Source organism: Microcoleus sp. A2-C3 (genome assembly GCF_036706065.1).
Taxonomy (GTDB): Bacteria; Cyanobacteriota; Cyanobacteriia; order Cyanobacteriales; family Microcoleaceae; genus Microcoleus.
This window is the reverse complement of sequence record NZ_JAUBVX010000018.1, coordinates 1-57671: the sequence shown is the minus strand read 5'-3', so window position 1 is coordinate 57671 and position 57671 is coordinate 1. Positions and strand designations below refer to the sequence as shown.

34 protein-coding genes and 2 pseudogenes (1 of these 36 running past the window's edge) are annotated in these 57671 nt (G+C 45.5%); 29 read left to right on the top strand and 7 right to left on the bottom strand.

Annotated elements, in window-relative coordinates; all coding sequences use genetic code 11:
• Together QUB66_RS12285 and QUB66_RS12280 are read left to right on the top strand one after the other, a co-directional pair.
• A protein-coding gene (locus tag QUB66_RS12285) for a hypothetical protein (RefSeq protein WP_265234578.1) crosses the window boundary here: on the top strand, positions 1–309 show its 3' portion. The gene continues 36 nt to the left of window position 1, outside the view; only the last 309 of its 345 coding nucleotides appear in the window; the start codon falls outside the window, past its left edge; it ends in the stop codon at positions 307–309.
• Complete coding sequence (locus QUB66_RS12280; protein ID WP_265234579.1) at positions 306–506, top strand: hypothetical protein; 201 nt, start codon at positions 306–308, stop codon at positions 504–506. The genes QUB66_RS12285 and QUB66_RS12280 overlap by 4 nt, the downstream gene beginning before the upstream one ends.
• 300 nt (positions 507–806) lie before the next feature.
• Here QUB66_RS12280 and pcrA read toward each other — a convergent pair whose 3' ends face one another.
• A complete protein-coding gene (gene pcrA / locus QUB66_RS12275) occupies positions 807–3152 on the bottom strand; it encodes a DNA helicase PcrA (protein WP_332968577.1) in 2346 nt (781 codons plus the stop codon).
• A 258-nt stretch (positions 3153–3410) separates the two neighbouring features.
• Positions 3411–3794 (bottom strand): YkvA family protein, encoded by a 384-nt coding sequence (locus tag QUB66_RS12270; RefSeq protein WP_265234582.1) that lies wholly within the window; start codon positions 3792–3794, stop codon positions 3411–3413.
• 122 nt (positions 3795–3916) lie between these two features.
• Here QUB66_RS12270 and QUB66_RS12265 point away from each other — a divergent pair, with 122 nt between their 5' ends.
• The gene (locus tag QUB66_RS12265; protein ID WP_265234583.1) at positions 3917–4651 is read left to right on the top strand and encodes an SIMPL domain-containing protein; all 735 of its coding nucleotides are present in this window, start codon (positions 3917–3919) and stop codon (positions 4649–4651) included.
• A gap of 55 nt (positions 4652–4706) precedes the next feature.
• On the opposite strand, the gene QUB66_RS12260 is transcribed toward QUB66_RS12265, so the two are convergent.
• Both QUB66_RS12260 and QUB66_RS12255 read right to left on the bottom strand, forming a co-directional pair.
• Positions 4707–4856, bottom strand: a complete 150-nt coding sequence (locus QUB66_RS12260) for a hypothetical protein (protein ID WP_265234584.1) — start codon at positions 4854–4856, stop codon at positions 4707–4709.
• A gap of 323 nt (positions 4857–5179) precedes the next feature.
• Positions 5180–6265: a hypothetical protein gene (locus tag QUB66_RS12255; protein WP_332968580.1), complete on the bottom strand. Its 1086-nt coding sequence runs from the start codon at positions 6263–6265 to the stop codon at positions 5180–5182.
• A 730-nt stretch (positions 6266–6995) separates the two neighbouring features.
• Here QUB66_RS12255 and QUB66_RS12250 point away from each other — a divergent pair.
• From QUB66_RS12250 to QUB66_RS12190, 13 genes are all read left to right on the top strand, one after another.
• Positions 6996–8177 (top strand): F420-0:Gamma-glutamyl ligase, encoded by a 1182-nt coding sequence (locus tag QUB66_RS12250; protein ID WP_332968581.1) that lies wholly within the window; start codon positions 6996–6998, stop codon positions 8175–8177.
• A 294-nt stretch (positions 8178–8471) separates the two neighbouring features.
• Positions 8472–9788, top strand: coding sequence for a GNAT family N-acetyltransferase (locus QUB66_RS12245; protein WP_332968582.1), 1317 nt, complete (start codon positions 8472–8474; stop codon positions 9786–9788).
• A 235-nt stretch (positions 9789–10023) separates the two neighbouring features.
• Positions 10024–10491, top strand: a complete 468-nt coding sequence (gene ruvX, locus QUB66_RS12240; protein ID WP_332968583.1) for a Holliday junction resolvase RuvX — start codon at positions 10024–10026, stop codon at positions 10489–10491.
• Positions 10492–10793: 302 nt separating this feature from the next.
• Positions 10794–11369: a DUF3727 domain-containing protein gene (locus tag QUB66_RS12235; RefSeq protein WP_265234589.1), complete on the top strand. Its 576-nt coding sequence runs from the start codon at positions 10794–10796 to the stop codon at positions 11367–11369.
• 607 nt (positions 11370–11976) lie between these two features.
• Positions 11977–13101 carry an endolytic transglycosylase MltG gene (gene mltG / locus QUB66_RS12230; RefSeq protein ID WP_265234590.1) on the top strand — a complete coding sequence of 375 codons (1125 nt, stop codon included), beginning with the start codon at positions 11977–11979 and terminating at the stop codon, positions 13099–13101.
• 142 nt (positions 13102–13243) lie between these two features.
• The gene (locus QUB66_RS12225; protein WP_265234592.1) at positions 13244–13765 is read left to right on the top strand and encodes a YqeG family HAD IIIA-type phosphatase; all 522 of its coding nucleotides are present in this window, start codon (positions 13244–13246) and stop codon (positions 13763–13765) included.
• A gap of 493 nt (positions 13766–14258) precedes the next feature.
• Positions 14259–15155, top strand: coding sequence for a helix-turn-helix transcriptional regulator (locus tag QUB66_RS12220; RefSeq protein WP_332968584.1), 897 nt, complete (start codon positions 14259–14261; stop codon positions 15153–15155).
• Positions 15156–15743: 588 nt separating this feature from the next.
• A complete protein-coding gene (locus tag QUB66_RS12215; protein ID WP_332968586.1) occupies positions 15744–23492 on the top strand; it encodes a DUF7948 domain-containing protein in 7749 nt (2582 codons plus the stop codon).
• A 226-nt stretch (positions 23493–23718) separates the two neighbouring features.
• On the top strand, positions 23719–24216 hold the full coding sequence (locus tag QUB66_RS12210) for a hypothetical protein (protein WP_332968587.1): 498 nt from the start codon (positions 23719–23721) through the stop codon (positions 24214–24216).
• Between the two features lie 71 nt (positions 24217–24287).
• The gene (locus QUB66_RS12205) at positions 24288–30887 is read left to right on the top strand and encodes an FG-GAP-like repeat-containing protein (RefSeq protein ID WP_332968589.1); all 6600 of its coding nucleotides are present in this window, start codon (positions 24288–24290) and stop codon (positions 30885–30887) included.
• Between the two features lie 539 nt (positions 30888–31426).
• On the top strand, positions 31427–39712 hold the full coding sequence (locus QUB66_RS12200; protein WP_332968590.1) for a DUF4347 domain-containing protein: 8286 nt from the start codon (positions 31427–31429) through the stop codon (positions 39710–39712).
• Positions 39713–40032: 320 nt separating this feature from the next.
• Complete coding sequence (locus tag QUB66_RS12195; RefSeq protein WP_332968591.1) at positions 40033–41370, top strand: cytochrome 450; 1338 nt, start codon at positions 40033–40035, stop codon at positions 41368–41370.
• Between the two features lie 209 nt (positions 41371–41579).
• On the top strand, positions 41580–42125 hold the full coding sequence (locus tag QUB66_RS12190; RefSeq protein WP_332968593.1) for a hypothetical protein: 546 nt from the start codon (positions 41580–41582) through the stop codon (positions 42123–42125).
• A gap of 21 nt (positions 42126–42146) precedes the next feature.
• On the opposite strand, the gene QUB66_RS12185 is transcribed toward QUB66_RS12190, so the two are convergent.
• Entirely contained in the window at positions 42147–42299 is a 153-nt protein-coding gene (locus QUB66_RS12185) for a hypothetical protein (protein WP_332968595.1), read from the bottom strand.
• A gap of 41 nt (positions 42300–42340) precedes the next feature.
• On the opposite strand from QUB66_RS12185, the gene QUB66_RS12180 reads away from it, so the two are divergent.
• On the top strand, positions 42341–42970 hold the full coding sequence (locus QUB66_RS12180) for a hypothetical protein (protein WP_332968597.1): 630 nt from the start codon (positions 42341–42343) through the stop codon (positions 42968–42970).
• Between the two features lie 200 nt (positions 42971–43170).
• Here the strand turns inward: QUB66_RS12180 and QUB66_RS12175 are convergent, their stop codons facing one another.
• Positions 43171–43746: a cation-translocating P-type ATPase C-terminal domain-containing protein gene (locus QUB66_RS12175; protein ID WP_332968598.1), complete on the bottom strand. Its 576-nt coding sequence runs from the start codon at positions 43744–43746 to the stop codon at positions 43171–43173.
• Between the two features lie 171 nt (positions 43747–43917).
• On the opposite strand from QUB66_RS12175, the pseudogene QUB66_RS12170 reads away from it, so the two are divergent.
• Positions 43918–44715 (top strand): annotated as a pseudogene (locus tag QUB66_RS12170) (IS5 family transposase); the annotation flags it as partial.
• A 329-nt stretch (positions 44716–45044) separates the two neighbouring features.
• On the opposite strand, the pseudogene QUB66_RS12160 reads toward QUB66_RS12170, so the two are convergent.
• Positions 45045–45209, bottom strand: a pseudogene (locus tag QUB66_RS12160) (ISAzo13 family transposase); the annotation flags it as partial.
• Between the two features lie 264 nt (positions 45210–45473).
• Here QUB66_RS12160 and QUB66_RS12155 point away from each other — a divergent pair.
• From QUB66_RS12155 to QUB66_RS12105, 11 genes are all read left to right on the top strand, one after another.
• Positions 45474–46466, top strand: a complete 993-nt coding sequence (locus QUB66_RS12155; protein ID WP_332970664.1) for a radical SAM protein — start codon at positions 45474–45476, stop codon at positions 46464–46466.
• Positions 46467–46483: 17 nt separating this feature from the next.
• Positions 46484–47227 (top strand): formylglycine-generating enzyme family protein, encoded by a 744-nt coding sequence (locus QUB66_RS12150; RefSeq protein WP_332970663.1) that lies wholly within the window; start codon positions 46484–46486, stop codon positions 47225–47227.
• Positions 47228–47261: 34 nt separating this feature from the next.
• Positions 47262–47831 carry a hypothetical protein gene (locus QUB66_RS12145; protein ID WP_332970662.1) on the top strand — a complete coding sequence of 190 codons (570 nt, stop codon included), beginning with the start codon at positions 47262–47264 and terminating at the stop codon, positions 47829–47831.
• Positions 47831–48946 (top strand): amidohydrolase family protein, encoded by a 1116-nt coding sequence (locus tag QUB66_RS12140; protein ID WP_332970661.1) that lies wholly within the window; start codon positions 47831–47833, stop codon positions 48944–48946. The genes QUB66_RS12145 and QUB66_RS12140 overlap by 1 nt, the downstream gene beginning before the upstream one ends.
• A gap of 26 nt (positions 48947–48972) precedes the next feature.
• Positions 48973–50238 carry a hypothetical protein gene (locus QUB66_RS12135; protein ID WP_332970660.1) on the top strand — a complete coding sequence of 422 codons (1266 nt, stop codon included), beginning with the start codon at positions 48973–48975 and terminating at the stop codon, positions 50236–50238.
• Positions 50239–50738: 500 nt separating this feature from the next.
• Positions 50739–51863: a TauD/TfdA family dioxygenase gene (locus QUB66_RS12130; protein ID WP_332970659.1), complete on the top strand. Its 1125-nt coding sequence runs from the start codon at positions 50739–50741 to the stop codon at positions 51861–51863.
• Between the two features lie 122 nt (positions 51864–51985).
• A complete protein-coding gene (locus QUB66_RS12125) occupies positions 51986–52858 on the top strand; it encodes a hypothetical protein (protein WP_332970658.1) in 873 nt (290 codons plus the stop codon).
• Positions 52859–52930: 72 nt separating this feature from the next.
• Positions 52931–53827 carry a 2OG-Fe(II)-dependent halogenase WelO5 family protein gene (locus QUB66_RS12120; RefSeq protein WP_332970657.1) on the top strand — a complete coding sequence of 299 codons (897 nt, stop codon included), beginning with the start codon at positions 52931–52933 and terminating at the stop codon, positions 53825–53827.
• 184 nt (positions 53828–54011) lie between these two features.
• Positions 54012–55064 carry an RNA-guided endonuclease InsQ/TnpB family protein gene (locus QUB66_RS12115; RefSeq protein ID WP_332970656.1) on the top strand — a complete coding sequence of 351 codons (1053 nt, stop codon included), beginning with the start codon at positions 54012–54014 and terminating at the stop codon, positions 55062–55064.
• A 46-nt stretch (positions 55065–55110) separates the two neighbouring features.
• Entirely contained in the window at positions 55111–55326 is a 216-nt protein-coding gene (locus QUB66_RS12110) for a zinc ribbon domain-containing protein (protein WP_332970655.1), read from the top strand.
• Between the two features lie 152 nt (positions 55327–55478).
• Positions 55479–57533 carry a B12-binding domain-containing radical SAM protein gene (locus QUB66_RS12105; RefSeq protein ID WP_332970654.1) on the top strand — a complete coding sequence of 685 codons (2055 nt, stop codon included), beginning with the start codon at positions 55479–55481 and terminating at the stop codon, positions 57531–57533.
• Positions 57534–57671: the final 138 nt, after the last annotated feature.

Genomic DNA, 57671 nt, shown 5'->3' with positions numbered 1-57671 from the left:
TTCACATTGCAGCGACGGCTAGTGGAAATCCTCAACGAAACAACTGCCACAGAATATATTTTAATGCAGCAGTTTGGCGAGACAGAAGCAACACTCCCCGAACTAGAATCCCTGGATAATGTTAAGGAAAGGTTGAGAAACCCTTACAATCGTTTGTACAGGCTTTTGCAGCAGGTGGCAGAATCTCAACCCGCTGCGACTGCGGATACGTTAAACTTTCTGTATAGAACGATAGAACAAACAGAGGCGGCTGTCGATGCCTCAGAAGCAACTATCCGAGAAATCAAAATGGATTGGAATTTGCAATGAATCAACAACCTAGAATCCCCGACGCTGAAACCAGAAAGCGACACGTTGACAAGATGCGTGAAGTCTGCCAACAGCTTGACGCTTTGACTCTAAACCTGGATGAATTAATCGCCATATTTGAAGCTGACAACCGCCGCCAGCGTCGAGAACGTTTGGCGGGTAAATACAGGCGTGTGGAATCTCAGGTAGTCGAATAAGATATAAGATATTGCATCATTCATTCTTAATAAGTCTTTTATGAACAGGCTCTCCGGCCTGTTCCATAAAGAGTGAATTTTCTTGTGGAACAGGCCGGAGAGCCTGTTAAGCGAGAAGATTTCCTACGCGATCGCCTCAAGATGCAGACGGCGGTTGAAACCGCGTCTACACAAACGATGTCCGCCTCCGCGGACTGAAGAAAAAAATGTAATTTTTACCGTAATTTTAACCGCCCATTCTTCAACCCGCGGAGGCGGGTTTTGCCTGTATAGACGAGGTTTCAACCGCCGGATTTTCTATTACACTCGCTGCAACTTAGCAGTTCTCGGATCGATGATTTTGCGGCCCAAACCTTTAAATTTAATTGCCAGATTAGTTTTATCGCCCACTCCCAAAACGTGGGTAATTTCTCCAACTCCAAAAGCATGATGAAAAACCCGTTCCCCAGTTTTCCACTCTGATGGAGAACTCCCAGAATCGGCTGCTGAATTATTAGTCTTTCCCTGCGATGCAGCCGTTTTGGCCGTCTTAGTTTTCTTCGCACTTCCAGCCAGCAAATGTGTCGGTAATTCGCCCAAGAATAGCGAAGGCGTGCAGTGTTCGCGGTATCCTCCCCAGAGGCGGCGTTCGCGAGTGTGGGTAAGAAATAGCAATTCCTGGGCGCGAGTGATGCCGACATAGCACAAACGGCGTTCTTCTTCAACTGCTTTTGGGTCATCCAAACTGCGGAAATTGGGAAATAAACCCTGTTCCATTCCGACTAGAAAGACTACGGGAAATTCTAACCCTTTCGCGGAGTGCAGCGTCATCAGCGACACGCGGGAATCGTCTTCTTTCAAGTCATCTAAATCGGATGCTAAGGATGCTTTTGCTAAAAATGATGTTAGCGTCGGTTCTTCGTTTTGTTCTTCAAATTGGATCACCGCGTTGTACAATTCTCGAACGTTGGCGATGCGATTTTCTGCTTCCTCGGTTCCTTGATTTTTTAAATCGTCAATGTAACCAGAATCTTCGATAATTCCTTGGACAATTTGCGACGCGGGCGTAGTTTCAAGTTTTTGTTGCCAATTACTAATCATTTGGGCAAACTTAATGATAGCTTTTGCCGATCGCCCTGCGAGAGTATTTACAGAAGATTCATCGCTGAGGATTTCCCATAACGGAATCCCCAATTGGGTTCCAGCGTCTTCGATTTTACCAAATGTGGTATCGCCAATGCCGCGGCGGGGAGTGTTGATGATGCGTTTGAGGCTGACGCTATCGTCGGGATTGGCGATCGTCCGCAGGTATGCTAGGATATCTTTGATTTCTTTGCGATCGTAAAACTTCAGGCCGCCGACAATATTGTAGGGAATATCCAAGTACATTAACGCTTCTTCAAAGGAGCGAGATTGAGCGTTGGTGCGGTACAGAATCGCAAAGTTACTCCCGTGTTCGTACTCCGAGTTTTGGCGCTTCAGCGACTGAATTTGACCCGCTACAAATTGCGCTTCATCTATTTCGTTGTCAGCGCGCCATACCACAATCGGAGCTCCGGGTTCGCGAGTCGGCCGCAGAACTTTCTCGATGCGTTCGGTATTGTGTTCGATCAAGTGGTTGGCGGCTTGCAGGATGTTTTCGCGCGATCGATAATTCTCCTCTAATTTTACCATCGTCTGAGTTTTTTCGTCCGACAAACCATCGCCGAAATCCTCTTGAAATTCCAGCAAGATGGTATAATCCGCCATCCGAAAACTGTAAATAGATTGATCGACATCGCCCACCACAAAAATCGAGCGATTTTGCCATTTATCAAACTCTTTCGGGTCAACATTATTTGTGACCAACATCCGAATCAAATCATATTGAGTGCGGTTCGTATCTTGGTATTCATCAACTAAAATATGTCTGAATTTGTGATGCCAATAACTTAATACTTGCTCGTTTTGGGATAAGAGTTTAACCGGAACCAGAATTAAATCGTCAAAATCTAAGCCGTTGTTGGCGGCTAAAGCATCTTGGTAGCGGCTGTAAACATCCGCAATTACGCGCCCTCTGTAATCCGGTTCTGCGGCTAGGAATTCTTGAGGCGACCAACCTTTATTTTTAGCGTTGCTGATGACATAGCGGACTTTGCGCGGGTCAAACTTCTTGTCATCGAGGTTAAGGACTTTGGTAACAATTTGTTTGACGAGAGTTTGAGCATCTGACTCGTCAAAAATTGAAAAATTCTTCTTCCATTGGCGGCCTTTTTCGTCTTGATATTTCTCAATGTCGTAGCGGAGAATGCGGCCACAGAGAGAGTGAAAAGTCCCCATCCAAATCTGTTTGGTGATTTTTTGATAAATTTGCGATCGCAATCTGGTTTGCACATCCGGCGCTAAATCTGCCAAAGGTTTGCCATATTCAGCTTCAGCTTGCTGAGTCGCCAGCAATTTCTCAATTCTTTCTTTCATCTCCCTAGCGGCTTTATTCGTAAATGTCACCGCCAAAATATTTTCGGGATCGACTCGGTTGGTGCGAACTAAGTTTGCTACGCGGTAAGTTAGAGCTCTGGTTTTCCCCGAACCAGCCCCCGCTACTACTAACAGCGGCCCGTTGTAATGGACGACTGCTTGGCGCTGGGATGGGTTGAGGTGGCTGAGGTGATCGGTAGTTTGAGTCATAGCTGAAATGTTAGTTGTTGGATTTTTTTAAGGGATAAATAATACTTAGTATCGGATACGGGGAGTTTTTTTAAGGTTGGGTGCGATCGCTATATAATATAATATCAGATAAGACGGCGGTTGAAACCGCGTCTACACAAACGATGTCCGCCTCCGCGGACTGAAGAAAATTACGTAAAACGTAATTTTCAACGCCTATTCTTCAACCTGCGGAGGCGGGTTTTGTCTGTGTAGCCGCGGTTTCAACCGCCGGGTATTCTAACGTTTCAATATTTGTTTGAGCAAAATAGCTGTTAATATTCCCAAGCCGATCCAAATAGCAATAATTACAGCAGCGGTGGCCCGATTTATCGGTTTTCCTCGCTCTATTTCTGCGGCTGCTTTTTCCCGACACTCGGCTAAAACCTGTGGTGGAATCATCTTGAGTACCAGCCAAATCCCCAAGGGTACAATTATCAAATCGTCCAAGTAGCCGAGAATTGGGATGAAGTCAGGAATTAGGTCGATCGGGCTAAAGGCATACGCAACCGTAACACCCGCTAAAACTCTCGCATACCAAGGTACTCTCTGGTCTATACTGGCTAAATAAACAGCGTAAGTCTCTTTTTTTAGTTGGCGGGCAGCTTGTTTTAAGGATTGCATATAAAAACTAATGACACATGACTAAAAATTTTAGTTGCTAAAAATGTAACAGGCTGAATATTTGGCAATTCCAGTGCGAAGGTAAAGTATAGCATCTGTTGTATATGAGGAGAATCGACTTTATGAATTCAAATTTGCAACGCGGTACTAGAATCAATTTCCGTAGTCTGCTAACAGCGTTATGTTTAACGTTAACTCTCGTGAGTTTTGTGAGATTAGATCCGGCGGTGGCTCAAGAACAGCGGATCAGAACGCTGACTGTGACTGGGCGGGGTATTGAAGCGATTCCGACAACTCAAACGCAAGTGCGTTTGGGGGTTGAGGTACAGGGGAAAACGGCGGCTGCGGTGCAGCAGGAAGCGGCGAGACGATCGTCCGCTGTGGTAGAGTTGCTGCGATCGCGCCAAGTGGAAAAACTCGAAACCGCCGGCATCAACCTCAGCCCGAATTACAGCAACGAAAACAATCAGCAGCGGATAATAGGGTATACTGCTACAAATACCGTCAGTTTTCGCATCAATACTCAATCTGCCGGCACTTTGCTCGACGATGCGGTGACAGCCGGAGCAACCCGAATTCAAGGTGTGAGTTTTGTGGCCGCCGAAAGTGCGATCGAACAAGCTCAAAAACAAGCACTCAAAAAAGCAACTCAAGATGCTCAAGCGCAAGCAGATGCAGTCCTGAGCGCCCTAAACCTCAAGCGGGGAGAGATTCTAGGAATTCAAGTCAACGGTGCGATCGCGCCGGCTCCTGTGTACCAGAAGTTGGAGGCTCGCAGTGCTAGTTTTGCTACAACGCCCGTGGTGGGAGGGGAACAGGAGGTAGATGCTTCTGTGACTTTGCAAATTAGCTATTAAATAGTGAGGGGTTGAACTGGCCACCTCAGCTTGACCCTAACTATTTCTCGATTTATCAAGCAGCTTTTTCTACAAAAAACTTTAGCCGTTTTAACCATTTCTGCCAGTAGTCGAGCAATTGTTCGCGTCCCAACACAAATATTTCCGTATCTTCGGCCCCAAGAGCCACAACAATCAAAGCCTTAACAATTTTAGCGCCAAACAAAGTTTCACTCTAACTAAGTCGGTGGAAAAATTCATAATTATCTAAGGAAATATTAAGTGGCGTGCTCTGAGTTAAAGTGTAACTGCTCACCGCAACTTTATTGCGGTGAGCAGTTACGACAAATGGCTACAAGCTATTATGAACTATGAACGGAATCTCTCCTTCTTCAGGGGGAGAGTTCCTCAATAAATAGACTGTTCGTTAAACCCTAGGCGATCGCCGTCCTCCTACACAAAAAAGAGTGGACTCTTTTCTCAGATCCACTCTCTGTTAAACTCTCTTAGTGCTAGCTTTAACAAGCTGGAGTTAAGTCCTTAGTTTACCTAGTTCTTAATGATTCTCTTGTCATGAATGACCACTTTGTCCTTGAGTTCAGGACTGCCAGATATCTGAATATCGCTATCCTTATTTCCCTCTGCGGCGGATTCGGCTAGATATTGGGCAGATGGCTTAACATCGTGCGCTGCACCTTTAGCAGATTGGGCTGCATTTTGGGCAGATGACTTAACATCCTGCGCTGCACCTTTAGCAGATTCGGTTGCATTTTGGGCCGATGACTTAACATCCTGCGCTGCACCTTTAGCAGATTCGGATGCGCTTTTAGCAGATGACTTGATTGATTCGGCTGCACTCTTGCCAGATGACTGAAGCGATTCGGTTGCACTTTTTATAGATGGCTCCACTGCCTTCGCTGTATCTTTTACAGTCGATCTAAGATCCTTAGTGGCACCCTCAATTTCCTGAGCTACAGCTTTGGCAGAAGGCTTAACTTCATCGGCAGTGTTCTTAATAGAGTTCGCTGCACTTTGTATAGAAGGCTTGACACCTTCGACTGTCTGCTTTACTGAATCTTTTACTTCTCTAATCGTAGGTTTAACTTCCTCGGATGCGCTCTTGACTGCATTTACTACAGAAGGCTTGGCTTCCTTCACTGTCTGATCGACAGATTCGGCTATACTTTTAATCGAAGGCTTAGTTTCCTCAACAGTCTCCTTGACTGCTTCTGCTGTAGCTTTGATAGATGGTTTAACGTCCTCAGCAGTTTCCTTTGCTACTGTCTCTAGCTCTTCTATAGTGTGTTTAATACCGTCTGCTACAGTGTGTGCGGCATCCCCTAAATTATCTACAGCACGGTTAACAGTATCAGCAGTACCTTTACCAATCATAGCGCCAGCAACTGAGCCTGCTACAGCACCAAGAATGCCCCCAGAGCGAGCACCCAGTATACCACCGACTGCTGCTCCAGCTATCCTCGCACCAAGGCCAGAGCCTGATGATTGATCTTCCTGTGATTCTGCATTTTCGTTAGTCTGAGCCTGAAGCTGCTGGTTCTCGCTATTGTCAACATTCTTTTCCTGGAAGTCAGGATTGGCTTCAGGCTGGTTAAAAGGCTGCTTATTATCAGTCATAAATATCCTTGGGTATTACTGCTACATTTACTAGGTTAACTATATATTTCTCAGAAAGTCTACTGCCTAAGAACTAGATTTTGACTGTTACTTAAGAAGTAGATTCTTAAAGGTACTGACCACTACGGCGCTAGCGGATAGCTGTTCATTCGACCTTGAAGAAGCTGGAGGTGCGCGTTAGCGAAGCCCGCCCCTACGGGGGCTACGCCAACGAAGAGGAGCGCACATCTGGAACAGTCTTAGCTTAGCGATCCAAAAATAACTCATGTATACAGAATTGTTTACTGATTAAATGATTAATAAATATTCTAAAAAAATGTGGAGAGCCAGCTTATAACTTAACGTTTTTAATAATTATATATTATCAAAAACTTTACTATTAAATTATTGAATTAAGTGATTTTTTGGTAGACGTTGCTGATTTACGGTAGGAAAGGCTAAATATGCAAGTCATAGAAACCAGTATCCACAAAAATTCGGGATTTTCAACTGATTTTTTATATACCCTGATTAAGCAACGCTAGATTTTGGAGTGATCTAACTCACGAGGAGAGCTCTTTGAACAGCAACTTGACCGCTTTAGCCACCAGACGCGATCGCACTTACGTGTAATTGGGCATAAGTTCGATCGCCCTCAACAAACTCAGCAAATCCAATTACTACCGGATCGTCACTCAAAGTACCCGATATCGACTACAGTAAACACAAAATATTATTGGCGGTGATTTGAGTGATTGAGAGTTTAGCAACAGGAATCGCAGCAGCAGGTTCGCTGCTAGCATTGGGCGGATTGGGCCTAGAGTTGAACTATCGCCGGACTGGGAGTGCAAATAAACTAGAACTTACAGCCGGAGAATGGCACTTAGCCATAAACGAACCCAATCGCTATCTTTTAGTCGGCGAAATGGAGTTCCGCAACCTGACACAGCGGTTCGAGGTGATGTTGCCGGAAGTGCGCGCACAGGTGAAACTGCTATCAGACGGAAGCTTGGATGGCGTGATTTCCCAGACAAAAGTCATTCCTTGCCACAAAGACGCAAAAGCCCGATCGGACGATTACTGGTTCGGCTATATTGTTAAAGCCCAACAAAACACCAAAATTAAAGTTTCCGTAGACATTCAAGGGCAAGATTTAACCAAATTGCAGTCAGCTTGGGTGCAAATACATTTCATCACCTACGGCCCCGGCGGGCGCATCCCCAAAGTCCGCAACGTAGTAGTCCCGCTGCAATTTCCCAACTCGGACACCGTACCCGTCGCCCGCAATGTCGGAGTTGCAGAAGTCTTACCGATTCGCACGCACATACTGGCCGAACTCGACAATCCCGTGGAAATTGTCAAGCGTTACGTTTTGCCGCGCGCCGAGAAAGGCGATATCGTCGCCCTCGCAGAAACTCCCCTAGCCTTGATGCAGGGGCGCTACCGCCATCCCAGCGAAGTTAAACCCGGATGGGTAGCTAAGCGAGTTTGCTTGTTTTTCTTGCCGATGTCGAGTTTGGCCACGGCTTGCGGGATGCAAACTTTGGTGGATGTAGTCGGGCCTTGGCGCGTAGTTGCAGCATTTGCGATCGGCTCTGTAGCTAAAATATTGGGTAAACCGGGAGTCTTCTACCAACTTGCAGGGGAACAAGCCAGACTAATCGACGATGTTACGGGGACTTTGCCTCCCTTCGACCAATTTATCGTGCTTGGCCCGGACAATCCCCAGCAAGTTGTAGAAGAAATTCAACGAGAAACGGGACTTGCGGCGGCGATCGTAGACGCTAACGACTTAAAAGCAGTTAAGATATTAGCAGCGACCTCCGATTTATCGATCGCATTTTTAGAGCAAGCCTTACGCAGTAACCCCGCCGGGAATGCTGACGAACGAACACCAGTGGTTTTAATTCGACCTCTGCCACAAAAATCTTGAGTTGACAATTGAAAATTGAAAATTCAAAAACACGATTTGAAATTTTTAATTTTCGCTCGACTAAGAAAGGGTGAAGAATTCAAATCTCTAAGTTTTGAAATAAAAACTCAAAACTTCCCTAACTCTTCCCCTTTCTTAAACATATTTGATTTTTTGATTTTCATTGTCCGGTTTCGTGCTATCACGGTTCTCAAGTTTCGTGAGGAACTCGCCAACCAATAACCAATAACCAATAACCAATAACCAATAACCAATAACCAATAACCAATTTATACCTCACCTGAGAATTTATATATGACTTCATTTCCCTCTCAAAACCAAAACCAAGTTGTAATTCGCCCGTTTCAGTACCGCGATATCGAGGCGATGGAACAACTGTGCGCGGAAACAGCCGAACAACCAGAAAAACGCAAGGATGCAAGCTGCGACTTGGTACTAGGTAAAAAGTTGCAGCAGATTCGTCGCTGGTACGGACTGCTAAAGCTGTTGAGCTTGTTTCCCAACCCTTGTCAATCCCTGTTTCGGGCCCACGTTGCTGAGGAAGAGGGGACAGTTAAGGGCATAATTCAGATTTCTCCGTTCAACCGCACCCGCAGCACTTGGCGGATCGATCGCGTCGGAGTAGACCCAGAAGCCCGCAGCAAAGGCATTGGTTCGATGCTGATGCGCTACTGCTTCGAGGCAGTCTGGGAGGCACGCACCTGGTTGCTAGAGGTGAATGTGGGCGATAACACTTCCCTGGCTTTGTATCGCCAGAACGGGTTTCAGCCGTTGGCACAAATGACTTATTGGTCGATCGCCCCGGAACGCCTCCAAGAAATGGCCTCCGCGACGCCAGATTTGCCCAACCTGCTGCCTGTAAGCAACGCGGACGCTCAATTCCTATATCAACTCGATACCGCGTCTATGCCACCGTTAGTACGTCAAGTATTCGATCGGCATATTCAAGACTTCAAAACCAGTTTTTTGGGCGCATTGTTTGAAGGTGTCAAACAATGGCTGGGCAAAACAGAGGTAGTCAGCGCCTACGTATTTGAACCGCAGCGCAAAGCCGCGATCGGCTATTTTCAGGTACAGCTATCCCGCAACGGCCAACAGCCACACGTCGCCCAGTTGACTGTACACCCGGCCTACACCTGGCTGTACCCAGAACTGCTATCCCAGATGGCGCGCCTCGTTCAAGATTTCCCAGTTCAAAGCCTGCAACTGGCTTCCGCCGACTATCAGCCGGAACGGGAAGCTTATTTAGAGCAATTTGGAGCCGTGCGTCTGGAACACAGTTTGCTGATGTCGCGATCGGTGTGGCACAAATTGCGCGAGTCCAAATTAGTCTCTCTCGAAGGACTCCAGCTATCAGAAATGCTGCAAAGCTTCCAGCCAACTCGCAAACCAGTACCGGGCCGGATGTCCTGGCTCGGCCCGATGGCTGGAGAAGCCGCAACAGGGCCCGCGTCGTCCGAGATTAAACCCTTTTTGTTAGACTCAGGAAAAAGTCAAGCCGAGCGAGTTAACCCATTGAACAGCCAGAATTCCGAATCAGAAGTAACAGATGCTAGCAGCATTTTGCCTCCTTATTTGCCGGAATTACCTCTAGACGGCGTGCAAGAATAAGACTTAATTCCTGATAGAAAAAAGCAGAAAGTAGAAACTCGAAAAAAAACTACCTTCTGCTTTTTGTTGATATCGAGCCAAAAATACCAATCTTACTTCTGACTTTCTTCCCTTCTTCCCTTCTTCCTTCGCGTTTTTCGCGGCTAAGCGCTTCGCGCAGGCTACGCCAACGCGGTTTGTTAAATCATAATTATTGCCGCGAAAAAGCAGTAAATCTACAAACTAAAATTGATTAATGTCCAACGAAAAATTATGGATTTCTGCCCTCGGATTAGATATCGGCAGCAAACGAGTCGGCATCGCCGGATGTGACGGCACTGGTTTAATCGCTACGGGGATTACTACTCTGGTACGATCGTCCTTCGATCGAGATGTAGCTTACCTCAGAGGGCTCGTGCAAGAGCGGAGAGTGCAAATTTTGGTTGCTGGCTTGCCCTACTCCCTGAACGGAGAAGTGGGCGCTCAAGCCCGAAAAGTCCAGAAATATGCTAGTCGCATCGCCACCGCCTTAGATCTCCCCCTAGAATACGCCGACGAGCGCCTGACTTCTGTTGGCGCAGAGGAACTGATCCGAGATCAAGGGATGTCGCCCTCGCAAAATAAGGGTTTGATCGATCGCAAAGCAGCGGCCTTGATTTTGCAGCAGTGGCTAGACGAGCGCAGGCAAAAGATCGGCGCAATTCCCAATCCTGATAGCTTGTAACACAGGCATGATATCCTAGTTGTGCAAGTTTGCTACGCACACCTGTAAGCGTTGACAGATGGGAGAAAATTCCCCAGAACCTCGGTACTGAAGCAGCACATAATTGTGATTTGTCCTCAGTGTCGCCGGCGGACTCGGCTAAGATTTAAACGCTGCACTCCTCGCCTGTGGAAAATGCCGCGAGTCTCGCGGTTTAAGTTTGTGGAATAGCGATCGCCCGATCGACCAGAAGATCGCCACGAAAACTCCCAGTTGTCAAGCAAACATTACTGAATTATTGACGGAAAATTAAGATACACGCGATGTCCTCATCCCCAAACCGCAAAGAGAATGGCAGTTCCAATGAAGAGTCCGTCACCCTGACGGATGAACTTGGGCGCAAGCTGACTTGCAACATAGAGCATTCGATGAGCCTAGAAGGTCAAGAATACGCTTTGCTGATTCCCATAGACTCTCCCGTAGAAATTTTTACTTGGCACGGAGACGAAACCGACGAAGCAGCAATTCCTGTAGAAGACGAGGCCGAAATTGACAAAATTTTTGATATCGCTACAGTTGTCCTGCAAGAGCAGAACTTGAAGCTACGGCGCACGGCAGTCACACTCACTGTGGTTGGCGAATTGCCGGAATTTCCCGACGAGGATTTGGCGCCTGATGTCGATCCTGATGAGGAGTCGGAGTTTGAGGAACTAATGTGGTTGACCAGCTTCTATCACGAAGAACAGGAATATGCCATTTATACGCCTCTCGACCCGTTCTTTATCTTGGCTAGAATGAATGATGATGGCGAGCCAGAATTACTCTCGGAAGAAGAGTTCCAAAGGCTAGAACCGATGTTACCTATGCTAGAAGATCAATTTTTTGACGAGCTTGATTAAATATTAATTGCAGTCAAAAGGCATGAGGCAAAAAGCAGAATATTTGACTATTTTATAAAAAAGTCAACTGCTCGCCCGATCGAACTTTTGCGAGATTGCACCTTAGCCCTGTCAGCTCAGGCTGTAGAACTGGGCAGCGTGAAGGGGATCTTTTCAAAGGCTAGTATCCGTAACTTTTCGGTCATCAATCGCAGGTCATCAGTCATTAGTCGCTACTTAATCGCCGCTTATCGAGGACAACGGACTTTGACATCCTCCACTGCCTAAAGGCGAGTGGATTCCCAAACCTCACGATTTAAGTTTCTGCTTCATCCACCGTTGCATACCACAGTTAAAAACCATGTACCGTCTTACACAGAGTCCACAGACTTTTATTCCCATTTCAGACTCATCCGATCCCGATCGTCCATCGGTACGGTGTCAGCAAAAGCTTTTTGTACTTGTTGCTTAAAGTTTTTACCTGTACAAGCATTTCTGTACAGAACCCCCTAACTTGAGTTTTCAAGGTGCATTGCCTACTGCTTGATTTTCGCTTTTCGGCAACTTAAGTGTACCACACAAAATATAAAGCCGTCCTTTTAGGACGGGGTTTCTACCCAAATTTTCGATGAGTAAAGAAGAACTGACAAAAGGCAGCGCGCGCGAGAGCCGAAAAGGTACTCGGCAAGTCTCTAAATGGTTGTTTTATCTGGCGTTGCTGCCGGCAATTTGGGGCGTTTGCGCTTGGCAAGGCTGGGCTTGGTGGAGCTGGGCTGCGGCGCCACCTAAAACAGCCACTCAGTCAACTTCCCCAGGACAGGATGCTGCTGTTTCAATCCAAATCCCCCCCGGTACTTCCAGTCAAAAAATCGGCCAGGATTTGGAAGCGGCGGGCTTAATTCGATCGGCAGGAGCATGGAATATGTGGGCCCGCTGGCTGACTATGCAAAACCGCGACGGAGGTTTTAAAGCCGGAACTTACCAACTGTCGCCGACTCAGCCCTTGAGTGCGGTTGCCGAGAAAATTTGGAAGGGTGAAGTCGTACAGCAGAGTTTTACCATCCCTGAAGGGTGGTCACTGCAACAAATGAGCACTTATTTTGAAGCGCAAGGTTTTTTTCCGGCTCAGGATTTTATGGCAGCGGCAAGTCAAGTTCCTTACGCTCAATACCCTTGGCTGCCGAGCGGCTTGCCTCATTTGGAAGGGTTTTTGTACCCGGATACTTATCAGCTAGACGGCGATGCAGTGAGTCCGCAAGCTGTCATTAAACAAATGCTCGATCGTTTTGAGCGGATAGCTTTGCCGGTCTATCAAAAAAATCAGAACAATACTAAGCTTTCTTTGAAAGAGTGGGTGACGCTGGCAAGTATTGTGGAAAAAGAAGCTGTGGTGGCGAGCGAGCGCAATCGCATTTCAGGCGTGTTCAATAACCGTCTGAAACTAAATATGACCTTGGGTTCCGATCCTACAGTTGAATATGCCCTCGGCATTAGGCAAACTAAGGAGAAGCCTTTGACTTTTAAGCAGGTGGAAACGCCTTCTCCTTACAATACTTATATCAATGTAGGGCTGCCCCCAACTCCGATCGCAGCTCCGGGAATTGCCAGTTTGGAAGCGACTCTGACTCCTGAAAATACGGAATATCTGTATTTTATGGCTCGGTACGACGGCACTCACATTTTCAGCCGCACTCAGGCGGAACACGATGCTGCTGTGGCGAAAATTGACCAAAAAGTGCGATCGGGTCAATAGATAGGCAATGACTAATACATAAGTAAAAAGTCAAAAGTTACAAAGCCAAAGCCAAAATCATTGACTTTTGATTTTTTACTTTCTCAATGTTGAACTTTCCATGTCTTATTTCTCAATCTAAAATCTAAAATCTAAAATCATTATGACTTGGGGCAAACTACTACAGCCTGACTTAGTTTTAGGCAATTCGGTCGTAAATTTAACGGCTGATATTCTTGAGAAATATCATATTAAAGGATTAGTATTGGATGTGGACGAAACCCTAGTTCCCATGACAGCAATGAATGCTTCTGAGGAACTCAGCCTGTGGGTGGAAGAAATAAAACCGGTAGTATCGCTGTGGTTGGCGAGCAATAATTTAAGTCAGACTCGGATCGGTAGAATTGCTGAGTCTTTGAATCTACCTTACATCACTGGTGCAGCTAAGCCATCGCGCCGCAAGTTACGCAAAGCTGTGACGGCGATGAATTTGCCTGTGGAACAAGTGGCGATGGTGGGCGATCGACTTTTTACTGATGTTTTGGCCGGCAATCGTTTGGGTATGTTTACTATTTTAGTCGAGCCAATGGTTGATGCAGGCTATGCGATGCGGAAATATCCGGTGCGTTCTTTTGAAGTTTGGGTGTCTCAAGCTTTGGGGGCATCTCTTGATCACAGAAAGTAGTCATTAGTTATTAGTCGTTATTCATTAAACTGTTGCACATTTAAATTATGGGCGTTGCTGAATTAGGGTATGATACGGGCAAAAATATGAGAGGGGAGCCGCAAATGATTTCTGGGATTTTGATGGGAATTGGAACATCTAAAGTGCTTTTGTACTGTTAGGAAACTTTAGCGGGCGTCATTTTATTTGAGATTTGGGGATTTGGGGATTTGAGTTCTAAAAGTTAATAATTTCAGTTCTGGACGGATGGGGCGCTAGAAACCCGGTTATGAGGTCTGCGTGCGCAAGTTTTATAATTGTAGGCGCAACGGCTGGGATGAAAGTGCTGATTATCGACTCGTCTCTCCACCGCTTTAGGGTCAATTTCCATTAAATTTTATTACAAATGCTTGACAAAAAAACCGATAATATGTAGCGTAAGTCATGGTATTTTTTGTATAACTGCGGGAAATTCAGACATATAGAATAATAGCAACTGCCGCAGGTGCCAGCTATGTCCTCAGAGAAAGCATTAATTCTTGATTTTGCCCAGACAGAGGCGATGAAATTGATTTTGCCGCATCCGGCAATTCTATCTAGTCACGGCGCAAATTGGGAGGGGATTCATGTCGAATATCACCATCAGCCGCCACACGAATGTCCCGAACACTGTCTCCAACAGCACAGCATTGGCATGATACTCTCTTCAACTATTGGGGGAGCAGTAATTAACGGGAAACACTACGGTAGCGAACGGTGCGAAGGCGAACAGATTTTCGTCGCTGCTGCTGGCACTGATTACCACCCCTATGCAGTCGAAGACCATGAATTTATGGCGATCGCCCTTGAACCAGACCACTTCGACAATACAGTTCACGAATCCACAAACGGGAATCTCATTGAAATTATACCGCACTGGCAAACCCGCGATCCATTAATTTTCGGCATTGGCTGGGCCCTCAAAACCGAACTTGAATCAGGTGGATTAAACGGTACTCTCTATGTCGATGCACTGAAAAACGCCCTTTCACTTCATTTGTTGCACCACTATTGTGCACAAAAACTCAAGCTACAAGATTTTGCAGGCGGTCTCGATCCTAGCAAATTGCAGATAGTTATTGACTACATCAATGACTATCTCAACCGAGACTTGCACTTAAGCGAACTTGCTAATCTAGTCCACATGAGTCCTTATTATTTCACTCGTTTGTTCAAACAATCTACTGGAATCCCGCCGCATCAGTACGTCACAAAATGCCGGATTGAGAAAGCCAAATTGTTGTTAAAACAGCCAGAATTTTCCATAGCATATATCTCCCAGCAAGTCGGGTTTAAAGACCAAAGTCACTTTAGCAAAACTTTCTGTAAAATCGTCGGTTTGAATCCGAAGAAGTATCGCGATCGACTTTAAATTTAGCAAAAGGAAACAACGCTGTGTTGTGTCCCTACATATAATATTTATTTTCCCATTTGTAGGGACACTCCAAGAGCCCATTGGTGATAACAATCGCCTAAAACCCCTGAGAAATCTCGCTTTTACCTGAGTCTAGATCCCCCTAAATCCCCCTTAAAAAGGGGGACTTTGATCGGACTCTTGTCCCCCCCTTTTTTAAGGGGGGCTAGGGGGGATCTGGCCCTAATCGTCAAACAACACTCTGTGACTGGGTTTGACGTTAAGTTGACACCAATGAGCTCTTGGAGTGTCCTTGACTGCCGTGTCCTTGACAATCGCGTGTTCCGCAGTCAAAGGACACAACAGTGTTGTGTCCCTACATATATGCCTTCAGGACTGGATAATATCTCGATCAATCCACATGATCGTCGATTTGTATGAGAGATTATACCGAGCCCGTAGCCCGTGTTACAATTTTTAATCAAAAATCCGAGAAATCTCGCAAGAAAATTGTATTTTTCGTAAATTATTCGCAAGAATTTACTATACAGCAGAGCTGGTGCTTGTATATACTTAGTCGCATAACATCAACCAGGGGTACCAGCTATGAGCTCTCAAAATCAACAGGCATCTTACGGTCAGATTCCCTTAAGTTTTATTGCAAATGCTGGACAAACTGACCAAAATGTGCAATTTCAGGTAAAAGGTGCCGGTCACAGCATCTTTTTCAGTCCCAACGAAATCTCCTTCACTGCTTTCTCTACACCAACTGAACCGGGAAATCCAGCAACAGCAACTTCTGCGACTGTCCGCAGCAGCTTAGCCAACAGCAACCCCAATCCCACAATTTCCGGCTTGCAACAATTGCCGGGAGTTGCTAACTTTCTCTTAGGCGAAGATTCGAGTCAGTGGCACACCAACGTCCCCACATTTAACGGCGTAGTTTATCAAAACGTATATCAAGGAATTGACCGCGTTTTCAAAGGAACAGAAGGACAACTTAAAAGCGAGTTTTTGGTTGCACCTTTGGCAGATCCGAGCCAAATTCGGATGAACTATAGTGGAGTTAGCGATATCCGGTTGCGAGACGACGGAGCACTGATATTAGAAACGCCGCTGGGCGAATTAATTGATAACGCACCGATAGTTTATCAAGATATCAACGGACAGCGGGTGAATGTTCCCGCCGCTTACAATTTATTAGGAAACGGTCAAGTTAATTTTACTTTGGGAGATTTCGACCGCACTCAACCCTTAGTTATTGACCCGGTTTTAGCTTACTCGACTTACTTAGGCGGCAGCGGAAATGAGAATGCCAACCGCATCACCGTAGATAGCACAGGTGCGGCTTACATTATTGGCACTACTGTTAACAATTTTACTACTACTCCTGGTGCGTACCAAACTACACCAGGGGGTCAATCTGATATCTTGGTTACGAAAATTAACCCCGAAGGAACTGCCTTAGTTTACTCTACATATATTGGCGGGCCTAACAATGATGAAGGTTTTGATATTGCGGTAGACAGTCAAGGAAATGCTTATTTAACCGGACCAGTCAATCAGGGTTATCCAACTACAGCGGGTTCTTATAAACCTACAGCAAATATTACGAGTGCTGCTGTAACTAAACTGAATGCTGCGGGGAATTCGTTAGTTTATTCTACTTTTTTAGGCAGTAGCGCGATTGGTGATACTTTTTTCGGCGGTACCGGGAGTAGCCTCGGCAACGGCATTAAAGTAGATAGTAACGGTAATGCTTATGTTGTCGGGCCTACATTCGGCGGTTTCCCCACTGTCAATGCCTTCCAGCCTACATACGGAGGCGGACTGGATGGGTTTCTTGCTAAAGTTAATCCAACCGGCAGTGCTTTAGTTTACTCTACCTATTTAGGTGGTCAAGGTGACGATGACGCTAAAGCCATTGCACTAGATAATTCTGGTAATGTCTGGGTTACCGGAAATACCAATTCGACTAACTTCCCGCTGAACCAAGCTAATGATACACTTCCCGGCGGTTTTGAAGCTTATGTCAGTAGATTTAACGCGAATGGTGAACTTACTTATTCCACTTATTTAGGTGGCAGCGGTGAAGATAAAGGTAATGATATCGCTGTAGATAGTTCTGGAAATGCCTATATTGTGGGATATACCACATCAACTGATTTTATTGTATCTGCTGATGTTCCTCTAGCTCCTAAGATTCCCAATATTCCAATTCAAGCTGCTAATGCAGGTGGTGCTAAAGATGCTTTTGTTACCAAGATACGTGCTAATAACTCTTTGGCTTATTCAACTTATTTGGGTGGCAGCGGAGAGGAGAATGGCGATCGCATTACTGTAGACAGTGCGGGTAATGCTTATGTGACGGGAAACACTACTTCGACTAATTTTCCGACTTTGAATGCTATTCAAAGTATCAGCGGCGGCGGGCAAGATGCTTTTGTCACGAAAATCAATTCATCTGGTTCGGCCTTAGTTGATTCTACTTATCTTGGCGGCAGCGGGAACGACTTTGGTGGTGGTATTGCGGTAGATACTTCTGGTGGAGTTTATGTGGCGGGAGGTACTGCTTCTACTAATTTGCCAACAGCAAATCCTTTCCAAGCGGCGAATGGGGGAAGTGCCGATGTTTTTATTACTAAACTAATTCCTGGGGGACCGCAGGTAAAGATTATTGAGTCGGGCGGCAGCACTAATGTTGCAGAAAGTGGCACGACGGATACTTATACAGTTGTTCTGACTAATCAGCCTACTGCAAATGTGGCGATCGCGCTCAACACCGGCACAGAAATTAAGCCGATTGCTGGCCTTAATTTCACTCCAACTAACTGGTTTTTACCGCAAACCGTGACAGTCAGCGCAGTTGATGATACTGTCGCAGAAACTTCGCCACACACTGGCGCGATCGCCCACAGTGCTATCAGTACCGATGCTAATTATAACGGCGCGACTGCAAGTTTTACAGTTAACGGTACTGCGGGCAATGCTGTCAATGCTAACATCACCGATAACGACATCGCAGGCGTTACCATTACTCCTGCTACTACGACTGCTACGGAAGGCGGTGTCAATGGCAGTTATACCGTTAAATTAAATACTCAACCGATCGCACCTGTGACGATTAACGTGGCTACAGGCAGTCAAATTCAACCAATTACAGCACTGAATTTTACTGCAACTAATTGGAATGTCGCTCAAACTGTGGCGGTGGCTGCTGTTGACGACAATTTAGTTGAAGGAAATCATACTGGTGCGATCGCCCATACTGCTACCAGTACCGATGTTAAGTATAATGGCGTCACAATTGGCGGTGTCAATGTCGCCATTACCGATAACGATACAGCAGGTTTCAGCGTTGCACCTACGAACATAACAGCTACAGAAGGCGGTGCCACTGGCAGTTACAAAATCCAACTCACAGCCGAACCGACTGCACCAGTTAATATTAGCTTTAATACTGGCAGTCAAATTAGCCCGATCGCCACACCGATTACTTTTGACAGCACTAACTGGAATGTTGCCCAAACTGTGACTGTGACTGCGATCGATGACAATCTAGCACAAGGAACCCACAGCGGCACGATCGCTCACACAGCTACCAGTACCGACGCCAATTATAACGCCAAAGCGATTCCCGATGTGACGGCATCGATTACTGATAACGATAGCCCCGGTGTGTCGATCGTGCAAGCGGCAGGCAGTACAAATATTGCTGAAGGAGGTGCAACCGATACCTATGGCGTAGTTTTGACTACCGCACCTACTGCAAACGTGACGATTAATTTTGACGCGGGTACTCAAATTAGTGCGATCGCACCTCTGACTTTCACGCCCAGTAATTGGAATGTTGCTCAAAATGTGACTGTTAGTGCGATCGACGATAGCATAGCCCAAGGAACTTACAGCGGCACGATTACTCACAAATCTGTCAGTACAGATACTTTTTATAATGGGCTGACAATTTCTCCTGTGACTGCGACGATTGCTGACAACGATACCGCAGGCGTGAGTGTTTCACCTGCGAGTACAACTGCTACAGAAGGCGGTGTCACAGGCAGTTATACACTCAAGCTAAATTCGCAACCGACGGCACCGGTTACTCTCAGCTTTGAGGCGGGGAGTCAAATAAGTGCGATCGCCTCTGTTAGCTTCGACTCTACTAACTGGAATGTGGCGAAGTCAGTCACAGTAACGGCTACAGATGATGCGGTTGTCGAAGGAAATCATGCGGGCAGTATTTCTCATAGCGCTGCGAGTGCTGATAGCAAGTATAGTGCGATCGGCATTCCGGTTGTCAATGTCGCCATTACCGATAACGACACTGCGCCAACCCCAACACCACCAGTCACGCCAACCCCAACACCAACACCACCAGTCACGCCAACCCCAACACCAACACCACCAGTCACGCCAACACCAACACCACCAATCACGCCAACACCAACACCACCAGTCACGCCAACACCAACACCACCAGTCACGCCAACGCCAACACCAATTAGAATAGTGACACCTCCTGGTATTACTGTTAACCCAACAACAGGATTAACGACTGATGAAGGTGGATTAATAGCAACATTTACTGTCCAACCCAATACCAAACCTAGTGCCAATGTCACAATAAATTTAAGCAGTTCTAATGAAGCAGAAGGAAAAATTAATCTGCCATCACTTACCTTCAATTCTGCTAACTGGAACATAGCACAAACTGTAAAGGTAACAGGTGTTGATGACCGTGTAATTGACGGGGACAAAGCTTACACAATTATTACCGCACCTGCTATTAGCAATGACAGCAACTACTCCGGGTTAAATGCAGCCGATGTTGCTGTTACCAATCTTGATAACCAGACCAATACTGCCGCACCGAAAGACGACGCTGGAAACACGGCAAATACAGCCAGTGACATCAATGCAACTACTGTTCTCAGAACTTACAAGGATTCAGTTAGCAGCGCTGACGAAGATTTCTACAAATTCACGATCGGCGCTAAACATGACTTCAGCTTGTTAGTCAACGAATTCACTTCAGATGTGAAAGTTGAATTGCTTGACAGCAGTCTAAATGTCATCTCAACAGCACAAAATTCTGCTGGCAACTCTGCAAAATCAATCAACCGCATTTTGGAAAACGGCACTTACAGGGTTCGAGTTTCTTCAGTTAATGGTGCTGAGACTCCATACAACTTAAACATATCTGCTGTACCTCGCCTTTCAGGTGTCACAACCACAGGGTATCAAGTCCTTTCCTCTACAGCTTCGCCGTCAAATTCAAATACCACAAACTCTTCTAACAGCAGCAACCCCAATTCATTCACGTTCCTGAGTAATAACAACTTCCTTGCTGCCACACCGAATCTTACTAATCTTAACAGCACCAACAATTCTGTTACCACCTTCAACCCTAATGCCACCAGTTCGCTGATTAATAACAACCCGATCGCCCCAGCGAATTTTAATAGTCTTGACGGCCTTGATGATCCCAATCATAATATCCCCGCCAGTGTATCCAGTTCATTGATTAAGCTAGACCAATTCCGCGCTAAACCAAGTTTTTCTGGGATTGACGGCAAGGGTTATTCTATAGCAGTAATAGATACTGGCATAGACTTAAATCACCCATTTTTTGGGCCGGATGCCAACTCAAACGGTATCAGCGATCGCATCGTTTTTAACTACGATTTTGCCGACGGCGACGCGGATGCTAGCGACAGAAAAGGACACGGATCGAACATTGCCAGCATCATTGCTTCCCAAGACTCAACTTACACAGGGGTGGCACCAGGTGCTAACATTATCGGCCTCAAGGTCATTCGGGATACGCCTCGTGAGAAAGACGAAAAAAATAAGTTTGCATTTATAGAACAAGCATTGCAGTGGGTATTGGAAAATGCAGACACTTACAAGATTGCCAGTGTCAATATGTCCTTGGGCGATGCTGGAAATTATTCCAGTTCTACTCCAGACTACGGTATAGGAGATGAACTGGCAGCTTTGGCCGCGAAGAATATAATTGTTGTCTCATCATCAGGCAATCGTTACTACCAGTACCGGAACGATCCAGCAGGTGTAAATTACCCTGCCGCCGATCCGAATTCGCTGTCAGTTGCCGGGGTATATAATGACGACATTGGCAGTTACAAATATGACGATTATTTTGCCAATTATGAGCCAGACGCATTACTCACCGCTAATACCACTGCTGCCGATCGCATTCTCCCCATTTCTCAGCGTGGCAACGCATCAAACACAATTTTTGCTCCGGGGGCGCCCGTCACCGGTGCTGGCAAAGATGGCGATTTAAGCACCTATCACGGCAGCAGTCAAGCTACAGCCTACATTAGCGGCATTGCAGTATTAGCCCAACAGTTAGCACAGCAAAAATTGGGCCGCAAACTGACGCCAACTGAGTTCAAAAATCTTTTGAAATCAACGGGTGTCACCATCAATGACGGCGACAATGAAAACGACACTGTTAAACATACTGGTCTTAATTTCAAGCGCGTTAATGTGCTGGCTTTGGGTGAAGCTATTGCTGGAGGAGGTGTTGTTCAGAACCGTCCGCCACAAGAGAAGATTCATTTAGCGTATTACTATAAGGAGTTCAATCAAGACATTAAAAATGTCTACACCGATCCGGATGGCGACTTAATCTCTTACAAATTAACTCTAGAGGATGGTCGTCCTTTAAGCAGCAGTTTCAACAGTCGTTGGCTGGGATTATCTTTCGACTCTAACCAGAACACAATCAAATTTACTGGCACTCCGCCAGAGTTTAATATTAATGGACGACCGTTGAGTTTTGTAAGACCATTTAAGGTTAAGTTAACCGCCACCGATCCTGCCGGTGCTAGCAGTTCTCAAACCTTCAAGATAACGAAACTTAACGGTCGCTGGGTGATTGATAATTACATTGCAGGTGCTAAGGTATTTTTGGATGCCAATAAAAATGGTGTTCTCGATGCTAATGAACCATCAACTAATACTGACGATAATGGTCAATTTAATCTGGATTTTCCCTTCGAGACTTTCGACAAGAACGAAAATGGAGAAATTGATTCAGATGAAGGCAATTTAGTTGCTTTTGGCGGAATTGATACCGCTACGGGTTTGCCTTTGGAAACGCCTGTTACTGCGCCTGCTGATGCTACTGTTGTGACGCTGTTAACCACTCTGATGGTGGATTTAATTGATAAGGGAATTGAGAGTTCGCGCGCCGAATCTCTGGTCAAATCTGCTCTTGCTATTCCGGCTGATGTTGCGATCGCAGATTTCGACCCCATCTTAGCCACCAACGCCAGCGAACCGGGCGGTGTGGAAACTTTGGCAGCAATGGTAAAAGTCCAAAACGTGATCACTCAAACAGCCGGTTTAATTGACGGCGCATCTAGTGCATCTACTAAGGATCTTGTCAAGGCTGTTGTGGGTGCAATTACGGAAAAAATTCAATCTGGTTCTGCCTTAAATCTCAGCAATGCAGCCACTTTAGAACCAATCATTCAGCAAGCCGCTGGTAAAATCCAGCAGATTGACCCCAGTTTCAACATTCAAAAAGTCACCCAAATTACCTCGCAAGCTGCGACAGTAATGGCAACAGCAAATCAACGCATTGATGCGGCTGTCTCTAACCCAGCAGGAACATCAATTCCCCAAGCAGTTGCCCGCGTCCAAAAAGTATCTTTGGGCGCAACAACTCAAGATTTCAAAGCAGTTGGTGCGGGAAGTAAGACAATTTCCCAGTTAGTTACTGAAAATACTGGTACTGCTTTAGATACCAAAATTCAAGCTGTGACATTGCCGGAAGGTTCGGCGGTTCCTGTTGTCACTGGCGGTGTCGAACCTATCAACAATTCTGCCAATTCAATTATCGGCACGAATGGCAATGATAGTCTTACCGGCGGCAGCGATAACGATTTCATCAGCGCCCGACGCGGCAACGATTTGATTGATGGCGACTTGGGCAATGACACTGTTTATGGTGGCAAAGATAATGATACTTTGCTGGGCAATAACTGTGACGATATCCTGTTTGGAAATCTGGGTAACGATTTGCTCAATGGCGGTGATGGCAATGATTTCCTGAGTGGCGGCTTCGGAGATGATACTTTGATTGGAGGCCTGGGGAGCGATCGCTTCCTACTATCTACCAATTCTGGCATCGATACGATCGCCGATTTTGAAGATGGCACAGATTTGCTAACACTCACCAACGGCATTACTTTTGCACAATTGGCAATTTCTCAAAATGGCGGTGCAACCTTAATTCGATTGGCGGCAACCGGAGAAATTTTAGCTTCTCTAAATGGGGTGTCTTCGAGTCTGATTGGTGTCGCCGATTTTGGCTCAATATAACCCCCCCCTAGGGCGTGTTTTCTTGACCCGGAGATCCTCCCCAGCCCCCCCTTAAAAAGGGGGGAGAAAGAGGCTCAAAGTCCCCCTTATTCAGGGGAATTTAGGGGATCTCCGGGGAAGAAACAGTATTAAGTGAACCGTATTGAGTCAGAATTTAATTTAATTTTCTTCACTTAGTTAGCAGCAAATATATCGTTAGGCATTCAATATTAATGAGGTTTTTGATATGAATGAAGAATCACAAACTATCTTCTTTCCTGTTTCTCGGTTTAAGTTGTTCGTGATGTCCATAGTAACGTTGGGATTTTATCAGCTTTTTTGGTTTTACAAAAACTGGCAGCTATTAAAAGCGGAAGATGAAAGCAACATTAGCCCCTTCTGGAGAACTGTATTCGGGGGTTTATTTTGCTATCCCTTACTCGCACAGATTAAAAAATGGGCTAAATCTCGCAGTGTTTATGCCAACTTTAGTCCACTCTGGCTGACTGTTGCTTGGATTGCGATTATCCTGTTTTGTCGGAATCTCCCAAGGCCATACACATTAGCGGGATTACTCTCTGTAATCGCTCTGCTTCCAGTTCAAAAGAGTGTGAATGAACTCAACACTATAATGATACCTTACCACGATCCTAACAGTCGATTTTCGGTATGGAATATATTGACAATAGCTGTGGGAGGCAGCCTGCTTGTACGTGCTATCATCGTGTCGCTGATGCCAGCTTAGGTGCGATTTGCATCAGTTTCACAACTCCAAACATCAAAAATTACTGTTGTTAACTAATAGGTAAATTAATCATGTCTACTTTCAGTGCCACTACCAACTTTCCTGTCGGCGCAAATCCCCAATCCCTGACTGTCGAAAACTTTAATAACGACAATATCCAAGACTTAGCGGTCGAAAGCGGAACGGCTGTTTCCCTACTAATAGGGAACAGCCAAGGAGGATTTGGCACTCCCGCCAACGTGAATCAATCCTCTAGTTACACCCCAATTATAGCGGGCAATTTTAACACTGATAATTTCCTCGACCTAGCCTTAACTAGCTGGTCTGGTGGAGAATTTCCTAGTGGTTCAGTTTACATCTTACCGGGTACTGGTCAAGGGACTTTTGGCAACGCCACTTCCTTTTCGGTTGGGACAAAGCTGCCCAGTGCGATCGGCGTAGGAAATTTTAACGCAGACAACTTATCAGACATAGTTGTAGCAGACATTAATGGCGGCGTTTCCATCGGATTACAAAACGCTCAAGGCAATGGTTTTGCTACGGAAGAAAATATATCTCAGGTAGGGACAACTCCAACCGCGATCGCAGCGAGAGACTTTAACGGCGATGGCAGCCTCGATCTTGCTATCACCAGCAGCGGTTCTAACAACGTTTCCATCCTACTGAACACAGGAGGCGCTGGTGCAGACAGATTTTCAATCCCAGTAAATTATGCAGTTGGGACTGATCCCACATCCATTGCCGCAGGAGACTTTAACAGTGACAACATCCTCGATCTCGCCATCACCAACAGCGTTTCTAACAACATTTCCATTTTACTTGGAATTGGTCAAGGTGTCTTTGGCAGTGCCACTAACTACGCAGCAGGAGGCGATAGTCCGACATCGATCGCAGTTGCCGACTTAAACGCCGACAGCAAACTCGATATCGTCGTGGCTAACAATCAATCAAACAACGTTTCTATTCTAACTGGAACCGGTCAAGGCACCTTTGGCAACCCCATTAACTACGCAGTCGGGACAAATCCAAAAGCGATCGCCATCAAAGATTTTAACGCCGACAACAAACCCGATATCGCCACCGCCAACAGCGGTTCTAACGATGTCTCGATCCTGCTGAATACAACCGTTGAGGTGAATTTCGGTGCCGCCACTTACACTGGCATTGAAGGAACAACAGACACCCTCGTTAATGTCCCCGTCAACATCAGTGGCGGCAATCCCTTCAGCGATGTAGTTGTACCGATCGCAATTAACCCCAGCAGCATTGCCACCCAAAATTCCGACTACACTTTTTCACCTACCACTCTCACCTTCAGTGCAGGTACCAACACCCTCACTCAGAATATAGCAGTCACTGTCAAAGCTGACAATATCCCTGAGAACGCCGAAACAGCGGTGTTCAACTTTGGCACAATTACTGACGGGATTGCGGGTACAACAAATCAAGCGATACTGACAATTGCTGCCAATGATGCCGTAGATTACGCCATTGCTGCTGGTACTGCTAGCATCGCAGAAGGCAACAGCGGCAAAACTCCTGTTACTTTTACCGTGACTCGCAGCGGCGGTATAGATGCTGCCAGCAGTGTAAATTATGCCATTAGCGGAACTGCTACAAACAGCAGCGACTACAATAATATCGGCGGTACTGCTGGGGCAACTGGCGTTACTGGTACGGTTAATTTCGCTGCGGGCGAGACATCCAAAACGATTACTTTAGATGTGTTGGGCGATGCCATAATTGAACCGGATGAAACTATTACTGTTACTTTGTCAAATCCGGTTGCACCCGGCCCGACTCCGACTATTACTACTGCTGCCGCTACAACTACGATCGGTAATGATGACACTGCCGGAGTTACCGTCAATCCTGTCAGCGGATTAGTGACGACAGAAGCGGGTGGCACTGCTACATTTACAGTGAAACTTAACACTACACCGAGTGCTAACGTTGCTATTGGTTTAAGCAGTGACAATCCCGCTGAAGGTACAGTTTCTAGCAACAGTTTAACCTTCACTCCCGCTAACTGGAATGCACCGCAAACTGTAACTGTTACTGGTGTTGACGACAGCCTTGCTGATGGCAGTAAAACTTACAATATCGTTACTGCTGCTGCTGTCAGTACCGACAGCAATTACAACAATGTCAATCCTTCGGATGTCAGCGTTACTAACAGCGATAATGAAACTCCTGGCATTACGATTAATCCTGCTAATACAACTGCTACAGAAGGCGGTGCGACTGGCAGTTACAGCGTTGAGTTAAATACTCAGCCAACGGCAACGGTAACAGTCAGTTTTGATACGGGAAATCAAATAAGTGCGATCGCGCCCATCACCTTTGACGCTACTAACTGGAATGTGGCGAAGTCAGTCACAGTAACGGCTACAGACGATGCGGTTGTCGAAGGAAATCATGCGGGCAGTGTTTCTCATACAGCTACCAGTACCGATAGCAAGTATAGTGCGATCGCAATTGGGGGTGTCAATGTCGCCATTACCGATAACGACACTGCGCCAACGCCAACGCCTGTTACCCCAACGCCAACGCCTGTTACCCCAACGCCAACGCCAACACCTGTTACCCCAACGCCAACACCTGTTACCCCAACGCCAACACCTGTTACCCCAACGCCAACACCTGTAGGCATTACCGATAACAAAACCCTATGGTGCGGTTTGGAAAAAGGATTAGACAAACTGGAAAACATTGTTAACGAACAACTCAATGTGTTCAAATTGCCAATTTTAGGGCGACTCAGCGGTATTTCTCCTAATTTTATTAGCGATTTCAAAAATAGTCTAGTCAATACGGTTAAAAATGCAACTGATTTCACACCTAGTCAGCTAGAAAATAGCATTCAGGAGGTTGTTGGTTCGGCATTCGATGTTAAAGTCGAGAGTAGTTCAAATCCCAATGACACTAACTTAGTCATTAAAATCGGCAAAAAATATCAGCTCGATAATATTAATTTTGCTGAAGATTTAGGGCTACCAGCACTAGGCTTAAAAGTCAAAAAAACTCCGAAGCCCGGGAGTCAAATTTTCGCGGCACCGACGGCAAATCTATCTCGTTTTACCAATTTATCCAATGAGATAGAAGCATCAAGTATCAATTCCACTATCAGCGATTCAGACACATTAGCAACTATTATAGATAGTGGTAATGTATCTCGTTTTAGTTCAAGCGTTCCTTATCAAACAGCGATTTCACCAGTTGCTTCTAAATTCTTAAATCTACCTGAGCAATTACCCAACTTTGACTATGAGTTATCTATTGGTGTCGGTTACAACAAAGATTTTGGCTGCTACATCGATACTGACAATACCAAATTAAATGCTAACTTTAAGTTAGGACTTCCTAAAAAATTCAAACCTCAAGCCAACCTCGCTTTTTTACAAGCTGAATTCACCGACGATCCGGAAAACCCAACTCAACTAGATGCCAATTTTGAAGTCAAGTTGAATGACTTAGATAATCTGGGCGGCGCTGATGATGGCAATCGTTTAACTTTGTCTGAGTTAGACGGCAGTTATCAGTTAGAAGACTTATTTCAATCTAGCTTAACCAGTAATGCCAATCTCGGTTTGCACGGCAAAACTAGCATCGACGGAGATGCTGCTTTTCCATCTTTTGACTTCGATTTAGCAGTCAATTGGCCGCTGATTGATTATAAGAATGGCAAATTAAATAATTCGCCTTCATCCTCAACTTCTCCGTCAAGTTCATCGAGTATATCAAATTTCAATTCAGCACTTTTATCTAGCCCAAATTTTTCAGCGTTAAATCAATCGCTAGGTTCCGCAAATTCAAACACAGGCACGACTTCAAATTCATCTTCATTCTTGCCATCAAATAATCAGGGAAATATAGGTTCGCCAACCACCGACAATCCCTTTGGCGGATTGCCTAACCCGAAAGTCGAATTTAACAACCTCAAACTCGATTTAGGAACCTTTATCAGTAACTTAGCTAAACCAATACTCACCACTGTTTCTGATATAATCGATCCTTTTAGACCTGTTATCGATTTCCTGAATACAGACACTAAGTTACTGTCAGAAATTGGCGTTGGTGAACCCTTCGATAACAATAGAGATGGCCAAGTTTCGATCTTGGAACTGGCAACTAAATTATCCGGCGGTAATGTTGCTACTGACTTCTTAAATGCAGTTATCAAAATCGACGAGATATCGCAATTGGCAAATAGCCTGTCAAACTCTTCAGGAAATATTGCGATCGATTTAGGTTCCTACAGTTTAGGCAATATTAATGTTGCCAAGCCAAACTCTAGCCTCAAAAACAAAACACCGATACTGACCAACTCGGTTTCCGATCTTTCTCAACAAATCAATGGTAAAACAGCCGGTAATAAAAAAGAATTTGTCAATCAATTCAAGAGTGTTCCCGGCATAGACTTGCCAATTTTAACCAAGCCAGAAACAGCCATTCAACTCCTTTTAGGAAAACCAGATGTTGTCCTTTTCATCTACGATATGCCTAAACTGGGAGTAAATTTCGATTATCGGAAAACATTTCCTATATTTGGGCCGATAGCAGGGTTGATAGAAGGCAACTTTAATGCGTCAGCACACCTCGCCTTTGGGTATGATACTTACGGACTAAAAGAATGGAAAGACGATGAATTTTCTCCGTCATCAGCCTACAAAGTTTTAGATGGTTTTTACGTAAGCGATCGCGCAAATCCCGACGGTACTGGTGCGGATGTTGAGGAACTAAAAATCAACGCAAATATCGCAGCAGGTCTGGGTATCGATGTCTTCATTGCTTCTGGTTTTGTCAAAGGCGGAATTGAAGGAAGAATAGGGATTGATTTGGTAGATGGTGGAGAAAGTAACGGGACAAGTGATGGTAAACTTAGAGGTTCTGAAATTGTTCCACGCCTCAGCGAACCTTGGAAGTTATTTGACGTATCTGGTCAAGTTAATGCTTACTTGGGTGCGATAGTAAAAGTCGGTTTTAAGATTGAAACATTCTTAGGAGATATCGATTTAGAAAAAACAGTATACGATAAAAATTTTGCCACATTTGAGTTAGCAAAATTTGGCACTGGAGAAAGTTCAAGAAAGAGCGGTAGCGGTGTTAACAGTTACCTGACTGGAGCCAAAGTTTTCTTTGATGCTAACTTTAACGGCATCCAAGATGAAAAAGAACCTTTCACAATTTCTAACGTCGATGGCAGTTTTAACTTAGATGTCTCTCTCCCCGAATTTGACAAAAACAACAGCGGCGAACTCGAACCGGATGAAGGCAGACTTGTCGTTACTGACGGCATAAATACGGCGACTTATTTACCGCAGCAAACGCCACTAACTGCAATACCAGATGCTACGGTGGTTACTCCTTTAACCACTTTGATGGAGAAGTTGGTTGCACAAGGTATCAATTCTAATGAAGCAGAGACTAAAGTTAAAGCAGCATTTGGAGTATCGCCAGCAATTGACTTGACTAGCTACGATCCGCTACAAGCAATTACCCAAAATGACTCTAACGGTTTGGCTGTTTATGCAGTGCATATTCAGGTACAAAATGCAATTGTTTTGACAACGAATTTGATTAGCGGTGGTTCCAATATTGCTAAAACTGAAATTGCCGATCGCCTAATTTCTACCATTGCTAACCAAATTCAATCCGGCGCTGTCGATTTAACCAATCCCGCGCAATTACAAACCGTCATTCAGTCAGCCGCCACTCAACTGCAAGCACAGACAGCATCTAATCTTGCACCGGAAGTTGCTAAAATTATCGCAGAAGGGAATCAGCGGGTACGGGCGATCGCCTCCAGCAACCTCCCATTAGCAGACGCAGCAACTAAAATTGCCAAGGTACAACAAGTAGAACAAGGTGAAGTTGCCAAAGACTTGCAGCAAGTCGCGATCGGCAGCAAGACAATTCAAGAGGCGATCGCCGAAAATACAGGCACATCTTTAGACGCACAAATTCAATCAGCAACCGTCAATAACCCAACAATTCGCCAGAGTGTAAACAGTGACTCCACTCCTGCCCAACCTTTCCCCGACAGCGGCATAGAATTAGTCAACAATTCCCCCAATCAAAAAATCGGTACTGATGGCGACGATACTCTAGGCGGCGACAGCAGCGACGATGTTTTCAGCGGCAAAAAAGGGAATGATTTGATTTTCGGGTTTAACGGCAATGACTGGATTAATGGCAATCAAGGCAATGACTTAATCAATGGCGGTTTTGGCGACGATACCCTTTATGGTGGCAAGGGAATTGATACTATCACCGGTAGCGACGGTGGTGATATCATCTTTGGCAATCTAGGTGATGATATCCTAGACGGTAGCACTGGCAATGATACCTTGCGCGGCGGCAAAGGCAACGATCTGCTCAATGGCGGTGATGGCGACGACTTCCTCAGCGGTGAAATGGGAGATGATAGCTTGATTGGAGGCATCGGGAGCGATCGCTTCCTACTATCTGCCAATTCTGGCATTGATACGATCGCCGATTTTGAAGATGGCAAAGATTTACTAACACTCGCCAGCGGCATTACTTTTTCGCAATTGGCGATCGCTCAAAATGGCGGTGCAACATTAATTCGCTTGGCGGCAACCGGAGAAATTTTAGCTTCTCTAAATGGGGTGTCGTCCAGTCTGATTAGTGCAGTCGATTTCAACTGATATCTTGCACTGATCGCAATAGTCCTTTGACCCCTCTCCCCTCCCTTTGATCAGAGAGGGAAGCCCAATTCTTACTCCCCTTCCGAATAACAAATTTATTCCTTTCCCTCTCCTTGTTCATTGCCTTAATAGACAAGCACAGCTATTCCTGACAAATGATTAAGCGGGGTAAGTAGACAAGCGCGAAAAAACAATAAAATATTTTAGGGGCGGATTTAGCCTGGATCGCGAGATACAAGAGAGTTTATTAGTGCAAAACCCCCCCCGACCCACGTTTTGTTTATTTGTACCCACTTACTTATAGAAGCCGGATTTGGTATAAATTACACTGCTTAATTTCGGTATATTACAAAAAATTAAGTAATTTCACGACAAAAATTATAATTAATGTAAATTTTTGATGAGGATTTCAGTAAAAAGGCTATGTTCGATTCACATGAATTTCTTTGCATGCGCCAGATATTAATCAAACCCCTTGCATAGCTGCCAGCGGTCTAGACATCAGCTATGACAATTGTTAGCCGATCGGTAGGTGTATTATGTCCAACTCAATCACCCAACCTTCTAGCAGATCGATCGCATTTATCGACACAGCCGTACCAGACTATCAAACTTTAGCAGACGGCGTTATCCCTGGAACCGAAGTAATTCTATTGGATTCTAACTGCAACGGCTTAGAACAAATTGCAGAAGCGTTGCAGGGAGGTAAATTTTCAGAAATTCACATCATCTCTCACGGCACACCTGGCAGCCTGGAACTAGGTAAAATTCAGTTGAGTTGGGAAAAGTTGAGCGATCGCGCCGACAATTTCCTCAAAGCAGTCAAGGAATGGGCGCGCTGGCTAACACCAAATGCTGAAATTCTTCTCTACGGCTGCAATGTTGCTGAGGGAAATTTAGGTAAAGCATTTGTACAGCGCTTGAGTCAGCTAACAGGAGCTAGTGTTGCAGCTTCTTCCAGGCTTACAGGCATTGCAGCATTGGGTGGCGACTGGGAATTGGAAGTGACAGTAGGGAAAATTAAAGCACCTTTAGCATTTTGGCCGCAAGTTCTGACAGGTTACAACTACGTTCTCTCCAGCTTCAGTGCGGCCACCAACTTCAGCGCCGGCTTTGCTGCGACGGCAACTCCCATTTCGATCGCACCGGGCGACTTAAACGGCGACGGCTTCCCCGACTTAGCCGTGGCAAACCTTAACTCCAGAGATATTTCTATATTGTTAGGGACTGGTACGGGCAGCTTTGGTACTGCTGCCAACTTATTTAACCTTGGCAACGAGGTTCCCAATTCCATTGCAATCCGCGACTTTAATGCAGACGGCAACCTCGATTTAGCTGTGGCGAATCCTACCACTGGCACCAACGGCAATTTCGTTTCGATCCGGTTGGGGACAGGTACAGGTAGTTTTGGTAATCCTACCAACTTCGGTTCAGGGATAAATCCGAGGGCGATCGCAGCGGGCGACTTTAATGGAGATGGCAAGCCCGATTTAGTCACAGCCGGTAGCAACATTTCAATTCTTTTGGGAGACGGTACCGGTAGCTTTAGCACTCCCGTTAGTATTAATGCAGGGGCATCTCTTTCGATCGCCACAGCCGACTTTAACGGCGACAACAAACTCGATTTAGTCGCGTCGAACAATACCGCTACTAACAACATTTCTGTTATGTTGGGGGACGGTACTGGCAACTTTAGCGCCCCCGTTAACTTTAGCGCGGGGACAGGGAATCATTCTGTCGTTACAGGCGACTTTAATGGTGACGGCAAACTCGATCTCGCCGCATCGAACACTGCCACTAACAACGTCTCAGTCTTGTTGGGGGATGGTACGGGTAATTTTGGTACAGCCATCAACTTTAGTGTCGGATCGTCTCCCGAATCTGTGGTAACGGGCGACTTTAACGCCGACGGCAAACTCGATCTAGCTGCATCCAACGGCGGCGATAACAACGTCTCAGTCTTGTTGGGGGATGGTACGGGTAATTTTGGTACGGCCACTAATTTTAGTGTCGGGACAATTCCCCGTTTCATGGCTGCGGCAGATTTTAATGCAGACGGCAAGTTGGATCTAGCTACGCCGAACTTTTCCTCTAAAGATGTCTCGATTCTGTTGAATTCACCCAATACAGTCAATTTTGGTGCGGCTACTTTCAGCGGTACAGAAGGAACAACAGACACAGTAATTAATATTCCCGTTATCATCAGTGGTGGCACTCCCTTAAACGATGTAGTTATACCAATTGTTATCGATCCGAGTAGCACAGGCACCCAAAATTCAGACTACACGATTTCCCCTAACTCGATTACTTTCGCCGCAGGTGCAACAGGTTCGGCACTTACCAAGAATGTTGCATTTACTATTAAGCCTGACAATATTCCAGAGAACGCCGAAACCGCAATTCTCAATTTGGGTACAATTACTGGAGGCGTTGCTGGTACAACAAAACAAACAACACTGACAATTGCAGCTAACGGTCAAATTTCTTACGCCATTGCTGCTGGTATTCCCAGTATCCTCGAAGGCAACACAGGCACAACTCCTCTAACTTTTACTGTGACTCGCAGCGGCGGCACTGGTGCGGCGAGTAGCGTCAATTATGCGATCGCCGGAACTGCTGTCAACGGTACTGACTATAACAAGATCGGCGGTACTTCCGGGGCAACAGGTCTGACTGGTACGGTTAATTTCGCTGCGGGCGAGACATCCAAAACTTTGACGCTGGATGTTTTAGGCGATAGTGCGATCGAACCTGACGAAACTATTACTGTCACGTTATCGAATCCAGTTGCACCCGGTCAAACTCCGACAATTACAACTGCTAGCGCGACAACGACTATTACTAATGACGATACTGCCGGAATTGCAGTCAATCCCGTTAGCGGATCAGTGACGACAGAAGCGGGTGGCACTGCGACATTTACCGTCAAACTTAATACTCAACCTAGTGCTAGCGTGAGCATTGGTTTGAGTAGTGACAATCCGGCGGAGGGAAAAGTTTCTAGCAATAGTTTAACCTTCACATCTGCTAACTGGAATCAACCGCAAACGGTAACGGTGACGGGTGTTGACGACACCATTGCTGATGGCAGTAAAACTTATAATATCGTTACCGCTGCGGCTGTTAGTACCGACAGCAATTACAACAATGTCAATCCTTCGGATGTCAGCGTTACTAACAGCGACAACGAAACTCCTGGGATTACCGTTAACCCGACAGCGGGATTAACTACGACTGAAGCAGGCGGTACGGCTAATTTCAGCGTTGTCCTGAACACGCAGCCGATCGCACCAGTGGCGATCGCACTCACCAGTGACAATCCCGCAGAGGGAACTGTTTCGACAAATAGCCTAACTTTCACTCCCAATACCTGGAATACTCCGCAGCAGGTAACGGTAACAGGTGTTGACGACAGTGTAGCCGATGGCGATCGCGCTTACACTATTGTCACCGCTGCCGCTGCGAGCACTGATAGCAATTACAGCAACCTCAATCCCACCGATGTCACTGTTAGCAATAGCGATAACGATACAGCAGGTGTCAGCATTTCTCCTGCGATCACAACTGCTACAGAAGGAGTTGCGACTGGCACTTATACACTTAAACTAAATTCGCAGCCAACTGCACCGGTCACAGTTAGCTTTAATACGGGCAGTCAAATAAATGCGATCGCACCGATTAATTTCGACACGACTAACTGGAATGTCACGCAACCAGTCACTGTCACCGCTGTTGACGATGCGGTTGTTGAAGGAAATCATACGGGCAGTATTTCTCATACGGCTGCGAGTGCTGATGCTAAGTATAACGGAATTGGGATTGTGGACACGACGGTGGCGATTACCGATAACGATATAGCGCCGACACCAACACCAACTCCAACGCCGATACCGACGGGAACGCCATCACCGACACCAACTCCGACACCGACGGGAACGCCGACTCCGACTCCGACACCAACTCCGACTCCGACACCAACGGGAACGCCGACTCCGACACCAACTCCGACGGGAACACCGACTCCGACGGGAGCACCGCTACCGCCAGACTCAAATTCGCCGACACCGACACCAGTCACGCTAACACCAACGTCATCTGCACCGCGAAGGATTGGCAATGACACCATTGCTGGTGGCATCGATGCAAAGAATTGGTGCGGTGTAGAAGCTGGATTGGATAAACTTGAGAAAATTTTTGACAATCAATTACAGGCAGTTAACCTACCCATTATCGGCCCACTCAAGAACATTTCCCCAGATTTTATTAGCAACTTCAAGACTAAGCTAGTCGATGCAGTTAAAAATGGGGCAAATCAAACGACAGATCAGTTAGAAACAACTATCCGCAATGTACTTGGGTCAGAGTTCAAGGTTAAGGTAAATCAAAATTCCACTCAAGATGAAAATACTTTGCTAATTTACATTGGCAAACAATATCAAATTGCCGATGCTAACCTCTCCCAAAATTTAGCAGTACCAGGATTAGGTTTTACTACAGATGGAAAAGGACAATCAAAAGCGGATTTTGACTTGTCAATAGCTGTGGGTGTCAATAAAGATTTTGGTTGCTTTATAGATACCAACAAAACCAAGCTGACAGCTAATTTTGACGCAGGAATCGATGACAAGTTTAAGGCGAAAGGCAATTTAGGCGTTTTACAACTTGACCTGAATAATCAAGCTCAAAATCCCACTAAGACTGAAGCTAAGTTTGCCGTCAATTTGAAAGATTTAGATAATTTGGGAGGTGCGAATGATGGCGATCGCTTAACTCTCTCAGAACTGAACGGCAACTATCAGTTGTCAGATTTATTCGATTCTACCTTAACTGCGAATGCTAATCTAGGTCTCCAAGCTAAAACTAGCATTAAGGACAATCCTGCTTTTCCTTCCTTCGGTTTCGATTTGGGTGTTAAGTGGCCGATCGTTAATTATGCTAACGGTCAATTAACGACACCGCAACAGCCAACAGTTAACATCGATAATGTCTCTTTTGAATGGGGGCAAACATTAGAACAGTTAGGTCAACAATTAAATCAGCTTCAGGACAATTTGAATCAAAATTTAATGCAAGTTAACTTGCCAATTTTAGGGAAACTGAAAGATGTTATCCCAGGCAATTCAGATGCTTTAAATTTCATTGACACTGTGAGGGAGAGTACGGTTAATGAGTTGAAGTCATTGAGTGTTAGCAGCCTCAGTTCTACCCTTCAATCTCTCATCCAAGACTCGATTGGTGGTAATTTCAATTCCGAAGCATTAGGTTCAAAATTAACTTCTGAATTTAGCCAGCGCTTTACTCAAAAACTTGCCAGCAATTTGCAAGAAGGATTAAGAAAATATTTCCCTGAGTCCGTCTCGACAAAATCTTTTCTAGGTCTCTATTTCCCCAGACCGAGCTTGAAGGTAATTGGTAATGGGACTCCAGACGATATCAACCTGCAAATTTCTCTAGATCGAAATTATGATTTCCCAGATGTTAACCTTTCTGGAGATTTAGGAATTCCGGCATTAGGTTTAAATGTCAATGGTAAAGCGCAATCCAAATTTGACGGCAATTTGTCCTTGGGATTTGGCGTCAATAAAGATTTTGGCTTCTATGTTGACACCAACAAAACTAAACTGGCAGCCAATGTAGAAGCTGGTCTCGATGATAATTTCAATGCCCAAGGTAACTTAGGATTTTTCCAAATAGACCTTGCCAACGATGCAAAAAATCCTACCAAAGCTCAAGCAAAATTTGCAGTAAAATTAAATGATTTGGATAATTTGGGAGGTAATAATGATGGCGATCGCTTAACTTTCTCAGAACTGACCAGCAACTATCAGTTGTCAGACTTATTGACTCCCACCTTAAATAGCAGTGCTAATCTCGGTTTAAAAGCTAAAACTAGCATTAACGGGAATGCAGCTATCCCCTCCTACAACTTCGACTTAGCAGTCAATTGGCCGATTTTCAATTACGCCAACGATCAATTAACCGGGCCGCAAAAACCAAATGTTGCATTCAAAAATATGCAGCTCGACTTGGGTAGCTTTATCACGGGTTTTGCCAAACCTATTATTACCAAAGTCAATGATGTTGTTAACCCGGCTCGTCCTATCATTACTGCACTCAACAGCGATATTAAACTGCTGTCTGAATTCAGTGCTATCAGGGATTTCTTTGACCAAAATAACGATGGCAAGGATGGCAAGGTGACGCCGAAGGATGGTAAGGTGACGCTGGTCGAAGTGGGTGCAAAGCTGGCAGGCAAAAAGATCGATACTCGATTCCTAGATGCCCTTCAGTACATCGGCGAAGCAAGTCATTTGCTCAAGAGTCTTTCATCTCAAGAGGGCAACATTGCTATAGATTTAGGTGACTACGCGATCGATTTCGATGCCACAGATCCCAACGCTGATACTAAAACCGCTAAGACAACTAAAACCAAAATCCCGGCATCTCCCACTGACCAAGCTAAATCAAAGTCAAAGGGCAAGACTCAAGAGTTGCTGACCCTCTTTCAAAAGATGGATGGGCTGAGTTTTCCGATCTTGACCAATCCTCAATCTGCCATCGACTTGCTGATGGGTAAACCGGATGTCAACTTGTTCACCTATAAAGTGCCAAAACTAGACTTTAACTTCAAGATTGATCAAGAGTTTCCTATCTACTCCATTCCTAAGGTAAATGTAGGTGTCAACGGCAAGTTAGAGGGAGAGTTTGAAGCTAAAGCTAACTTTGCGTTCGGCTTTGATACTTCTGGACTTTCTCAATGGAAACAATCTGGCTTTAATGCCTCAGATGCCTATAAAGTTCTCGATGGCTTCTACGTGAGCGATCGCCAAAATGCGAATGGTACGGGAGACGATGTAAATGAACTCAAGCTCAAGGCTAGTATTAAAGCTAGCGGCGGGGTTAATGTTTTGGTAGCTAAAGCTTATCTCACGGGCGGTATTGAGGCGAATGCTAAGTTAGACTTGCTCGACGTGGGCGAAGACCTGAGCAAGGGCACCAGTGGCGATGGCAAAATTCATGCCTCAGAAATTACTTCCGGTATCAGTAATCCGCTGAACCTGTTTGAAGTCAATGGCGATGTAAAAGCCGCCCTAGATTTTAAGGCTGATTATCGCTCGGTCAAATTGAGCTGGACGGAACTCCCTAAGGTTACATGGAACACAGCTTACGAGAAGCACCTGGGTGAAATCAAACTGGCTGACTTCCGATTGGGAAGTGGTTCGACGCGCAAGAGTCGTGCCATTGACGGTTACATAACGGGTGGGCAAGTCTTCTTTGATGCCAACTTCAATGGGGTGCGAGATGATAATGAACCCTTCGCCTTTACTAACCCTGATGGCAGCTTCGACCTCACAATAGAACTAGAAAAGTTTGACAAAAATCAGGATGGCAAGATCGACTCTACCGAAGGCAAAATTATTATGACCAACGGGATAGATGTCTCGACCTATTTGCCTCTAGACACTCAGTTGTCTTCTACTCCCGAGTCAGAGGTGGTGACACCTTTAACTACCGTCATCGCTGAGTTAGCCCAGCAAGGTACTAACCCTGAAACTGCTGAAACTCAAGTGAAATCGGCGCTGGGGCTGCCGGCTGATGTTGATTTGGGCAGCTACGATCCGCTAGAAGCAATTACTCAAAACGATCCGAACGGGTTAGCTGTTTATGCCGCCCACGCCAAAGTACAAAATACCATTGTCTTGGTAACTAATTTAATTAGCGGTGCTTCAACCACTGCTAAAAATGAGATTGCCGATCGCATTATTTTCACCCTTGCCAACCAAATAAAATCTGGCACTCTCGATTTAAGCAATCCAGCACAATTGCAGACCATTATTCTGTCGGCGGCAGGCGAACTGCTTTCCCCGCAAGTATCTCCCATTGCCTCCGATGCTGCAAAAATTATTGCAGAGGGCAATCAACGGATTGGCGCGATCGCATCCAGCAATTCCTCGTCTTCAGATGCAGCCACCGAAATAGCCCGCGTACAAAAAGTCGAACAAGGCGAAGTCGCCAAAGACTTGCAGCAAGTAGCAGCAGGAAGTAAAACGATTCAGCAGGCGATCGCAGAAAATACAGGCGCATCCCTAAATACCCAAATTCAGTCGGCGACAGTTAACAACCCTACTGTCCGCAATACTGTAACAGATGATTCCAGCGCACCTTCAAATCCCGAAGAACCCTTCCCCGATAGCGGTATAGAATTAGTCAAAGATGGCCAAAACACTGTCGAAAGCACTGATGGTGATGATACCCTAGTCGGTAGCGCTGCTGATGATTTGTTGCGCGGCAAAAAGGGAAATGATTTCCTGTTTGGCCTTGATGGCAATGATTGGATCAACGGCAATCAAGGCAATGACTTGATCGATGGCGGAATCGGCGATGATACTCTCTACGGCGGTAAGGGTTTTGATACCTTGACAGGTGGTGCTGGTAATGACTTTATTTCTGGTAATCGAGGCGCAGATATCCTGATGGGTGAAAAGGGCGACGATACCCTCTACGGCGGTCAAGGCAATGATATTCTGCTAGGAGGTGAAGGCAACGATTACCTCAGCGGCGATTTGGGAGATGATACTTTGATTGGAGGCTTGGCGAGCGATCGCTTCTTACTATCTATTGATGCGGGCATCGATACTGTTGCTGATTTTGAAGATGGCAAAGATTTGCTGATTCTCGGTAATGGAGTGACTTTCTCGCAATTGGCAATTACTGAAAGTAATGGCATAACTCAGATTAGTTTTGCCTCAACCGGAAAAGTTTTTGCTTTTCTAACTGGGGTATCTTCGAGTCTGATTAGTGTCGCCGATTTTGCCTCAATCTAATAGCAAGTAGTCGCAGATAACCGTAGTTATCTGCGACTCTCAGAAATTGGCGCTAACACTTAAAAACTAGAGAGTATATATACTTACCAGCAATCGTGATCAATTACAGTCAATCTCCGGAACCAGGCTAGACTTGGACGCAAACATATTCAGTAGAATTAATCTATATTGCCACGACGTTCACCAATAAACATGGCTATAGTTATACTTACTGATTTTCGCATTTCTGGGGGTATTGAATCCTACTCAATAAGGACTCAATACCCTCTTGCTGCTAAAGGCGAAGCGTGTTATAGCCAGAGGATCTCGGAGGAATTATCATGAACCTAAATTTAGATACTATTTTCTCACCGCTGATGAACCCGGCCCTGAATGAGTTTCAGGCTTGGGCTTTGCAAAACCCAGAGGAGGGCCTCAGCAAAACGATGCTGCCCGCGATCGCCCTAATTGAGGGTTTCATTGCCAACGAACCCACCTATTTGCAAATCAAACGGCTGGCTTTCGGGGCTAATTTTTGCTGCGCGGGACAAGTGGTGATGGGAGAATTTGCCACACTCGAAGCAGCACTCACATCGCCCCAGGCGCGCGGATGGAGGCTGGGTACTTCTGTGCTCGATCCGGATCTCTCCCCCAACCAAGATGTCGGCGGTAGGAACCTGTTTTTGCTGTCTTTGTCCGATCGCGAACCAGACGGTAGCAGCAACCACGCAGCCTTCCGAAGCTGTATGCAGAAGTATCTCTTCAACAGTGCGACAACCACTCGCCAAGGAGACGAAATCAGCAGACGGTTACTCGATCGGCTAGCAGCAGATTATACCGAGATGCCGCACGGCGCGGGGGGAGCGTTTTTTACGGATGTGAAGCGCGGTTGGATGGGATTTTTAGTCCCATACCTGCACTACGTAATTTTTGGGATTAACCCAGATGACAAGCCTGCGATCGAACTTCTCACCGATTTACACTACATCCGCCAAAGCCCCGCGCACTACTTCGCCGTCGCCGGCAGCCTGCTGCAAAGCCTGAACCTGTTTGGACACGGGGATTTGTCGGCTCTCATCGAGCGCGCGGCGACGATTTACGAAAATTCTCCCGCTTTAGCCGACTTCGAGGAGAGCTCGGAAAACAACGGGATGACTAGGCGGGAATTGGCGAAGCTGATGACAGCGATTATGGGGATAGCGGGACTGCAAGGCCCCCTGCACTTAGGTTACACGGCTATGGGATACCGCCCTCTACCCGCGTATAAAGGAACACAGACGGCTGAAATTAATCCGACTGAGTTTTGGGACGATCTCGATTTGGACGATCGCCAGTCGATCGAGCTTTTCCTCCTGGAATGTGCGCGCCTCTGGGCTCCCGTCAGCGCCACACACCGAGTCGCCACAGAGCCATTTACCGCCACGCTAGGGGGCAAAGAACGCACTTTCCCCGCCGGCACCAAGGTACTGATACCGCTCAGTCTAGGGCTGCTTGACGGGAGTTTCTGGGGCTCTACGGTGTACGAATTCAACGCTAATCGCGAGAATTTGTGCCCTTATCATATGGGTTTTCATGCGGTGGGCGATCGCAGCGCGGGACGGATTTGCCCCGCTAAAGACGTTGCAATGAATATGCTGGTGGATGTGGTGAGTACAGTTGGTAAAGTTCGGCGATCGTAACAGGCAAAATGCCTGTTCCACAAGACATCAAATTGCTTGTGGAGTGTCTCGCCCTTGCAACAGGCAAGATGCCTATTCCACAAGACATCAAATTGCTTGTGGAGTGTCCCGCCCGGCCTTGAAAAGAAGTCCACCTTCACGGACTAATAAATAAAGGGGGTATCTAACCTGACAGGAAATCACAACTATTTTCGAGGTTAAATAATACCATGTTAATCGAAACAAAGAAACTAAAAAATATCGCAACTTGGATGAAAGCAGAACATCCACCCGAATTTCCCGAAGCCCTCCAAGGTATCTTCTTTATGGACGGGAATATTTTGCCAGACTATTGTCTGACGATGTACAATTCTGAATGGAATGCTAACCAACGAACGTTATTGCTGCGGATTTATGATCCAGTTGTCTGGACATTTCATTCATCAATGGCGGGACGGATGTTACTTTATGCCGTCAAATTTTCTCGCTTCAGCTACTTGTTCCGCTTCTCGGATGCAGCTTTGCAGCACGGGCACATCACGCCGATCGTGTTTGGATTGTCTGTACCGTCGTGGCTGATGGATTTTTTGATAGATCGAGATCCGAACACTCCGAATGGGGATATTTGGGATCGCAGAAACTCGTTTTTCGGCAAAGTTCCTGAAAAAGGCTATACACTCCGCAGAGTTGTAAACAAAGATGGAAACCCCACATCAGCGTTTCCAGATTTTTTGTCGAAAGTTGGCAGTGATTGTTTAATCATTTCTCAAGAGTGAAAAGATTTAGGTTTAGGAAAACTACAAAACCCGCTTAATTCGGCGGGTTTTTGCGATCGCAGCGGCGGGATTTGAACCCGCGACTCCCAGTGCGATCGCCCAAAACAGCAAAATTCCCGAAAAACCACCGAAATGGCGATCGGCATCTATGACATAGCTTTCTGTATAATACACAAAGACATAGACGACAAAATTTGTGCATTCTATTAATTAAAATGAAACCAAAAACTTCACAAGCTCCTATTGCCAATAAAATCAAAAAATGGGTTCAAACAGCCAAAGAAGTTGAAAAAACTCGATTTGCTATATCCATAACCAGGCTGACAAGTATCAAAAGTTTGTGCACAGAAGATCGAGTTGCCGCCGAAAAATTTGCGCTCTACATTGCTAAACGAGTAGAACACCAGATGAATCAGGCTACTTGTCCCGAACACTACCCTCAAGAAGAATGGGAACAGCACAAACAGGTAGTCGATGAGGCGATCGCCCTAATGGAAATTTACTTAGAAAATCCTACTGATGAAGGCACGCAATCTATCTATAGGTTATTGAGAACAATTAATGACCTACAAGGGGACGATCGTCGTAATGTTCACTGGGCAACAGTACATTTTGTCCGCAGTGGATATTTATTGAAATTAGACTATGCACTGCGTTGTTTCGTAGACAACGATTTTCCCTATTGGATTTATAAACTAGCTAGAGAATATGTAGAACGTTATGCCCCGCAGTATGGTTCAGGTATAACTCCTGAATCTATACCGATGTTGTTAGAAGTAGCAGAATTTTGGTGTCAGTATTATTTCGATCGAAGTTTGAGTGAGAAATTTCCTGGTTTTGTCTAAAACCAGCTTCTTTGCTTCGCCTTGATTCAGCTTGTTTATTTTGGTAGTGCGATCGCACCGCGCACACTCCTAAACGCGATCGCAAAAGTCTTGCTACACAAAAATGTTGCGTTTGTTTTCACGGGCGTGTTTCTCAGGTGCGTCGCTATTCAATTGTCGATCGTTCTTTGGGGATTTTCTGCAAGCGACGCACCCTACGGCTATTTATGCGCCACCCTGTACAAGATTTGCTTTCGGAGTTCGTCAGCCATCAAGATTAATGGCGGACAAACGAGCAGTATCAACCATTGCACGGGAGATAGCGGTGCAGTGGCAAAGATTTTTTGTAAGGCTGGAACATAGATAATCGATAGAATCAGCGCCCACTCAACAGCAATCCCGAACCAAATCAAACGGTTGCTAAAAAAGCCTAAGCGAAAAATCGAGACGCGCTCACTGCGGCAAGCAAAAACGTTGCCATCCTGACAAGCAACGATCGCAGCTAATGTCACAGTCGTTGCTTGATGATAAACTGCCATCTGGGTAGCATTCGCCGATCGTGCCAGAATGGTCGAATTAATCGCCTGCAACTCCGTAATTCCGTAGCCATTTGCCCACCAAACCAACAGAAAACCTGTCATTCCTGCCAACCCTTCCAGCAATCCGAGAAAGCAATAGGCACGCAGCAATAAAGACATATCCAGCAAGGGTTTTGACTTGGGGCGGGGTTGTGATAGTTGCTCTGGAAAAGTTGGGGCTGCTGCCCTTGGTAATTTGTTGCAATAGACCTCTTGCAAAATAATTTTATGATATAATAGAGAGTTTTACTGGATTGAATCCCAACTCTTAACTTATTTTTACTCTTGCCTTGCTAGAAACAGGATAAGATACTAGAAACTTATATTGGTTGTTGCACAATCAGTAAATCATGAAAAATCAATCTTATCTAAAGAGAGACATCTTATCAATTTAAACGTAGATTTGGTGTCAAAATTCAAACCTTAAAAGTAATGGTTAAAGCCTTGGAATAATTCAGGTCAGAAAATCATAAAGACAGAAGAGGGCGTGGGACTATCCTAACTCTTGAAGAACAGGTCTTAGTCGCATTGGAATATTGGCGAGAATATCGAACATATTTTCATATTGCGACAAATTGGGGAGTATCTGAATCAACTATTTGCCGAATTGTAATTGACATCGAATCAACTTTAATGAAAACGGGAAAATTCCGTCTGACTGGGAAAAAAGCATTACTCAAAAACTCTGATTATCCAGCAGTCGTGGCGATCGATGTCACAGAAACAGCTATTGAACGACCAAAAAAAAAACAGAAAAAATATTATTCAGGCAAGAAGAAATGTCATACCCTCAAAACTCAATTGGTCATTAATCAAGAGACAGGAGCAATTATTTGCACTGCTTTTGGGCAAGGACATTGCCACGATTTTAGCTTGTTTAAAAAAAGTAAAATCCATTTTCATCCCGAAACAGATAGCTTACAAGATAGTGGGTATCAAGGCATAAAAGATTATCATTCCAATAGTTATATTCCTAGAAAGAAACCTAAAAATGGGAAACTTTCTCTCTTAGAAAAAGACTACAATCGAGCTCTAGCACAAGAAAGAATTGTTATTGAACACGTTAACCGGAGTCTGAAAATTTTTAAAATCTTGTCGAGTCGTTATCGGAATCGTCGCCGCCGTTATGCAAAGCGTTGTAATTTGTTATCAGCAATTTATAATTATGAGTTAGCTCTAGGGGATTAAATTTAAAACCTTCTACTATAACATAGATTTTTTTTGCAAGAGGTCTAATGGTAATGTCAGAATCCTATCTCTTAAATTTAGTTGGCGATAAAAAGTTTTTTGGGCCGCCATTGCCGGAATTAATAAATCTTCGAGGTGATTCGCAATCGCTTCATTTTCTACTTGGGGACGATTTTTTTTCTTTGCATGGTCTCGGTTAATTCGTTTTTTGCTACTCATAACTGGTTCAATCCTGGTTCAACTGCTTGCCAGATCAATGTTTCAGCCTATTTTATCTTTTTTCACGTACCCCTTGACAATTTGCACTTTTTCTTAACTTGTCACAAATGATTCCATCCCAACTCCCGTTCTGCTAACGTCTGTCCGCCTATTCCCAAGCCTTTGACTACAAATGCCATGAATTGTCGTCTGTCAGTTCCCTTGAGTTTTTTAGCTGTTTTGATGTAAAGAGATTTGGCGTGTTCGGTCAGTTTCATGATAGATTTTAGAGACATAAGATACGCTGCACACTGAAATTATCTTTCGGTCATCATTCGGTCGTTATAGGATCAATCATTCTGTGGCTGCCTCTTAGTGTGTTTTTTGAGCTTAACCTAAAAAGTGCCTTTTTTTGTATGTTTGGTTCACATTATAGTGACTTTTGTAGCTCGGCTCGCCTCGCGTCCCGTCCCTCTTCCAAAACTGTCCGAAGTATTGCAACATGAGGATGTCTTATTTTTGCTCAAAATTTTGAGTTTTGCTAAAGAATACCGAGAAAGATGCTGCACGATATGGAAAGGACATCTAAAGTTTTCCGCCCAATTTACATAGGCAAGCGGACATTTCTAGGGCTAAAAGATTTGGTAATCGCATTTTACGCCCAAAAATGTCCATTCCAATGCTCTTATTGTAGTTTGCCAACAAAATCCCATCCCGATCCGTTGCCAGTCAATCAAATTAAACAACAAATTGATTGGAGTTTTGAGCAATATGCGGATGAATTGAGCAGTTTCCAACAACTTTCAGTAGGTAACGAAGGGTCTATTATAGATCGGGAACGTTTTCCCAAGGAAGCAATAGTTTACTTGCTCGATCGAGCACAAGCAATGTCTTCTTTGAAAGTTTTATCCCTGGAAACACGCCCAGAATATATTTCACCAGCAACGATGGAGGAAATTTTCCATTTAACCCATGCTGATATTTTGGATGTGACAATTGGCTTTGAAACACAGGACGATCATTTGCGCGAAGTCATTTTGAATAAAAGCATTCGTCGAAAAACTTTTGAAGCCAAGATCAAGCTGCTGGGTGAAATGGGGGTTAGACTGACAAGCTACGTGTTGTTAAAACCAGGCCCAACAATGACTGAACAAGAAGGTATCAAGGAGGCAATTCTAACAATTGAATATCTTGCAGAAATCTGTCAAAAATTTGGGACTGATTTGATAATCTATCTAAATCCTGTATACGTAGCCAAAGGCACACCTTTAGCCAAGGCTTTTTCACTTCATCAATACAAACCAGTTCGTATCCAAAGTGTTGTTCAAGTGATTGCCGAAACCCGTGATTTGAACGTACCGATTTATACAGGACTGTGGTCTGAAAACAATACTGATGGTTATGGTGATTATACTGTCCATAAGGATTATCAACCAGAAATACGTAACGCCATAAAACAGTTTAATAAAACTCAAAATTTTGATTTACTTCAACCTTTTGATCTGAGCGAACTTGATGACAGACAGTATCAAGCCCAACCAATTCTGCTGTGAATAATTTTAGGTGAGCAATGTTATTAGACAGCTTTGACTGGATTACTATCCCCGCAGGTTTATTTTGGATGGGAACCGATCTGAGGGTAGATAATGTCGCCGCCGATAGTGACTGGGCTAAACAAGTTGAAGTACCACAGCACGAAGTCTATTTGCCCAGCTATCAAATCAGCCGTTTTCCCGTCACCAATGCACAATGGGCGCAATTTTTAGCACACACCAATTATGCCTGGGCTGACCTGCAAAAACTGTGGGAACATGGCTTGCCAGAAGGTCAAGAAAACCATCCTATTACGTGGGTGACATGGCATGATGCGATCGCCTTCTGTGATTGGGCAGGAGTTCGATTGCCAACCGATGCACAGTGGGAAAAAGCGGCTCGCGGTACAGATAAACGCCTGTACCCTTGGGGAAATCAACCCCCCACAGCCCAATTAGCCAATTATGGCAACCAGGTGCGTCATACCACAGCCGTCAATGCCTATCCCTTGGGCAAGAGCTATTATGGCATATTTGACATGGCAGGTAACGCTTGGGAATGGATCAGTACCATTTGGGGAACCGATACCGATCGTCCTGACTTCGCGTATCCGTATCAAGCTGACGATGGGCGAGAAAACCTGGACGATCCCACTATCTTGCGTATCGTTCGGGGTGGTGGATGGAAATACACGCCAGACTTGATTCGCTGTGCCTATCATGACTGGAACAAACCTGATACCAGAGGCAGCGGACTTGGCTTTCGTGTGGTTGCCGCTTAATTGAATCGCTCAATGACAAAGGAGAACACAGTAAATGGATGCGACTTCTATCATCTTAGATCTGCCACCGACTCTAACAGACACTTACCTGCAAACTCATGCCAATGTTGATACTCTCGCCGATCAGTACGGAAAACAGTATCAGTATATTCGCCGATCGGCTAACCCAGTTGGTTTTTTAAGCCATGAACAATTGGTGCTGAAACTCTACCAAATGCTGCGGGAAACTGAACCCTTGCCGCAGCATTTACAAGATAATTTGTCAACTTTTATCGACAAGGAGCTTGCTCAGGGACACGTCGATCCAAAACAAGGCGTTGGCTTTGCGATTCTGTCCCAAGGCTTCTTAAGCATCAATATTTGGGGGCGAGGCAATGTATTGTTTAGCCAAACCTATACCGTGGAAGGCAGTTTCCCTGCATTATCACCCAAGCCTCTAGAAAAAACAGGAGTTGCCTGTACCTGGGAAATGAGAATTATGAGGTATGAATATGACCGATGGCAGGACTACCTTGAAACAGAAATGACCCTGGCTGATAAAAAACACTATCTCCAGAATTTCATTGCCGGTAATTTGTTCAAAACAGGAATCGCCCAACACTAATGGACACACAAATTATTTCTGCGGACTCTCACGTCATTGAACCGCCTAACCTCTGGCTGGAAAGGCTGGATCGAGAATATCGGGACAGAGCACCGCACATCTACTGGAATGAGGAGCGTCAAGGGTGGTTTTTCGTCTGCCAAGAGCTTCAACCTGCCTTGGTCAACTCCCTGTACGCAGTGGAGAAATCTCCCGAAGAGTTTGCCCAGCATAGGCGGGTGGGGATTGAGGCGACCCGACTTGGTGGCAACGATCCTAGTGAACGCCTCAAGGATATGGAGCGTGACGGTATCGCCGCAGAAGTTCTTTACACCAGCTTAGGGATGTCGTTGTTCTGGCTTCAGGATGCTGCATTCCAGCAAGCCTGCTTCCGTGCATACAACAACTGGCTGGCTGAATTTGTCAGGTATGCGCCCAAGCAACTGATTGGTATCGGACTCATCTCACTTTGGGATGTGGATGACGCGGTTCATGAGATGAAGCGCTGTCATCAGATGGGACTAAAGGGGGTGGCAATTTGGGCTTCTCCACCCGAAGAACGGGCATTCACTAGCACCTGTAATGACCCATTCTGGCGCGCAGCCCAAGAAATGGAAATGCCGGTGAGCCTGCATATTCTTACAGGCTATCGAGAAAGCCCAAAGGTCTTTGACTACAACACTAATGTGGAGCGGTGTCAACGCAACATGATCTTCCCGGAGGAGATCCAGCACTCTCTGACGGATATCATCTTCTCCGGCGTGCTGGAGCGCTTTCCCAATCTGAAGTTGGTGTTGGCGGAGAACGATATCGGCTGGGTAGCTTACCATCTGCTGCACGCAGACCGTATCCATGTCAAGCTCGGTCCGATCGCCCCCACCTCCCTGACGATGAAACCTAGCGAATACTTCAAGCGCCAGGTTTACTCCACCTTTATGGAAGATGAAGTTGGCATTTTGACCATGCAGATCCTTGGCGCAGATAATTTCATGTGGGGCAGCGATTATCCCCACTATGAGTCAACTTGGCCGAAGTCGCAGGAGATTATCTCGCAGTCGTTTCAAAATACCCCCGATGAGGATCGACTCAAAGTTGTCTACAAGAACTGTGCCAAGCTCTATGGTCTTGATGCCTAAAACTATAAATTTTGATAAAAAGTGCAATGACTCAACAGCAAATTATTGACCATCCTTGGTATCGATTCATCGACAAAGATATCGAGTCCAGAACCCTAGCCAGTGTCGGCTTCACAAATCTCATCGCGAAGCAGCCCTATGCGATCGATGACGCGACATTTGAGGGGTTTCGATCGCGATATTCCCCGATCAAGCAATTTCAGGAGATCACTCGTGACCTTTTTATGGCAAGTCTGCGGGGTGAAGCCGACCCTGCGATCGCAGATACGGTTCTCGCCGGACAGCCACCCTGTCGTGGCAAAGAGTACCATCTCAAACTCACCGAGAAGCAGCTTCAGCTCCCCGTTTTCTTCCGTACCGACGAAGTAGCACCAGGAGAGATTGCGGAGATCCAGTGCTTTGGCTCTGCATGGGAAATCGCAGATCAATTGAGAGACATCTACCTCGCCTTTCCCGACGACTTCGGTGTGCCGACTCGGTTTTTCCGTTCGCTAGCCAGCAGTGTTTCTCAATCCCTACGTAGCTATATCGGCGACCAACCCATCATTCATCATCTGCTCAATAACGCATCACGTCCGCATGGCGGACGCTACTTTATTCAACGGTGTCGGGAGGAAGGGCTGCGTTTTTTTAGCTGGGATGCTGTCGAGTGGAAAGACTGCAATTTTGTCCGTGCCCATGAGTTCTACGACCTCAGATACAATGGCTTTTTCGATCAGTGGATGGAGGCTTGCGAAGAAGGTCGTCTGTTTTTTGACCACCCCCCTACGCCCCTATACGATGCAAAAGTGATCATGGCGTGGCCCTTTTGGAATAAGACGCGGGAATACTACTCCGATGACATTCGGGCACTGTTTCCCCATACAGATATCATTACTCCTGAAGGTTTTCATCTAGCGGATGGTTCCTGGGTCAGCCTTGAAGACTTCTGCCAGATCAGCATGAGTAAGCGCACTTACTACTTTAAATTTGCTGGCACAGATCCGACCCTGAACTGGGGAAGCCGCGCAGTGTATTACACGGGTAGCCTTTCAAGGCCAGCGTGTCGTCAAATGTTCGACAGGATTCTCGCCGACTACCAAGTTGGGCATCACTGGATCGTCCAGGAGGCTCGAACCTGGTCTGAGCCTGTTACCGCGATCGATCGAGACGGACAAGAGGTCATCGTAGATGCCTATACCAAGCCCAGCGGCTTTTACAGCCCTGACGGACTGGTCGGTATTTTGATTATGCAGCAACACTCCCGGAAGGTTCACGGCTCGCCGAAAACCGTGATGAGCATCGTGTTCTGAATTGACACTCTCAGCGCTGAAGCGACTGAGATTCTTAAGAAATTTCGTTCTTAATATCCCTATTACTAGGGTTCCTGGGCGCAATCCTTTTACCAAAAAATGGTGGGCTGCTATCCTTGCCTTTCAGCAAGCTCCTCAAGCGTTTAAGGGTTTTTAGCCCTTGGTTACGTGGAGTCCCCGCGTACCTTTAATGTATGGTAGGCATTTGCTTAAGAGGTTTACACCTGTGTATCCATCCACTATCATTAGTGTAAGGGTTTTTACCCTTTTTACCCTACCAAAAATGTTAAGAATTAAGAAAGAATCACGGCGGTTAAAACCGCCCGTGTCGCTTACATCGAGCTGGCTCAAGCCGCTGAGTTTTCCGCTTTCCGAACATTTTTTATAATAGCCGTTGAAATCAACAACCTAATTGTTTAGCTCTCTCCCATCTAACTAACCCAGTGCCACCAAACTTACTACTGAGGGAAATCAATGAAGTTAAGTCCCGGAGAATTTAGATGCTAAATAAAAGCTTTTTAACAGTCGGAAGCAAACGCTTTCACTATATCTGGTTGCGCGATAATTGTTTTTGTCCTGAGTGTCGTCGTCCAAACACTTTACGGAAGGTTTATGATATCAGCGATCAGACCTCACCTCCGGAACCTTTGTCGGTAGAAGAACAGGATGGTGAGTTAACAATTCTCTGGAACGAAGATCCTCCCCACCGCAGTACCTTTCCACTTTCTTGGCTGCTAAGTCATGCTTACGATCGCGAAGCAGGACGTGGTAGCTTTCATCAAGAGTTTGAATCCATCGAGAAAGAAGAAATTCTTTGGGACAAAGCTTGGATCGAGAATCACTTGTCCGAGTATTGTCATGACGCTGATTCCTGTACATTTGAGACGTGGGCTAATCAACTTTTTACCCTGGGATTTACGGTACTTGAAAATATGTCGGCTGAGGACTTCGAGGTTTTTCTCTCAACCATCGGACCTATTTATCATACTGAGTTCGGAGCAATTTCGATGATGAGAGTAGACTTGAATACCAAACCAGTACCACATCCTGGCGATGTTCTTTTCCCACACAACGATTTTTCCTACAGGTGCTGTCCGCAACTGTTAACGTGCTTGCATATGGGGCAAAACGATGTGTTGGGTGGGGAATCGCTGTTAGTAGATGGCTTTCGTGTTGCCCACGACTTTCGCCAGAACCATCCCAATTACTTTCAGATTTTAGCGGCGACCCCCATCCGCTTTGAGAAGTTCTATAAAGACTTTGGATATCTCTACCGTCGGAAACGGTACATCTTGGAACTAGATGAGCAAAATTGGGTGAAGAGAGTCAATTTTGGTCATGCCCATACCTGCGACTGGGATTTACCATTTGACGAAATGGAACTCTTCTACGAAGCGTTTTTTACCTTCCTCCGCTACTTAAAAAATCCGGCCTATTCACACTGCTTTCGCCTCAAGCCTCGAAACTGTCTACTATTAAATAACTCCAGAATACTTCATGGCAGGCGAGCTTTCGACTCTAATTCAGGAATCCGAGACCTCAGAACAGCCTGGATTGACTGGGACTATTTCGTGGGAAAGCACAATTTTCATCAGTTTAAGCATTTTTACTCAGTAGCTCAGTAAGCTCCTATGCAAAACGATAGTTGAAAAAGTGCTTTAACTTCAGAAATTCAGAGAAAGTCAGGTTAGAAAAAGTCAACAACTTGTTGATTAGGAAAATTTAGTTTAAAAAGATAGGGTTGGGAATGTCTGACGTTTTAAGTTCTACTCCATCAATTCAACTACAGGGAATTGTCCACCCTGACTCCTATTTCCAAATAGTGGAAAGAAACGAAATTGATTGGCAGCTTTGGATTGATGTTTTGCAGGGAAAAGTCGCTGGGGCAATCTTCCGAGGTGTTTTAAATCAGGAATTGCGTCAACAGATTTGTCACAATTTTTGGCGTAGTCTTACTTTAAAGCAGCAAGCCGATGGTCTACCTTCCTACTATGAAGCTTTTATCGGTTCTTCTGTGACTAAACCTCTAGAAGTTTACTTTGATGAAGTAGAACAAGTCCGCCAGGATGTCCAAGGGCTTTTTGCCAATACAGGTGATTTCTTCGAGTTTTTGCTCGGTGGAATTAGAAAGCGTCTAGCCGATCAAGGGTGTTTGCTTCGAGTTGCCCAACACGACGACGGACGTAAGGCAGGAGAATGTAAGATAAAATCCTGGGGGAGAAATTCAGGGACTTTCGTGCTGGAGCCACATGATGATGAGGGACCGTTTAGATCTCCTCACCTCCAGGGTTTTGAGATCGGGCAATTAGTAGGCAGAACTGTGGGCGTGAATATTTGCCTGGAAAATGGGGAGGGTGGGGATCTTCACTACTGGAATATTTCACCGAATGACCAAACCCGCGAAGCACTCGGCTTTAAATACGACAATATTGGCTATCCTCTGGAAGCTCTAGCAGATTTTGACAAACTTGTCCTGTCTATTCGCGGTGGTGATATTTATCTATTTGATTCAACAAAAATTCATGCTGTCGGACAACTGACTAATGAGAAAGCTCAACGTTTAACTCTTTTATGGTTTATGGGATTTCGCGATCCGACAACCGTCATATATTGGGCTTAAACTTGCGTAGGTGAGAGGCAACTACGTCCGCTTTTCAATGGCAAAAATGTAATAAAGGAGGTAAATCTAGAAATGTCTGATACTTTAAGTCCCACTCCATCAATTCAACTACAGGGAATTGTCCACCCTGATTCCTATTTCCAAATCGTGGAAAGAAATGAAATTGATTGGCAGCTTTGGATTGATGTTTTGCAGGGAAAAGTCGCAGGCGCAATGTTCCGAGGTGCTTTGAAGCAGGAATTTCGTCAACAAATTTGTCACAATTTCTGGCACAACCCTTCTTTACAGCAAAAATCCGATGGCAGTTTGTCCCTTGACTATCACTATAGTGCGATGTTGGGTCCTAATATAGGAATGACTGTCAGAGAACCACTGGAAGTTTACTTTGATCAGGTGGAGAAAACCAGCAAAGATGTTCAGGCACTTTTTGCCAATACAGGGGATTTTTTCCGGTTTTTGCTCGGTGGCATTAAAAAACATCTCAGCAATCAAGGGTTACACCTTCGACTTGCTGAATATAACGGACGTAAAGCGGCAGAATATAAGATGCGTTCCTGGGGAAATATAACAGAAGGTTTTGCTCTTGTTCCCCATGAAGATAATAGGCTATTGATAAGTCCTCATATCAAGGATTTTGAAGTTGCTCAGTTGGTGAAGGGTAGAGCCGTAATAGGAGTTATTTGTCTGGAAAATAGTGCAGGTGGTGGTGACCTTCACTACTGGAATATTTCACCGAATGACCAAACCCGCGAAGTTCTCCGCTTTCAATACGACGGTGTTGGCTATACGCCGGAATCACTGGCAGATTTTGACGAAATTGTCTTGCCCATTCGTAGTGGTGATATTTATCTATTTGATTCAACAAAAGTTCATGCTGTCGGACCTCTACCTAAAGAGGGAGGACAACGTTCAACTATTTCCTGGTTTATGGGATTTCTTGATTCGACAACTGCCATTTATTGGGCTTAAACTTGCGTATCTCAGAGCAGCAAGATAATTATTATAAAAAAAAGTTCGGCAAGCGGAAAACTCATCGGCTTTAGCCATGAGATGTAAGCGGCACGGGCGGTTTTAACCGCCGTAAATCTTTCTTAATTCTTAATATTTAAAAGGCGACTGCTATATTAAGATATGAACAAGGAGGTGAGTGAGATTGCTAACAAACTATATTTACAAATTGCGCCCCAATCAAACGCAAGTCTTAAAAATGTCGGCTTGGGTAAATATGCTTAGAAGTCATTACAACTGGTGTCTAAATGACAGAATTACCCAATACAACCAACAGTTTATCCAAGGCGACTACTGCGATATTAGAACTTATGGCGAAGTTTCACCGTTAACCTGTTTCGTTAGCAAAAGTGGCGCAACTGGAAATCCCTGGAAAGACGATAAGTTCGATCGAGAAGGTAAGGCTAGAAATCCCCGTAGAAGTGCGGCGGACATTCAAATTACAGCATTGCCAGAATTGAAAATTGCTAGACCTTGGTATGCTCAAATAGATTCAACAGTTCTACAGCAGAATGTTAAACGCTTAGACACTGCTTACAAGAATTTCTTTGAAGGCAGAGGATTTCCCAGGTTCAAAAACCGTAGCAACTTTACGTCTTTTACTTATGTGATGGGCGTCAAACTAAAGGGCAATAAAATCTATCTCCCTAAACTGGGTCCGATGCGATTTCATAACTCTCGCTCAATCCCAGATGGGTTTACCATCAAGGCTTGCACGGTTAGAAAACGTCAAAATGGTTGGTATATTTCCCTCAGAATAGAGGATAAATCTGTACCTGAATACAGTGCTAAAATTCTTGGTAAGAATCCCAAAGTAATAGGGTGCGATTTAGGAATAACTAAGCTGGTTCACCTTTCTGATGGACATCAAATCGAGAATCCCAAGTTTGCAACCAACAAAAAAGCTAAGCGGACTCTGAAAATTAGACAAAGGCGAGTTAGCCGTAAGGTCAAAGGTAGCAAAAACCGCAAAAAAGCGGCTATCAGAGTTGGGAGATTTCATCAAAAGATTGGTAATAAACGCCAAGCGTATCAATGGAAAGTTGCTAACAAGATTGTGTCTCGCAACACCGATGTGATTGCCCTAGAAAATTTAAACATCTCTGGGATGATGCGCCGATGTAAGGTGAAAAATGACAATGGGAGATTCCTGAAAAATGGACAATCTAGAAAGAAGGGTTTGAATCGTTCTATCTAGAAATGTAGGTTGGGGTGAATTGATTCTGAAGATTGAGTATCTTGCTGTGAAGCAAGGAAAAATTACTATTAAAATCAATCCCAAACACTCTAGCCAGGAATGCAGAAATTGCGGTCATATTGACAAGTCGAATAGAGATGGTGAAAAGTTCATCTGTGTCGAATGTGGCTATCACGAACACGCCGATATTGGTGCTGCTAAAACCATCAGAGATAGAGCTTTGACAATAGTACGCGGGGACTCCGCGAAACGGGAGTGCTAGTCATCTAAACGCCCAAAAGGTATCACCGCGCTCACGCGAGCAAACGCGGTGAGTTTGGGAACCTGAGTAATCAGGATATTAAGGTTGCAAAATCTTAAGAATCTCAGTCGCTTTAGCGCTGAGAGTGTCAATGAATTTAGAGGACAAAGCTCATGGTGCCCGCATACACAGGTATTAGCCGCCCAAACCCGAAACCGGTCGATCTACTCTTTATCAACCTCAGCAACTGGCCCGGACGCCCAGTTTATCCTTACGCTTTTGTTCAGGTGTCGGCGCTTGCCCGTCGGGCGGGGTTGTCGGTCGTCCGTTGGGACGGGCTGGGTCTGAACAGACAACAGCAGCTTGAGTGCATCACGCAACTGGTAACAGACCACCAGCCCCGCGCCGTCGCTTTTACCATTCGGCAAGCCGACTCCACTATCTCGGACGACTACATAAGCCCAGATCCCAAAGGCAGCCCCAAGAACCCCTGGTTCCCGGTCGAAGACACCCACGCTGCCATTCGGCGGATTCGCGAGATGTCCGATGCCAAGATATTCGTAGGTGGATTTACCTTCACTGCCAACCCGGTGTCTGCTGCGGAGTATTTACAACCTGACTTTGGCATTATTGGCGAACCTGACGAATTTTTCCCGCACTTTCATGAAGTCCTCAATGGTCGTACCGAGGGCATATCCAACTTGCTCTATCGTGCCGACGGTCAATGGCGACAGAACCAGCGCGTATTCTGGGGCCCTTTTGACGATATTGAATATACGGAAGACATTATCGACGAAATCTTCCGTTTTCACGGCGAACGCGAACTCCGCAACACTCACCTGGCAGATGTTCCTGGACTGGGAACAGGCGATGATTCAGGGCGTTCTATTGCTATCGAAATATCACGGGGTTGCCCTTGCGCCTGTGCTTTTTGTTGCGAACCGAAGGTGAAAGGGCAAACTGTCCGGCTGCGAAATCTGGATGCGATCGAAGCAGAAATTCATAACCTGCTCAAGTATGGACTCAGATATTACTGGTTTGTCTGTTCTGAGCTTAATTTTGCCAAGGAACACGTCTTGGCGTTGGCTGAACGGGTGATTCGGATCAACGAATCACTGCCACGCCCTATCTTCTGGCGGTCTTATTTTTTGCCCACACAATTCAATAAGGGCGAACTGAGGCTGCTGCTGCGATCGGGGCTGTTACTTGAGCAAAACGGACCTTTTTCAGACTTGAGCGACCAAACCCTGAAGCAAATGCGCGAACCCTATCGGGCGAGACACGCGATCGCTCACATCAAAGATATTATAGAACTTAATGAAGAACCAGAGTTTAAGTACAGACGGATGCCCCGTTGGATTCTCTGGTCATGGCTAGGAAATCCCTACGCCTCCCTGGATTCTGTCCGCACGACGTTGGAAACATTCAGCAAAGAGAAACTAGATCTTCAATACGATCGAGCAGAAGGTTATCCTGCGCTGCGGGTTTATGAGTGTCTTGATGGTCTCCCTGAAGATGCAAAACAGAAAGCCATTATCGTTACCCAGGATAATGTCACCCCCAAAACGCTGATTCATCCCTCCTTTTATTACAGTCGCGAGCTTGTAGAACATTTTGGAGGTATTGAAGAGGTACACGACTTCTTTCGTTATGCTCACGAGACCTTTCTATCGCGGTTTTACAGATTAACGCGCGACTGGCGCTTCTTTGCTCGAAGCTTGGGATTCTCACTGCTTCTTGAAGTCGTGGCATCCCTTAAAGATGCTGACTTAGAGGCTATTCAACTGCCTCCTTGGGTAGAACATCCCGACCTGGGAGAGCTAGACCCAACACATTGGCGGAAACGAGCAAGTGTCTTATTGCAAAAGGTAAACTCGCCACTGGAGCAGCTAGTCAATACCACGCCTCGAACAAATGAAGCTGACCCAGAACCAGATGCAGGACAGGCAATGCTTGCCTTTGTCCTCCATGCCACTTTCTCAGCCAGTCGGCAGGAAATGGCGATCGTCTTTGAGAAACTTGAACTGCCCCTCGACTCCGAGGGCTATCCGCCAGCATCGTCTTACCTTACCCTTTCTACATTGATGAGGTTCCACGCTACTGAAGCTTCGGTTCTTGAGGCTGTGAAGAAGGACTTCACACCCAAACAGCTTGCATTGTTTCGCTATTATCTCTACGCTATCAATGTTCGACTCGAACCAAAATACGCTTTTCTGGCACCGAAATAAAGGTAACTGCTCAATAAGTGCTGATAAGGCACTGAACTGAGGAAAAAGTAGGTATGAAAATATGTATAGCCTTTCTCAAAAAGGTGAGGTACGACTGGGCATAGGGCATAGGGCATAGGGCATAGGGCATAGGGCATA

Coding starts and splice junctions, on each gene's coding strand:
- QUB66_RS12225 (WP_265234592.1), top strand. CDS start 13,244: ATGACTTGGGGCAAACTACTACAGCCTGACTTAGTTTTAGGCAATTCG.
- QUB66_RS12245 (WP_332968582.1), top strand. CDS start 8,472: ATGACTTCATTTCCCTCTCAAAACCAAAACCAAGTTGTAATTCGCCCG.
- QUB66_RS12150 (WP_332970663.1), top strand. CDS start 46,484: ATGTTATTAGACAGCTTTGACTGGATTACTATCCCCGCAGGTTTATTT.
- QUB66_RS12155 (WP_332970664.1), top strand. CDS start 45,474: ATGCTGCACGATATGGAAAGGACATCTAAAGTTTTCCGCCCAATTTAC.
- QUB66_RS12145 (WP_332970662.1), top strand. CDS start 47,262: ATGGATGCGACTTCTATCATCTTAGATCTGCCACCGACTCTAACAGAC.
- QUB66_RS12270 (WP_265234582.1), bottom strand. CDS start 3,794: ATGCAATCCTTAAAACAAGCTGCCCGCCAACTAAAAAAAGAGACTTAC.
- QUB66_RS12255 (WP_332968580.1), bottom strand. CDS start 6,265: ATGACTGATAATAAGCAGCCTTTTAACCAGCCTGAAGCCAATCCTGAC.
- QUB66_RS12180 (WP_332968597.1), top strand. CDS start 42,341: ATGAAACCAAAAACTTCACAAGCTCCTATTGCCAATAAAATCAAAAAA.
- QUB66_RS12265 (WP_265234583.1), top strand. CDS start 3,917: ATGAATTCAAATTTGCAACGCGGTACTAGAATCAATTTCCGTAGTCTG.
- QUB66_RS12135 (WP_332970660.1), top strand. CDS start 48,973: ATGACTCAACAGCAAATTATTGACCATCCTTGGTATCGATTCATCGAC.
- QUB66_RS12195 (WP_332968591.1), top strand. CDS start 40,033: ATGAACCTAAATTTAGATACTATTTTCTCACCGCTGATGAACCCGGCC.
- QUB66_RS12125 (WP_332970658.1), top strand. CDS start 51,986: ATGTCTGACGTTTTAAGTTCTACTCCATCAATTCAACTACAGGGAATT.
- QUB66_RS12210 (WP_332968587.1), top strand. CDS start 23,719: ATGAATGAAGAATCACAAACTATCTTCTTTCCTGTTTCTCGGTTTAAG.
- QUB66_RS12140 (WP_332970661.1), top strand. CDS start 47,831: ATGGACACACAAATTATTTCTGCGGACTCTCACGTCATTGAACCGCCT.
- QUB66_RS12215 (WP_332968586.1), top strand. CDS start 15,744: ATGAGCTCTCAAAATCAACAGGCATCTTACGGTCAGATTCCCTTAAGT.
- QUB66_RS12200 (WP_332968590.1), top strand. CDS start 31,427: ATGTCCAACTCAATCACCCAACCTTCTAGCAGATCGATCGCATTTATC.
- QUB66_RS12105 (WP_332970654.1), top strand. CDS start 55,479: ATGGTGCCCGCATACACAGGTATTAGCCGCCCAAACCCGAAACCGGTC.
- QUB66_RS12220 (WP_332968584.1), top strand. CDS start 14,259: ATGTCCTCAGAGAAAGCATTAATTCTTGATTTTGCCCAGACAGAGGCG.
- QUB66_RS12280 (WP_265234579.1), top strand. CDS start 306: ATGAATCAACAACCTAGAATCCCCGACGCTGAAACCAGAAAGCGACAC.
- mltG (WP_265234590.1), top strand. CDS start 11,977: ATGAGTAAAGAAGAACTGACAAAAGGCAGCGCGCGCGAGAGCCGAAAA.
- QUB66_RS12120 (WP_332970657.1), top strand. CDS start 52,931: ATGTCTGATACTTTAAGTCCCACTCCATCAATTCAACTACAGGGAATT.
- QUB66_RS12190 (WP_332968593.1), top strand. CDS start 41,580: ATGTTAATCGAAACAAAGAAACTAAAAAATATCGCAACTTGGATGAAA.
- pcrA (WP_332968577.1), bottom strand. CDS start 3,152: ATGACTCAAACTACCGATCACCTCAGCCACCTCAACCCATCCCAGCGC.
- ruvX (WP_332968583.1), top strand. CDS start 10,024: ATGTCCAACGAAAAATTATGGATTTCTGCCCTCGGATTAGATATCGGC.
- QUB66_RS12130 (WP_332970659.1), top strand. CDS start 50,739: ATGCTAAATAAAAGCTTTTTAACAGTCGGAAGCAAACGCTTTCACTAT.
- QUB66_RS12205 (WP_332968589.1), top strand. CDS start 24,288: ATGTCTACTTTCAGTGCCACTACCAACTTTCCTGTCGGCGCAAATCCC.
- QUB66_RS12235 (WP_265234589.1), top strand. CDS start 10,794: ATGTCCTCATCCCCAAACCGCAAAGAGAATGGCAGTTCCAATGAAGAG.